This window comes from Bacillus sp. CCB-MMP212, assembly GCF_022748145.1.
GTDB lineage: Bacteria > Bacillota > Bacilli > Bacillales > Bacillaceae_G > Bacillus_A > Bacillus_A cereus.
The window spans coordinates 114,445-172,115 of record NZ_JALDQE010000003.1; the positions used below are offsets into that span (position 1 = coordinate 114,445).

Genomic DNA, 57,671 nt, shown 5'->3' on the forward strand with positions numbered 1-57,671 from the left:
CGTAAGAGATTTTGCAATTGGTGAAGGAAATTTGACTCCAACAATAATAATTAATCATTTATTGGCTAATCTGAAAAGGCCGTTTATAGATTTAGTAAGCAAAGAGCCAGCCCGTAATCTTAATCATTATATTGAAGCGCAGATTCATGGAGAGATTTCTCTTAAAGAAGACGTAGAGGTGCTTGTTGCAGATCCTTCATTTAAGGGTACGGATGTAGGAAGAGTTTTAGAAGAAATTTGCCTGAAGTATGCTATTGATTTGTATTGGCACATCGGTTTTGTACTTGCGGTAGACGAAGTTCCGATGGATTTTAGAGGTTCAAAAATGCCATCTTTAGCAAGACGTATTGCACGGAATCATTGTATCGATGCAAATATAATTGGTTCTGCTGTAGTGGATTTGAAACGCAATCCATTATCTTGGAGTAATCGTGGAACTTATGAAGAAGTGCTTCAGGAATTAAAATTATTATGGCATGTTTTAGTTCGATTTGGAAAACCAAATCAGAAGTAGAACGAAATACTCCGTTTTTGGAAGTATTTATATAGAAAAGAAGCTGATCTATTTATAGATCAGCTTCTTTTTATAAGATTAAACTAAGTTTAATACAGTTACTTTTTCACGTGTCATAGACTCAAGGCTCTTACGAATACCTTGTGCGCCCATACCTGAACCTTTTACACCGATGAATGGGAAGTGGTCAGGGCCGCGCTCTGTACGTCCGTTAATTTGAACAGAACCAGTTTCGATTTTGTTAGCAATTGCAAATGCTTTGTTAATGTCTTTTGTGAAGACACTTGCTTGCAGACCGAACTCTGATTTGTTAGCAATTTCAATTGCTTGCTCGTCTGAAGAAACACGGATGATTGGAAGGATTGGGCCGAATGGCTCTTCCCAAGCAACTTTCATCTCTTCTGTTACGTGATCGATTAATGTTGGGTAAATTAAGTTACGCTCACGTTTGTTACCGATAACGATTGTAGCACCTTTTTCTACAGCGTCGTCAACTAAACCTTGAACGAAGTCAGCAGACTTGTCGTCGATTAATGGAACGATTGTGCTATCTTGTTCTGGAGATCCAACTGATAGTTCAGCTACTTGTGCTTTTAATAAGCTAACAAGCTCGTCCGCTACGTTTTCGTGTACAAGTACACGTTTAATAGCTGTACAACGTTGACCAGAGTAAGAGAATGCACCGCTTACGATATGGTTTGCAGCATCTTGTAAGTCAGCATCTTCACGAACGATACCAGGATCTTTACCACCAAGTTCTAATACAAGTGGAATCATTGAAGCTTTTTTCGCTAAATGTTTACCTGTGTTTGTACCACCTGTGAACGATACCATATTGATGCCTTCGTGTTCTACTAAGTAGTCACCAATTACAGAACCGCGTCCTGTAGCTACGTTTACAAGACCTTTTGGAAGGCCAGCTTTATGAAGTGCTTCAACCATTTTAATACCACTAATTGCACCTTGAGTTGCTGGTTTGAAAATAACAGCGTTACCCATAATTAATGCTGGTGCAAGTTTTGCAGCAGATAAGTTTACTGGGTAGTTAAATGGTGCGATTGCTAATACAACACCAAGTGGTGCGCGTTGGATAATCGCAAGTTTCGATTTCGTTCCGCCAGGGAAGCTATCGCCCATCATGCTTTCTCCGTGCATATGTAAAGCTTCTTCGATCGTGTAACGAATGAAGTCAGCTGTACGAACAACTTCTTTCTTCGCATCTTTATAGCCTTTACCGACTTCTTTCATAATGATATCGGCAATTTCATCCTGCATATTTACGAGCTCATCAGCCCATTTATATAAGTATTTTGCGCGATCTTGTAGGGAAGCTTCAGCCCATGATTTTTGAGCTTCTTTTGCAGATGCAATTGCTTCATCTACTTCTCCGCGAGTAATTGCTTGTACTTGTCCAATTACTTCGTGTAAGTATGGAGATGGAATTTCGATTGTTTCTCCTGAAGAGCTTTCTCTCCATTCTCCGTCTAAATAAAATTTGTACGTATTGCTAGTTGTCATGATTAGTCCTCCTAAAATAGCAACTTGTAAGAGTGAGTATAAGGTGATTGTAGGGGGTTTGATAACATTTTTCAAATGAAATGTTTGTGAAAACGATTTCTTATTCTTTTTTTATTTTGTATGCCCTTTCTTACAGAACATTCTTTTATTTCAAACTGGTTTATTATGTCATGAACCATTTGCATTTTCGTGCATTTTACTTTATGTGTAAAAAAATAATTGACAGAATACTCAATAAAGTTGTAAGATTATAAATGGAAAATAAATGAAGGGGGTGTGCGTAATGATTGTAATCGTAAATGTAATGAGCTTAGCTCTGTTAAATGGCAGAAAACATTTATATCATTACGCAACCCGTGCGGATATATAGGGCATCTTTGTCTTATAAAAAGCGTACGTTGCGTATATCGTAACGTACGCTTTTTATGCATTCCTGTGCATATCGTCAAGCGGCGGTATGCTTTTTTTTGTTTATTTTCCATATTCCTATATAAAACTTTGGAAGGTGGAAAAATGTGATGAGATTGTATGGGTTACGAAATGTAAATGTAATGGGTTTGGATAGTGGATAAAGAAATGAGAAGTAAACGAGAACGAGAAGGGAGAGGTTACATTGTTATCAGTATTACTAAAGTTAAAGTGGTTTTTTAAAGAGCACTGGAAGAGATATAGTATTGCCATTGGAGCTCTTTTAATTGTGAATATAGTTGAAGTGATTCCCCCGAAAGTGTTAGGGGCTACGATAGATAACATAAAAACAGGAACGTTATCAAACGAAGCTATTATGCAATCTATTCTTATTTTAATAGGGGTTACGATCGTTGGATATGGCCTCACTTTCGTATGGCAACATCAATTGTTTGGCGGTGCATTTGTACTTGAGAAAACGATGCGCTCTAAATTTATGGGTCATTTACTTAAGATGACGCCGACTTTTTATCAAAAAAATCGTACTGGCGACTTAATGGCGAGGGCAACGAATGATTTAAAAGCAATCGCTATGACAGCTGGTTTTGGTATATTAACGCTTGTAGATTCTAGTTTATACATGCTTACGATCGTTTTTATGATGGGATTTACAATTAGTTGGGAGCTTACATTTGCAGCGCTTATCCCGCTTCCAATTATGGCGTATGCGATGAATATATATGGAAAGAAATTGCATGAAAGATTTACCGTTGCGCAAGATGCGTTTGGTGATATGAACGATAAAGTGCTTGAATCAATCGCTGGTGTGCGCGTTATTCGTGCATACGTACAAGAGAATGCAGACGAGGAAAGATTTCATCATTTAGGAGATGACGTCTACGAAAAAAATATGAAGGTAGCGAGAATTGATGCATTATTCCAACCAACTGTGAAAATGCTTGTCGGTCTTAGTTATTTAATCGGCTTAGTGTACGGTGCATACCTTGTGTTCCAGTCAAAGGTGACGCTTGGTGAACTCGTTTCTTTTAACGTTTATTTAGGAATGATGATTTGGCCGATGTTTGCAATTGGTGAACTAATTAATGTTATGCAAAGAGGAAATGCTTCGCTTGACCGTGTGAATGAAACGTTAGCGTATGAACCGGATGTAAAGGATCCGAAACATCCAAAGCTTGTACAAGAGCCGGATTATATTCAGTTTGATGATGTGTCTTTCTCATACCCTTCATCAACTGGAGAAAATTTAAAGAAGGTTTCTTTCACATTAAAGCAAGGAGAAACGCTAGGGGTTGTCGGAAAAACAGGAAGTGGGAAAACGACGCTTGTACGTCAGCTTCTTCGCCAATATCCGCTTGGAGATGGAGATATTGCAGTTTCTGATGTGACATTAGATAAAATAAAGAATGAAAATGTACTCGGGTGGATTGGCTATGTACCGCAGGAGCATATTTTGTTCTCAAAAACAGCGCGAGAAAATATTTTATTCGGAAATAGGGAAGCGACTGAAGAAGAACTAGAGAAAGCAATTGAAATTGCTGCGTTTAAAAAGGATTTAGAGTTTTTACCAGAAGGATTAGAAACGCTCGTTGGAGAGAAAGGTGTTTCTTTATCCGGAGGGCAAAAACAAAGGATCTCGATTGCAAGAGCTGTTATTCAAAATCCAGAAATTTTAATTTTGGATGATTCTTTATCAGCTGTAGATGCTCGTACGGAAGCAGCGATCATTGAAAATATTAGAACGGAAAGAAGCGGAAAGACGACGATTATTACGACGCATCGTTTATCTGCAGTGCAACATGCGGATTGGATTCTCGTTATGGACGAAGGTGAAGTAATGGAAGAAGGTACGCATGCTCAGCTTATCCAAAGCGGAGGCTGGTATGCTGAGCAGTTTGAAAGACAACAAGGCGAAAGTGAAAGTGCGGATAGTGGGGTGAAAATATGAGCGTTTCAAAAAGATTATTTCAATATGCGATGAAAGTGAAAGGGACGATTTTTGCTGCGATGTTAATGTTATTTATTTTCGTCATCGCAGAGCTTGCTGGTCCTTTCGTTGCTAAAACGATGATTGATGATCATATCGTCGGGATAGAGAAACCTTGGTATGAAACAGAAAAGAGTGAAGAAGCTGTTTCATATAATGGCGCTTTTTATAAGCGAAGTGATCGCTTTGAACAAGGCGAGACAAAAGGTAAAGAAGTACGTGTGATGCAAGTCGGTTTTCAATATTATTTTGTACCGAATAAAGTAAATGAGGAAGGGTCACGTACTGTAAAAGGGGATATGATTACCGTTCAAAATGGTAAAGCGGTGCAAGTTTATAAAGCGCAAGCATTAACAAAGGAAGAAGTATTTGCATTTTATAAGCCAGAAATAAACCGTCTATTATTACTTGGTGGTGGCTATTTCGCTTTATTAGTAGTCGTGTCATTATTTGCATACGGAAAGCAGTTCTTCTTGCAGAAGGCAGCGAACAAAATTATTCAAATTATGAGGGAAGATGTTTTTTCTCATATTCAAACGTTGCCAATTCGGTACTTTGATCATTTACCGGCGGGGAAAATTGTTTCGCGTGTGACGAATGATACAGAGGCCATTCGTGATTTATATGTAACGGTGCTGGCAACATTCGTTTCTAGTATCATCTATATTATTGGGATATTCGCTGCGTTATTTTTATTAGATGTGAAGCTCGCTTCATTATGTTTATTAATTATCCCAATTTTAATTGTTTGGGCGATTCTTTATAGAAAATATGCGTCTGTATACAACCATAAAATGCGTTCCCGTTTATCTGATATTAACGGAACAGTGAATGAATCCATTCAAGGGATGCCGATTATTCAAGCGTTTCGTCAAGAGCGTGAAACGAAAAAAGAGTTTGAAGAATTAAATGGCGATTATTTTAAGTATCAAAATAAAATTTTAAATTTAAATGCAGCAACTTCGCATAACTTAGTAGCCGTATTAAGAAATATCGCTTTCACAGGAGTAATTTGGTATTTCGGCGGTGCGTCATTAAGTGCTACAGGTATTATTTCACTTGGGGTACTGTATGCGTTCGTCGATTATTTAACACGATTATTCTCGCCAATTACGAATATGGTGAACCAGCTTGCAAACTTAGAGCAAGCGCGCGTTGCATCAGAACGTGTCTTTGAATTGTTAGAGGAAAAAGGGGAAGCGGTAGAAGAAGAACGCATGCCTCGTTTAAAAGGAAATGTAAAATTTGATAATGTATCATTTTCTTATAATGGAAAAGATGAAGTGTTAAAAAATATTTCTTTTGAAGCGAAACAAGGCGAGACAGTGGCACTTGTTGGTCATACTGGATCAGGAAAAAGTTCTATCATGAATGTACTCTTTCAATTTTATGAGTTTGAAAAAGGAAAGCTTACGATTGACGGTCACGATGTAAGAGAAATGCCGAAACAAGCAACTCGTGAGCATATGGGAATCGTACTGCAAGATCCGTTTTTATTTAGCGGGACGGTCGCTTCCAATGTAAGCTTAGAAAACGAAAAAATTTCAAAAGAGCGTATCATAAAAGCATTGCATGATGTTGGTGCTGAAAGATTTGCAAACAATATAAATGAAGAAATTACAGAAAAGGGAAGTACGCTTTCCACTGGAGAACGTCAGCTTATTTCGTTTGCTAGAGCACTCGCTTTTGATCCAGCTATCTTAATTTTAGATGAAGCAACATCTAGTATTGATACAGAAACAGAGGCGATGATTCAACAAGCACTAGAAGTTGTGAAAAAAGGAAGAACGACATTTATTATTGCGCACCGTCTTTCAACAATTAAAAGCGCAGATCAAATTATTGTACTCGATAGAGGAACAATTTTGGAAAAAGGTTCCCATGATGAACTAATGAAAAAGCGCGGGCGTTATTATGATATGTATAAAACGCAAATGGAAGGAAACCAGAGCGCTTCATAGGTATGGAGGAGAACTTGCGATTTTTGCAAGTTCTTTTTTAGTGAATCAGGGCAGTTAAATAAGAAGTATTGTTTTACCTTTTTCTTTATAAATGCTATATTTAAAAATGTTACTTATTTTTTGTATGTAGGGGTATTTTTCCCTTTTGTTTGATTATGAAGAAAAAGGATAAACTAAATAAGAACATTTTCATTGAAAAATTGTTCAAGATTGCATACAATCAATATAGTTTTTAAATTCCTATCAGAATACTTGGAGGATTACTATCATGAAGAAATTATTTTCAGTGCTTGCAGTAACTACATTAGCGATCGGGATTGTAGCCGGCTGCGGTAAAGAAGAGAAAAAAGATACAGCTAGTCAAGACGCCTTACAAAAGATTAAACAAAGCGGTGAACTTGTAATTGGTACAGAAGGTACATACCCACCATTTACGTTCCACGATTCAAGCAATAAATTAACTGGATTCGATGTTGAACTATCAGAAGAAGTTGCAAAACGTTTAGGTGTAAAACCTGTATTTAAAGAAACACAATGGGATAGCTTACTTGCTGGCCTTGATGCAAAACGTTTCGATATGGTTGCAAACGAAGTTGGTATTCGTGAAGATCGTCAAAAGAAATACGATTTCTCTAAACCATACATTTCATCTTCAGCGGCATTAGTTATCGCAAAAGATAAAGATAAGCCTGCTACATTTGCTGATGTAAAAGGGTTAAAAGGAGCACAATCTTTAACGAGTAACTATGCAGATATCGCTAAGAAAAACGGTGCAGAAATCGAAGGTGTAGAAGGATTTAGCCAAGCGGCAGAATTATTAGCTTCAGGACGCGTTGATTTTACAATTAATGATAAGTTATCAGTATTAAATTATTTAGAAACGAAAAAAGATGCAAAAATTAAAATTGTAGATACAGAAAAAGAAGCTTCACAAAGTGGATTCTTATTCCGTAAAGGTAGCGATAAGCTTGTACAAGAAGTAGATAAAGCGTTAGAAGATATGAAAAAAGACGGTACGTATGACAAAATAACGAAAAAATGGTTCGGTGAAAATGTATCTAAGTAGTGCATTGGTTTCAGATCGATTGTCTACTTGGATAGATATTATGCAGACTTCCTTCATGCCTATGCTGAAGGAAGCTGTTTTTACAACAATTCCATTAACGCTTATTACATTTATTATCGGGATTATACTGGCAACGTTAACAGCGCTCGCACGTATTTCTGGTAGTCGTATTTTACAATGGATTGCTCGTATCTATGTATCTATCATTCGCGGAACGCCACTTCTTGTACAATTATTTATTATTTTCTATGGACTTCCAACTCTTAATATTGAAGTTGAGCCATATACAGCAGCAGTTGTTGGATTTTCATTAAATGTCGGTGCATATGCATCGGAAATTATTCGTGCTTCTATCCTTTCCATTCCGAAAGGGCAGTGGGAAGCAGCTTACACAATTGGGATGACATACCCGCAAGCGTTAAAACGTGTTATTTTACCACAAGCGACGCGTGTATCAATCCCGCCGCTTTCAAATACATTTATTAGCTTAGTGAAGGATACTTCATTAGCATCGTTAATTTTAGTAACAGAAATGTTCCGAAAAGCGCAGGAAATTGCGGCGATGAACTACGAATTTTTAATTGTTTATTTTGAAGCAGGTCTTATTTATTGGGTTATTTGTTTCTTATTATCAATCGTACAACAGATGTTAGAAAAGCGTTCAGAACGCTATACGTTAAAATAATCCTTTTACAAAAGGAGTTTTTGTTTTTATGATTTCAATTCAACATTTACAAAAAAGTTTCGGAGATAATACCGTACTAAAGCATATAGATTTAACAGTTGAGAAGGGCGAGGTTGTTGTTATTATTGGGCCGTCTGGATCTGGTAAAACGACATTCTTGCGTTGTCTCAACGTACTAGAAACACCGGATGCTGGTAATATTAGCATTGGTAATAAAGAGCTTAATTTCGCTCAAAAAGTATCGAAGAAAGATATTGTAAATCTTCGTACACAAACAGGTATGGTCTTCCAGCACCATAACTTATTCCCTCATTTAACAGCACTTCAGAATGTAATGGAAGGGCTCATTACAGTGAAAAAAGTAGGGAAAGAAGAAGCAAAGAAAAAAGCAAACTATTTCCTTGAAAAAGTTGGTTTAGCAGATAAAGTGGATTTATATCCATTCCAATTATCAGGTGGACAACAACAGCGCGTTGGAATTGCGCGTGCGCTTGCGATGGAGCCAGAAGTGTTACTATTTGATGAGCCGACTTCAGCGCTTGATCCTGAACTCGTTCAAGAGGTTTTAAAAGTCATGAAAGAACTTGCTAAAGAAGGCATGACGATGGTTATTGTAACGCACGAAATGCGTTTTGCACATCAAATTGCCAACCGTGTTATTTTCATGGATGGTGGTGTCGTTGTCGAACAAGGTACACCAGAAGATGTATTTACAAATCCAAAAGAAGAACGCACGAAAAAGTTTTTACAAATGTTGCAGTAAATTAAGAAAGGTCTCAGGGTATATGCCCTGAGACCTTTTTGCCATATATATTTATTTTTGGAATCCGCCAAGGCTTTGCTCAGCCATTGCAACTAGACGTTTTGTAATTTCTCCACCAACTGAACCGTTAGCGCGAGCCGTAGAATCTGCTCCTAATTGTACACCAAATTCTTGAGCGATTTCGTACTTCATTTGATCGATTGCAGCTGTTGCACCTGGTACTACTAATTGATTTGAAGAATTTTGGTTTGCCATAGGAATATATCCTCCTTAGAGTTATAAAAATTTTTTTTGGTTGGACTAGCTGGAGTTGAACCAGATTATCGCCCCGGTTGGCGCTAATCCATCGGTAATTAAGTTTGTACTCATAGTATGGATGTTACCTAGAAAGATATACAAAATAATAATTTGTAAATTTTGTCAAAAAAACGTATTGATTTCGTAAATTATGAAATAAGAGTAATCGTTGTATTTTTAAGAAAACAGGCCAAACTAAGGAGGATATTAAATATAATTTTCTCAGTGTAGCCTGCTACTTGTAGGCTAATCATTAGCTTCTTATTTATGATTTATTGAAATGAAATCGGTAGCAACTTCATAGTTCTATTTTTAAGTAGGGATGGATTGACCGCTCCTATGCATGGGTAGGTGCTCTCTTCAATCTAAAAAAGAGAGGCTTTAAACGATAACGTATGGAGGAATCATGATGGGGATTTGCCCGCTTTGCAACGCATTAGAATCACAAACATATTCTTGTCAAAATTGCCAAAGTATACTCCAAGATTATGGGAAGTCTGTAGATTACATAGACGATTATAGTGCCTATATGGATCAAGAATTATTAAGTGCAGTAGATGGTTTAACGCATAATAATTCAAAGGAATATTGCAACCATATTTTTTATTGCGGGGTATGTAACGTGGAAACTGAGGTTGTAGTAAAACTTGTATAAATAGAAAACTTCCACCTTATTATCTAGGTGGAAGTTTTTGTTTTTGTATTTGTGAGTGAATCATAGGAGAAGGGATATGTTCGGTGTTTGATGAAGCCCCTGATTTTATTTGAGACATTTTTTCTTTTGTATCACGTAAAGAATGTTCAGTTAAGTAGACGGCATATTCGTAAAATAACTGGCGTGTCAGTTCACTTTGCTCTTTTAATTTTTTATCTTGGAATACAGTTCGCCCAGGTTTAGAGTTGGCTTCAAAGAGCCACGGATTTTCCTTCGTGTCTAAACCGATATCAAAACCGATTTCTCCAATATTTCCGGTTACTTGTTCATCGAGCGCGTAACTTATTTGTAAGGCGGTATGTTTTAATTTATTTTCAATTTGAACTTGTTTCGTTGAATCTGGAAAAAGTTCTTGTAGCAATTTTGTATCACCGCCGCTATTTACGTGCGTTGTTAAACTGCCTTTGCCGGCAATTTTGGCGACGATTGCACTAACTATCCAATTACCGAAATGATTTTTATTTGTATGAATGCGGAAATCAACAGGTTGCCCATCAAAGCGAAGTAACGAAATACCTTGCTGTACGATAAACTTTTTTAAATCATGTCCTTTTAATACGTGGTTTAGAAGAGTTTCTAATGATTGATACTTTCTTAGTTTATTTTCTTCATTTTCGCGATAACGACAGTAGTAGCAATTCTCTGTTTGAGAATAAAATATTTGATGAATATTTCTACCAAAGCTCCCGTGTATTGGTTTCATGTACACAGATTTATACGTGCCAAGAAACCGTTCTACTTGTTCAAAATGCTGAAATGCTTCTGTGTTTGGTAATAAGGGTCTAATTGATTCGTCTTTCATAAGAAGTTGATGAACTTCCCATTTATTGAAAAAACCTGGGTTAAACCATGGAATGGAGTAGTCTTGTTCTAACTTTCTTTTTGCTCTGACGATTGGTTTATAATTTTCAGCTTGTCGATTCGGTAATCGATCGTAAATGACATTTGGTAAAGGGACCTTTTTCTTTATCCATTGTTTTTCTTGAAAGAAATATCCTTCAATCGTTTCTTCTTCCCAGTGTATATGTTGAACGCCAAAGACGAATACGAACGGTCGTAATGAGAATGGTGGTGTTAACAACTCACTGAGAGCAATTGAACGATTTCCTAAAGGGTTAGAAGAATCATCGTTAAAGCCAGTTGTAAAAATGCCGATTAATGGTCCGAAAATAATTGTTTGGTTTTGTGTGAATGCATGAATAGTAGTGGATTGAGGTAGTAAAAGTTTTTCGGCAATATGTTTTCCGATAATAATTTCGCGAGTAAAGGAATAATGAATTTTCACCTCTTCACTTGCAATGTGACGTATACCGAAGGAGAGGGATGTAATAGGTGGTGTAATAGAAAAAACGTAAGGTAAAGTAATACTATTTGGATGTTCATCTGAAATGTTTAATGTATATATATGTTCTTTCAAAATAGGTTTACCTCCTTTCATTATGGTGTAAAGTGACTGAATTTAAGTGGTCCGTGAAATATCTTTTCAGCTAATGAATCACTATGACGAATGTATTGTTCGTAAGGGGGAATCGTGTTGACATACATAAGCCAAATTGCGCCTTTTTGATCCATAATTGTGGAAAGTTCTAGTTCAAATAACGAAGAATAAGACTGATCTAGTGTTTGGAATACTTCATTTATAATGTCGTGTAAAGCGTCTTGCAATAGTTGCACACCGGTACTAGATAGTACGTATTTAATTTTTGAAAATGAATGTAATGAATCATCGTCCGTTGCTGAGGGTAAAAGTTGATTAGGAAATGAGCTTTTTTGTATAAATTGACCGATAACAGTCCAAGTTTGTTCTTTGTTTTTTTGCAAAATGGTTCGAATGTGGAGTGGATATGTTAATTGATTTGGTGGTTGTAGCATAGTGTGCGCTATGTAACGGGATGAACGTATGTTAGATTTACACCAAGATATAAATTCGTCTGTCCGTTTTAATGGAAGAGAAGTATGGTATTTTTCATTTACTGTATCGATATGAAACGTTTTATTTTTGTAAGCAATTCGATATAAGTTATCCTTTGAATGTGTATTAGTGGGGCGTATAATAATATCTTTAGTTTTTAACAACAGTTTAAAAATGTTTTGTATCGTTGCCACTTCAAATTTTGGTATATAAGGAGACAGTTTTTTATTAGTGAGAAATAAATCATGTAGTTCACTTAAATTGATAAGTGTGTTATTTAAAAAGGTAGTGGAAGGACGATTGTGCAAAGAGTGAATAATTGATTTTGCTTTTTCAAAGTCTGTTTCCTCGTGAAAAGAATAACGATCATATATATAAGAAGGAATAGGGAATGTTTGCTCTTTCCATTTTCCTGTATCTGTATCGTAAATAAGACCAGAAATAAGGTCTGTTTTAGGATCAATACAAAATGGCGTAAACTGGGCAACGACATTATGATAAAGCCGAGCGCGTTTAGCGATTTCGGTGTAATACGTTTGTTCGTAATGAAGTTTAGAAGCTAAAAGACCGAGAACCAACGAAATCACTCCTTTACTACTATTTGCATAATAGGCGAAGCTATATATTGCAAATACGTTTTTATACCATTATACTTTTGTCCGTATGATGATATGCTATAGTTTTGGAGAAGTGAAAGGTTGATTGTAATGAATATATGGTTAAATATGTTAACGACGACAGGACTCGGAGCAATTATTGGGGGATATACGAATCATTTAGCGATAAAAATGTTATTTCGTCCTCATCGTCCTATTTATATCGGAAAGTTTCAAGTTCCATTTACACCAGGGTTAATTCCGAAGCGTCGTGATGAACTTGCTGTTCAATTAGGAAATATGGTTGTAGAACATTTGTTAACACCAGAAGGAATTGGAAAAAAGCTAACAAATGAAGAGTTTCAAAAAGGTTTAATTCACTGGGCGCAAGTGGAAGTGGATAAAGTAATTACGAATGAACAATCACTGCGACATATGTTAGAAAAATGGAATGTAGCGCATGTAGAAGAAGAAGCGACTCGAAAAATCGAACATGTTATTACAGAAAAAATTCATGCATTTTTAGCAGAGTATTATACATATACATGGGAACAGGCTTTACCTCATTCTGTAAATGAAAAAGTAGAGAATGCGATTCCGAATGTCTCGGCGTTTATTTTAGAGCGAGGAATTAGCTTTTTTGAAAGTGAAGAAGGGAAAGCACGTCTTTCAAACATGATTGATGATTTCTTTGCTTCTCGCGGAACGCTACTTAACTTAGTCGGAATGTTTTTAGGAAATGTAAGTGTAGTGGATCGTGTGCAGCCAGAAGTTATTAAGTTTTTAGGTCAAGATGGTACAAAGCAGCTTTTAACTGACGTACTGCAAAAAGAGTGGGAAAAGTTAAAAGGAAGAGATGTAAAAGAATTAGAAGCATTTGTAGAGAAAGAAATGATTGTAAGCTCCGTGCTGTCAGCAGTTAAAGTAGAGGAAACAGTGAGTAAGTTTTTAAATCAATCTGTTCAGCAAGTATGTGAGCCGGTTCGAGAAACAATTATTGAAAAAGTGGTTCCAAGTGCAGTAAAGAAAGGCTTGAAGTGGGGAACAGAAAACGTAGAGAGTATACTAAATAATCTACACCTTGCGGAAATTGTCCAGCAAGAAGTGTCTACATTCTCAACAGAAAGATTAGAAGACTTAGTTCTGTCTATTACGAAAAACGAATTGAAAATGATTACGTATTTAGGAGCATTATTAGGTGGAATGATCGGACTCGTACAAGGATTGTTACTATTGTTTCTTAGATAATAAGGTGAGTACATAGAAATAAAAGTGAAATTTCTTCACATCTCTTGCATAGTTTGATATGGTAAGAAGAGGTGCGTATGTAAATGCACTGAAAAGGCAGTGCGTATGAAAAGCGCTAGCCTTCTAAAGGAGGAAAAATAAAATGACAAAGAACATTCATGATGTTGCATATGAATTACAAAAAGCAATCGCTGAAAACGAAGACTTCAAAACTTTAAAAGAGAGCTACGCAGCAGTTCAAGCTGACACAGCTTCAAAGAACTTATTCGATGAGTTCCGTACAATGCAACTTAGCCTACAACAAAAAATGATGCAAGGCCAAGAAATCACTGAAGAAGACAACCAACAAGCACAAGAAGTTGTAGCTCGCATTCAACAAGATGCTAAAATTACAAAATTAATGGAAACTGAGCAACGCCTAAACGTTGTAATCGGTGACGTTAACAAAATTATCATGAAGCCACTTGAAGAATTATATAGCGCGCAACAACAAGCGTAATAGTGGAAGACGCCCCTAGTTTAGGAGCGTCTTTTTTGTTGTAGAAAAAGGCTTATATTTGGAATAAGGGAAATTGTACGTTTTATATTATATATCCGTATATTTCATGTTCGATAAAGCACAATCAATTTTTGATGAAATATGAATAAACTTTCATTAGTATTAACTAAGGTTTTTCTTTAAAATTACATATTAGGACAAGGAGGAAGGTGAACTGTGAGGCATTGTATCGAGTTAAATCACTTTAAATATGAAATATCATTAAAAAAGTTGGTACATGTGATGATGGAAAGTGATTTTTTATCAAAATTCTGAGCTAGTAGGAATTTTACTTATAAATGGGGCGGAAATTAGGATAAATACTATTAGTATTACAACTAACAAAGTAGAGATTTATAAAATGAATGATGAATTCTATCTAACAAATGTGAAAGTTATTCTATATTAGAGGGTAACTATATTTTTGTGCTTATAACCGTTAAATGAAATGTGTATGCTTTAATTTATGATGACAAAATGTAGAAAATGGAGTTATTGCTGTAGTTAAAAAGGAGTTTTGTACAAAAGTGATTCGAGTATTTAAGTATGAATATCAATTGATTGTAACGTTACTATCGCTTAGTTTATTTAGTTATTTTGCAATCGAAATTATGTTATATCCAAGGGTAGGGATTGAGATAGAGCATCAAGAAAATCATTTGGTGATTAATAATATTGTGAAAAATAGCTGGGCAGCAGAACAAGATCTAGCAATCGGGGATATTATTGAAAAAATAGATGGGATTCTATCTGATGATAACTCTAATATTTCATTATATGGTGCTACTGAAAGGGCAAAGAATATTACAATTAAGAAAGGGGGATCAATAGAAGAATATAAAGTAGATTATAATCCATACGATAAGCAATTGGTTTATCATCTTTTTTTACCAATGGTGTTTTATCTAACGTGTTTTTTTGTGGCGACATATATTTTAATACGTGCTCCATACTTGAATGCAGGAACGAAAGATTTAATCTATTTTCTGCATTGTTTAGGAATGAGTTACATTAGTATTATGGCGGGGTTACGAAAAGATTTAATAGCGTATATTGTAGTTGCTATTTCTTTAACGTACTCAGTTGTCTTTTTTATAAAATTTATGGACATGTTTACGAAAAACTTGAAGATAAGATTTATAACAAAAACAAAATTAATCTATGTGAATATAATAGCGTTTATTTTAGTTTGTTTAACCATTTTTATTTATTTAAAATATAATGGTTTAGCGACGAGTTATATTATATTGTTAAGTTCTGTTTTGTTTTTATTAACAGTGTATGCATTGTTTAGATTTTATTTTAAAAGTAGAAAAAGTTATTATTTTAAGTTTATAAGAGTTATTATTATGAGCGCAATCATATCAGCCATGCCATTTATATTCTTATTTTTAATTCCTAATTTGATAAATTACAAAGAAATAATAAGTGTCGAGACGACAGCGATCTTTTTTTTATTGGTTCCAATTTGTATTTTTTATATGATTATTGAAGGGAAAATATTTGATTATAATTTTGTCATTCGTAGAGTTCAATATTATGCTTTACTGTCGATATGTCTAACGGGTTTTATCGTTATATTAGGGATTTTAATTTTCCACAATACTGGCGATAACATATTAGATGTCATTCGATTTGCTAGTATCTTGTTTGTTTCGTTAATGCTTTCTTGCTTTATAAAGGATTATTTGGATTTTAAATTAAGGAAAAAATTATATCATTCTCAGAAAAATTATCAGTTTAGTTTACATAGGTTTTTACATCAGGCAAAAAATGAATATAAGTTTTCAAACTTAATTATTAGCATAAAGAGAGAAATCAAGGATGTATTAAAAATAGAAGAAATATGCTGCATTGAAGTGAGTAAAGGGGATAATTCTTTCCAAATGATTGGGGATGGATGTGTTTCTAAAGATGTGCTAAAGCAATTGAATGGATATCAGTTAGAGACATATACTGTTGGTTCCATTATACAATTAGAAGATCATTTTGTGTTTGTTTTGTCCATTTCAGCAAAAACAATAATTATATTGTTATGTAAATCTAATAATAGGAGAGGTTTGAACATTCAAGAAATTGGATGGTTAGAGACATTGTGTAGTTATGCTGATTTATTATTAGAATGCTCATATCAAGTGGAAGAATTAGTGAATCAGTTGCAAACGATAAACGAACCGAAACAGCCTCCAATTTGGCTTTCAAAGTTACTATTTAATTTGTCTGAAAAAGAGCGGACAAATTTGGCGAGTGATATTCATGATGGTGTATTACAAGACCAAATACGCTTGTCTAGGAAATTAGAGGCATATCATAAAGATATTCCAGATGTCGATATGAAAAACATAATTAACGAAGTATATGAAGATGTCTTAGATCATATTTATGTCATTCGTGAAACATGTAATAACTTACGTCCTCCATTTCTATATGAATTAGGTTTGAAAAAAGCATTATTAGATTTATTTAAACAAGTAAACCTTAAAGCTACATTTTTCTTCTATTATGAAATTCAAGATAATATTATTCTACCTAATGTAGAACATGAACAAGCAATTTATAGAATTATTCAGGAGTTATTAAATAATGCACTAAAGCATTCAAAAGCTTCTAAAGTTACAATTCGATTATATGAGCAAAATGGATATTTGAATTTAACTTATGATGATGATGGGATAGGAATGGGGATAGATTTAGACGAGTTAAATCATTCTTATAGTAGTTTAGGTTTATCCGGGATTGTAGCTAGAATTCATAGTTTAGGTGGAGAAATGTCAATAGATTCAAAGGTGAATAATGGATTAAAGATTAAAGTTAGTATGAAGATTGATTGATTAATTGATTCAATCTTTAGATGTGGAAGGGATGAAAAAATGATTTCTGTTCTTGTTGTAGATGATCACGTTGCAGTTGGCCTAGGGACTAAAGCATTAATTGAAAGATATGATGATATAGAGGCTGATGTTTTACATGATAGTGAAGAAATAAGAGAAGTTACGCATAATAAACAGTATGATGTATATTTAATAGATTTACAAATGCCAAAAATAAATGGTTTAGAGCTTTCTAAATATATACTTAGTGTGCAACCAGAAGCAGCTATTCTTATTTTTACAGGATTTGATGTGTTTGCACATTATAATTTATTAATAGATAACGGAGTACTTGGTGTATTAAGTAAAACTTCTTCTGAGAAAGAAGTGGTAAATGCAATCCGCCATGCATTGAAAAAAGAAGTAGTTCTTTCTCATCAACTTGTAAGACAGTTAAGAATAGTAGAAAATGCATCTAATATAAATGTAGAAGGCGAAATGAAAAATATAATTTCTTTAAATGATGAAGAGAAGATGATTCTAGTTGAAGTTGGTAAAGGAAAAACAAATAGAGAGCTTGCCGAAATATTAAACTTAAGTCAAAGATCGGTAGAATATAAATTGACCGACATATTTCATAAGTTACAAGTTTCATCAAGAATGGAAGCAGTACAAAAGGCGAAAGAACTATGGTTTATTCCAACTATAAATTTTTAATGTAGCCCTTTATTAAGTTGCGGTATTCACGCAAGAAAAATGCGTGAATACGAGAGGAATGTTCGGTGATATAAATGGAAGAATATAGTATAGTTACATTAAAGGCAAAATAAACTCGCGAGGACTAACAGCTTAATATATTGCCTTTTATTAGGATGTATAGTCGTATTAAAGTATATACTAATTAATAACAATCAATATAAATAGAATTATTTGAAAGACAGTCAATTATTTTAAGACACGGTAAAAAATTGCTGTAATAAGTTATTAGTATTGCATTGTTAAAAGAGTAATTTAGGGTTGAGTTACTCCAACTGATAAAAATCCTATACTTTGTCAATATAGTGATTTTATCGTCCATTATTTGTTGTTATTTTGCGTTTGTTGTTTTTACTTGGGCCTCCTTTAAGGAGGCCTTTTTTTTATGGAAAACGGATGAAGTGCATCCTCAGACATTAAAAAAACCTTTCAAAATAGCCATTTTTTATTGGTTATTTTGAAAGGGGTATGTAATACACCGGTTAATTTTTTTTATTGCTGTTAATTGAAGTTTTAATATTTTTTTCGTTCAAAAACTTTTCAATTTCTTTTTGCTTCCTACCATTAACTTTCTCAAAGCGTTTTGTAAAAGAAAAATCGGTTTTGAATAAGTTACCATCTTGGGCAAGTTTGTCTAATTCTTGATCTAGTTCTACGAAAATAGCCGTAGATGAGGACATAAATTCATAGATTTCTTTTGAAGGTTTTTTATAATCATTAGGTAAATTATTATTACTAATAAACTCATGGAAATTCATATCGTTTTGTTTCGCTAAATCAATTAGTTTTTGTAATTTTTCTTGGTCAGATTCCGTGAAATTCTTATCAGAATTTGTTGAAGCGAGAGGGATGATATTTTCAGATAACTCCCAACTATAATCTATATAATTTGTTATATTTTGTTTCATTTCGTCTTCATTAATAGTTTCGTTTTTCTTTGAGGAACTAAATATATTTTCTGGAACTTTAATAGCAACATCTTTAATAGATTGTACATCGTTTTCTTCCTTAGGTTGTGCACTGTTTGAACAAGCTGATAGAAATAAAAGAGTAAGTAGCATGAGTGAATATAAAGTATATTTCTTCATTTTAATCTCCTTTTACATTCATTAGTGTCTTTGTAAAATAGCAATATTCCATTTCAAATACTTTACTAAAAGTGCATATAGATGTTTTACCATTTGATAAGATATGACGGATATGAGTAAACCGACGCAAAAAGCGATGAACACATTATAAACATCGGAATAACTAATTTGATGAAACCCTTTAAAGAATCCTAATCCTATTAATAAAATAGGCGAAATAATTAATACTGGCGTGGCAATGATAAGTGCTAGAAGAATCGGTAATAAAAAGAGTAGTACGAAAAAGGCGATAAAGATAAAGGCAAAGTTTAAAACACTTAAGCTCATAACAGAAAAAAGTGCAATTATCATATTTTTGAAGCTTCGTTTACTGTCAGCATTGCTTATTGCATAGGAAACAGTAAGTTCTTTAGCAATGGTTTTAGGGTTTCCTAGCTTTTTAGAAATTTCCTCTTCAGATATTCCATCTTGTTTACCACTAATAAAATGAGTTTCGTACTCCGAGATAATATCCTCCTTTTCTGAATTAGGCATATTCCGTAGGGAAGAACTAAGTTGTTCTAAAAATTCACTCTTGTTCATAACGATCACTTTCCTTTATAAAATGATGAATTATGGCTGAAAATCCTATCTTTTTTCTAAACAGCACACACAATCTATATCTACTTTTTGAAAGGAGATATACTAATCGTGAATAACATTCCAAATAATGGGTATTCCATTATTTACAAATATATCACTTACTATTATTCTTTGCAAGGTACTATAAATTTGTTAATAATGTGAATAGGTGGAAGTATTTTTGTACATTTTTAGAAGAGATATAAAAATATTATTTTAAGATAAACAAAAGGTTGTAAGCGCATTCTTTAAATCTTGTCAAAATAATGTCGAATTCATATTGTTGGAAAAATAATGCATTTGTAATATAATGATAAATGATACTTCACCAGCTTAATTAACTAGGTGAAATTAAAATCTTTATTACACACATTATGAAATAAAGGGATGATTAGTTTTGAGTACAGGTGTAAAAGCAAACGACGTGAAGACAAAAACAAAAGGAGCAGATCTTGTTGTTGATTGTTTAATTAAACAAGGTGTTACACATGTTTTCGGTATTCCAGGAGCAAAGATTGACTCTGTATTTGATGTATTGCAAGAAAGAGGACCAGAGTTAATCGTTTGTCGTCATGAACAAAATGCAGCATTTATGGCAGCTGCTATTGGTAGATTAACAGGGAAACCGGGCGTATGTCTTGTAACTTCAGGACCAGGGACATCAAATTTAGCGACAGGTCTTGTTACTGCGAATGCGGAGAGTGATCCCGTTGTTGCTTTAGCTGGTGCAGTTCCGCGTACGGATCGATTAAAACGTACACATCAATCTATGGATAATGCTGCACTATTCGAACCAATCACAAAATATAGCGTAGAAGTAGAGCATCCTGATAATGTGCCAGAAGCATTATCAAATGCATTCCGAAGTGCGACTTCTACAAATCCAGGAGCAACTTTAGTAAGTTTGCCGCAAGACGTTATGACTGCGGAAACGACTGTAGAGTCTATCGGTGCGCTTTCTAAGCCACAGCTTGGAATCGCTCCCACACATGATATTACATACGTAGTAGAAAAAATAAAATCAGCGAAATTACCAGTTATTTTACTCGGTATGAGAGCGAGCACAAATGAAGTGACGAAAGCTGTTCGTAAATTAATTGCGGATACAGAACTTCCTGTCGTTGAAACATATCAAGCAGCTGGTGCGATTTCACGTGAGTTAGAAGATCATTTCTTCGGCCGCGTTGGATTATTCCGTAACCAACCAGGTGATATTTTACTAGAAGAAGCAGACCTTGTGATTTCTATCGGTTATGATCCAATCGAGTATGATCCAAAGTTCTGGAATAAACTTGGCGACAGAACGATTATTCATCTTGACGACCATCAAGCAGATATCGACCATGATTACCAACCAGAGCGTGAATTAATTGGTGATATTGCCTTAACGGTAAATAGCATCGCGGAAAAATTACCGAAACTTGTATTAAGTACGAAATCAGAAGCGGTATTAGAACGATTACGTGCGAAATTATCAGAACAAGCAGAAGTTCCAAATCGTCCTTCAGAAGGTGTTACGCACCCACTTCAAGTGATTCGTACACTTCGTTCTTTAATTAGTGACGATACAACTGTTACATGTGACATCGGTTCCCATTCTATTTGGATGGCGAGATGTTTCCGTTCTTATGAACCACGTAGATTATTATTTAGTAACGGCATGCAAACATTAGGTGTTGCACTTCCTTGGGCAATCGCAGCTACTTTAGTAGAACCAGGTAAAAAAGTAGTTTCCGTATCAGGTGACGGTGGTTTCTTATTCTCAGCGATGGAGTTAGAAACGGCGGTACGTTTAAATTCTCCAATCGTCCATCTTGTTTGGAGAGACGGCACATATGATATGGTTGCATTCCAACAAATGATGAAATACGGCAGAACATCAGCTACAGAGTTTGGCGATGTTGATCTTGTGAAATATGCGGAAAGTTTCGGGGCGTTAGGTCTTCGTGTTAACACGCCTGATGAATTAGAAGGTGTGTTAAAATCCGCGCTAGCAGCAGATGGTCCTGTCATTATTGATATTCCAATTGACTATCGTGACAACATTAAATTAAGCGAAAAATTATTACCAAACCAATTAAACTAATGGAGGCAGATTTGAGATGACTGTTGCGCAATTAATTGATATTGATGCGAAAAAAACGAAAACGAGTAATGAAGTATATCAAACATCTACAATGCTTGCGCTATTAGATGGTATATATGATGGTGTAATTAGCTTTGAAGATTTGAAAAAACATGGTGATTTCGGCATCGGCACATTTGATCAATTAGATGGTGAAATGATTGCATTTGATAATGAATTTTATCATTTACGTTCAGACGGTTCAGCAGAAAAAGTAGAGCCAGAAGAAACAACGCCATTTGCGACTGTAACGTTTTTTGAAAAAGAAATGAGTTATACGGTAGAGCGTCCGATGAATCGTGAAGAAGTTGAAGCGTTATTACATGAATTAATGCCAAGTAAAAACTTGTTTTACGGTATTCGAATGGACGGTACGTTCCGTGAAGTAAGGACGAGAACTGTTCCAAGACAAGAAAAACCGTATACACCGCTCGTTGAAGTGACGAAATCACAACCAATCTTTTCATTTGAAAATACAGAAGGTACGCTTGCTGGATTTTGGACACCAGATTATGCGCAAGGTATTGGGGTAGCTGGATTCCACTTACATTACATTGATGATGAAAGAAGCGGGGGCGGACATGTTTTCGACTATGTTATAGAAAACTGTACCATCCAAATTTGTCAAAAAGCTCATATGCATTTAGCACTTCCAGAAACAGCTGATTTTATGGCGGCTGAATTATCAAGAGAAAATTTAGAGGATAATATTGCAACTGCGGAAGGTGCAGAGTAAGAGGGAAAGACTGTTCCATTTTGGAACAGTCTTCTTTTATTCGTAATGTTATTATTTGTCGATAAATCGATATTTCTTGTCGAACCGTTGATATATTGTAAGTTACGATAGATATATTTGAAAAATTGTTGATATCGCTTATTTTTTTGAAACAAACGGATGTCCCTCATAATAAAAACGCCACGGATAGTGTACAGCTTCTTCTGCATAGTCGATATTAATACGAGGTCCTGTTGTTATTTTATATTGTGATGATATGTGTTCTTCTTTTAGAACTAATTCAATATGTAACGTATCACTTTGTAACGATACACCGCGTTCTTTTAAAGTGATGCCAAGTGCACGGCATAGTTTGCCAGGACCGTTCGTTAAATTTTTGTACTGCGCTTTTGTAATTTCGGTCTTATTGTAGCGCGCTAGTTTTATTTCTTCTATTCCATCTACCGGCTCAAGAGCTCGAATGAGAACACCTTGTGGGGTGCCAACTGGTGCTGTAATAACGTTAAAACAATGATACATACCGTAAATTAAATATACGTAAGCATGCCCTGGTGCGCCAAACATGACTTCTGTGCGGTCTGTCCGTCTGCCGCCGTAACTATGTGCGGCCTTATCATCTGGGCCCTTATATGCTTCTACTTCTACAATGATTCCGCTTCGCTTTATTCCGTCTACAATATGAACGAGTTTTTGCCCGAGTAATTTTTTTGCTACTTCTAACGTATCGCCTTCATAAAAGGAAGGAGGTGCCTGCATTGTACTATCTCCTTTACTAAGTGTATATGTATATAGTAAACCAAATTTTCAGTAGTAATTCTAACTCGTTCTATTTATCGGGTGTATTTCATAAATTATGGATAGAGTACAACAGCGAAGAGGGGGAGTGCGACATGATTTATCGCTTACTAGCTCTTAATATAGATGGGACACTACTATACAACAATGGAAAAATTGCAAAAGGATTAAGAGAAACAATTGAATTTGTGAAAAGAAAAGATGTATACGTTACGTTATTTACGAGCCGTAATTTTCAATCCGCTCATAAAGTAGCAAAGGCGTTAAAATTAGATTCTATATTAGTGACACATGGTGGTGCTTTCGTTTCAGCAACGTTAGATAAGCCGTACGTTCAAAGAAGATTATCTGAAGAGAAGACTTTTAACATTGTGCAAGTGTTAGAGCACTTTGATTGTAACGTACGTATTTCTCATGAACGGTTTTCGATAGGAAATCGTGAGAGAAATACACCAAACTTAATTGCGCGCACTGTATTATCAAGCGCAGATCCGTTATTTTATCCAGTTCAATTTGTAGATTCGTTAGGTGACGCGCTTCGTGACCATCCGGTAGCGGCGCCAAAAATTGATGTTCTTTTCCAAACTAAGGGTGAAAAAGAAAGAGGGCTGAACACATTAAGAAAAGCATTCCAAGATGTAGAGTATGTCGAATGTGATTCAAAACGAATAGAAATCTTGCCGCAAAATGTATCAAAGTTACGCGGATTACAATTGCTTGGAGAGCATTTAAATATTTCGCTAAATGAGATGGTTGCGATTGGAGATAGTATGGAAGATTTAGAGGTTATTGAAAACGTGGGACTTGGTGTAGCGATGGGAAACGCGCCTGTAGAATTAAAGCAAGCAGCAGATTGGATTACACGTTCAAATAGTGAGAACGGTGTAGAGTACATGATTAAAGAGCATTTCCGTAAGCAATTCCCGCTTCCGTTTTTGAAGAATCATAAAAATACACCGAAACGATGAAAGAAAAACGTAGCTTTTTGGCTACGTTTTTTTTGTTGAGAGTATTAAAAGGAATGAAAACGCTTTAAAATGTGAATTGTGTATGAAATCTATACAATTCACTTGAATCCTTTAGAAAACTAATGTAAAGTGAATGATGTTGTCAAAATAGTTACACCACATGAAATATTCTTCAGATTAATTTTATTGGGCTCCCATACGTAAAAGTATTTCCGCATGACAGTTTAGTTCACGTATTATTTCAAAAATGAATTGTAGTAATTTTATTAAGTAGTTGTAGCGTTCCTTTGTTGTATTTAAATGGATTATTTTAAGTTAATGTGAGTAAGACCTGGTACATATGAAATGTGCTTCTTTTTGTGATTTTAGGAAGTTTAAAAGGGGGAATGAATTTCTTGAGGAAATCATTTAATCAAAAAATTAAAAAGTTAAGTAGTAGTTTAATAGTTGTATTACTAATATGTATGAATTTTTTAATCCATTTACCATTTAAAGCAGAGGCAGCTACAACAGAATTAAAAGGTTTAGGTGATGTATCTTATTACAACGCCATCATTTTTGGAGATCATAGTGCAACGAGTGCGGATATTGAAGGTGCGATGGCTGTTGAGAAAAATATGAACGCATCAAGTTATACAGTCGTAGCGGCTGCAACTGGAGCAAATAACTTAGCTGGAGCAACTTGGGTAGATGAAGGATATCCATCATTATTACTAGGCGGTCAATTTACGAAAGCGGGAGCAGGACAAGTAATTATTCAAGATGGAACAGTGGCGATGACAAAAGACGGTGACCCAGATGGCGCAATGAAAACGTCATATGACCGTATCTCTTATAAAGAGCAAGCGGAGATTGATGCTAAGTTTAAAGAATTTAGAAAAGACGTTGATGGTGTAATTGGGGATGCAAGTAAACTACACACTGATAAGCCAAAACCTAATATGAGCTTTGGAATCGGTGAAGATGTAAACAACCCTAACATTTATGTCTCTTCAGGCCAGACGGGAAAGAAAGCATTCGATGTAAAAGACGTTTTTCTTCCGAATGTAGAGAATAAAGACTTTATTGTTATTTATTCAGATGCAGAAGAAGTGAGTTTTGGTGGCGGTGCAATTTTGTATGATACAAGAAATACTGGGATGGCGACGGATTTAATTAATACATCTCAAGCATACGACCCTAATTCATCTTTTACTGAGTTAGCTAGTAAAGTAATTTGGGTATTTCCTAATGCTACAAAGATAACAACTAAAGGTTATGGTGTAGTAGGTAGTGTGTTTGCACCTAATGCAGTTGTAGAAACAAAAGGTGGTTCTATTAATGGACAAGCCTATGTTGGAGGACTACACCAAAGAGATGGTTTTGAGGTTCATAACTTTAAATTTAACTGGCCAAAGTGGAATAAACCAGCAGCCGAAAAAGGAAATTTACAAATTAAAAAAGTTGATGAAAACGATGAAAATATTGTTTTAAAAGACGCAAAATTTGATGTTATAGACAAAGATAATAACGTTGTGGCTACTGTTACAACAAACGAAAAGGGTATTGCGGAAGTTAAAGATTTACCACTTGGTGACTATTTTGTAAAAGAAATAAATGCACCAGAAGGATATATAAAAGTTGATACACCAGTCAAAGTAACAATTGATAATACAAACGTAATTGAACTTGTTATGAAGAATACGAAAAAAGTAGAGAATGGCCAATTTAAATTATTGAAAAAAGATAGTGAATCTGGTCAACTTCTGCCAGGTGCAAAATTTGATGTTATCGATAAAGATGGGAAAGTTGTGGAAACAATTGTTACAGATGATAAAGGTGAAGCCTTATCGAAACGACTTCCAGTTGGAAGCTATACATTAAAAGAAGTAGAAGCACCGAAAGGATATGAATTATCATCTAGTTCAGTTTCTGTTGATGTAGAGGCTAATAAAGTATTGACTGTAGATGTGGTGAATAAAAAGATCCCCGAAAAAGTAACAGGTCAATTTGAAATTGTGAAAGTAGATGCGGAAGATAAAACGAAAGTATTATCAGATGCAGAATTCGAAGTATATAAAGATGGTAAAAAAGTAGATACGTTACGAACAGATAAAACTGGTAAAGTAATCTCTCAGAAATTAGAACCAGGAAAGTACACATTAAAAGAAACGAAAGCACCACAAGGATATAAGTTGTTAAAAGAAGAAATTGAAGTCGTTGTGGAAGCGGACAAAGTAGTAGAAGTACAAGTAGAAAACGCAAAAGAACTAGGAAGCTTACAAGTAACCAAAAAGGATGCAGAGAGTGGAAGAGTTCTAGCAGGTGCAGAATTTAAACTAAAAAATGAAGCTGGTCAAGTAGTTGGAGAAGCGAAAACAACGAATAAAGACGGTGTTGTGAAATTCGAAAACTTAGTGCCAGGAAAGTACACGTTAGAGGAGACGAAAGCGCCGGAAGGTTATAAGGCGCTAGAAGTGACAGTAGAAGTAAACGTTGTAGCGAACGAAGTAGTAAAACAAGAAGTTACGAATGAAAAAGTAACGGGTCAATTCGAAATCGTGAAAGTAGATGCGGAAGATAAAACGAAAGTATTATCAGACGCAGAATTCGAAGTGTATAAAGACAGCAAGAAAGTAGATACGTTACGAACAGATAAAACTGGTAAAGTAATTTCTCAGAAATTAGAACCAGGAAAGTACACATTAAAAGAAACGAAAGCACCACAAGGATATAAATTGCTAAAAGAAGAAATTGAAGTCGTTGTGGAAGCGGACAAAGTAGTAGAAGTACAAGTAGAAAATGCAAAAGAACTAGGAAGCTTACAAGTAATCAAAAAGGATGCGGAGAGTGGAAAAGTTCTAGCAGGTGCAGAATTTAAATTAAAGAACGAAGCTGGTCAAGTAGTTGGAGAAGCGAAAACAACGAATAAAGACGGCGTTGTGAAATTCGAGAGCTTAGTGCCAGGAAAGTATACGTTAGAAGAAACGAAAGCGCCGGAAGGTTATAAGGCGCTAGAAGTGCCAGTAGAAGTAAACGTTGTAGCGAACGAAGTAGTAAAACAAGAAGTTACGAATGAAAAAGTAACGGGTCAATTTGAAATCGTGAAAGTAGATGCGAATGATAAAACGAAATTGTTATCAGATGCAGAATTCGAAGTGTATAAAGGTGGTAAGAAGGTAGCGGAACTGAAAACAGATGAGAGTGGAAAAGTGATGTCACCAAAATTACCGTTAGGTGAATACACAGTGAAAGAAACGAAAGCACCAGCGGGCTACAAGCTTTCAAATAAAGAATGGAAAGTAACAATTCAAAACGAGAAAGAAGTAGTAAAAGTAGAGGCAGAAAACGAAAAAATCTTAGGTTCTCTACAAATTATTAAAATGGATGATAAAGATCAAACGAAACGCTTAGCAGGCGCAGAATTTACATTGAAAGATGCGAAAGGAAATGTTGTAAAAGAAGGAATTACAACAGATAAGTCTGGAACGGTTAAGGTAGACGGACTTGTGCCAGGTGAATATACGTTAGAAGAAACAAAAGCACCAGAAGGTTATGAGTTAACAAAACAAATAATTCATGTAACAGTTGACGGTGAAAAAGTTATTGATGTAAAAGTAACGAACGGTAAGAGCCTTGGGCAATTCGAAATCGTAAAAGTAGATGCTCAAGATAAAACGAAAGTATTATCAGATGCAGAATTCGAAGTGTATAAGGATGGTAAAAAAGTAGATACGTTACGAACAGATAAAACTGGTAAAGTAATTTCTCAGAAATTAGAGCCAGGAACATACAAATTAAAAGAAACGAAAGCACCACAAGGATATAAGTTGTTAAAAGAAGAAATTGAAGTCGTTGTGGAAGCAGACAAAGTAGTAGAAGTACAAATAGAAAACGCAAAAGAACTAGGAAGCTTACAAGTAGTCAAAAAAGATGCGGAGAGCGGAAAAGTTCTAGCGGGTGCAGAATTTAAATTAAAGAACGAAGCTGGTCAAGTAGTTGGAGAAGCGAAAACAACGAATAAAGACGGCGTTGTGAAATTCGAAAGCTTAGTGCCAGGAAAGTATACGTTAGAGGAAACGAAAGCGCCGGAAGGTTATAAAGCGTTAGAAGTAAGATTAGAAGTAAATGTTGTAGCAAATGAAGTAGTAAAACAAGAGGTTACGAATGAAAAAGTAACAGGTCAATTTGAAATTGTGAAAGTAGATGCAGAAGATAAAACGAAAGTATTATCAGATGCAGAATTCGAAGTGTATAAGGATGGTAAAAAAGTAGATACGTTACGAACAGATAAAACTGGTAAAGTAATTTCTCAGAAATTAGAGCCAGGAACATACACATTAAAAGAAACGAAAGCACCACAAGGATATAAGTTGTTAAAAGAAGAAATTGAAGTCGTTGTGGAAGCAGACAAAGTAGTAGAAGTACAAATAGAAAACGCAAAAGAACTAGGAAGCTTACAAGTAGTCAAAAAAGATGCGGAGAGTGGAAAAGTTCTAGCAGGTGCGGAATTTAAATTAAAGAACGAAGCTGGTCAAGTAGTTGGAGAAGCGAAAACAACGAATAAAGACGGCGTTGTGAAATTCGAAAGCTTAGTGCCAGGAAAGTATACGTTAGAAGAAACGAAAGCGCCGGAAGGTTATAAGGCGTTAGAAGTAACAGTAGAAGTAAATGTTGTAGCAAATGAAGTAGTAAAACAAGAAGTTATGAATGAAAAAGTGAAAGAAAAAATTACAGGTCAATTAGAAATTACAAAGGTAGATGCCAATAATACAAATAAAACATTAGCAGGCGCAGTGTTTGAAATTTGGAAAGACGGAATAAAAATCGACACATTAACAACAAATAAGAGCGGTAAAGCGACTTCTAAGAAGTTAGAACCAGGAGATTACACTTTAAAAGAAATCCAAGCGCCAGAAGGATATACTTTATCCGATAAGGAAATGAAATTTACGATTTCTAATGAAAAAATTGAAGTTGTAAAGCTTCAAATTACAAATAAAAAAGATACAGATAAAGATCCGGAAAAACCAGGTGAAGGAACAGGAAAACCAGGTGAAGGAACAGGAAAACCAGGTGAAGGAACAGGAAAGCCGGGTGAAGGAACAGAGAAGCCAGGTGAGGGAGTAGAAAAACCTAATTTACCAGAAAAAGGACAAGGTTCTTCTAATAATCAACAACTTCCAGCTACAGGACACAATACGAATTACGTTCCATTCATCGGTTTTATGCTTCTGTTACTAGGAATACGTTTAAGATTCATGGCTAAAAATAGTTAACGGATGTATAAAAGGCATCAGAGATATACAATCTCTGATGCCTTTTAAATTAATACAGATAAAATGAAAATATCTATATGGAATGATAAATATTTTAAGCTTCAATTACGCTAAGCATTCTGTTTATAAATGCAGCTGCGTGTGCACGTTGTGATGGTCCTTTTGGTACGAATTGATTAAATTCATTACCTTTTACAATTCCATATCCATACACTCTTTGTACTTCTTCTTTAGCGTAAATTAAGTTTTGGTCTACGAATGGTAGTTCAACTTGTTTTGCAAAAATACCAGCGTGTTTTAGAGAACGATCAATCATAATAACAGCTTCTTCGCGTGTAATTGTAGTATTTGGATCAAATGTATTATCACCACGTCCGCGGATTATGCCTGCGCTTGCTGCACGATTAATACCGTCTCTTAAAGATGGGTGTACTTGTTCTAAGTCTGTGAAATTAGCATTTCCACTTGGTAATTGTAAAGCACGAGTAATTAGTGTAGCAAATTCAGCACGCGTTACAAGACGTTCTGGGAAGTACTGGCCGTTCCCTTCTCCTTGCATAATGCCTCTAGCTGCTAATTGACGAATGTCTTGTTCATACCAGCCACCTGTAATGTCATCAGTTACTGGATTTTTTTGATTTTCTTTATAGTATGTTTCAGTTCCTTTTAAGAAAGCATCCCATTGTCCGCGTTGAATCATAAACGCAGGGCAGTTTTTTCCTGACCAAAATTGGTGTTTTTGGACCTTATCTAGAGAAATATTTAAGTCGTTCATTAAATAAGCCGCCAATTTACGGGCATTTTCTACCGCTTTTTCATAGTTTCCATCTTGATTAACGGCAATTTCAATTCCGATAGATTCATAGTTTCCAGTTTTATTTCCAGCATGCCATCCAACTTCATTTACCGGAAGATGTTGATAAATTTCTTTATCATCTACTGTGAAATGCCAAGATGCGGCGCGATCAGCTGTTCCGCGTGCTTGGTTATCTAAGAATTTTGCATGATTTAGAGCATTAGCACCTTTCGCTGTATTAGCCGTTTCGTGAATCGTAATATATTTAGGTACCATCGGGTAGCCAGGGCGAATATCGTCATTTCCTTTTGGGACAATCATTTCTTTAAATGTAACGCCATAAATATTGTTTGTTTGTAGAGCTTCCGGAGCTCTCAATAAACTATTTTTAGCAGTACGACTGTTTTTTAATAATGAAGCTTTTGTACCTTCAAATGTAGCAGAAGGTGCATAAATCCATTTTGCTGTTTCGTTTATTTGGACTTTAAACCAATTTCCAGCTTGTTCAGTAGGAGTAATGACTTGTGGTTGTAGTTTCCCTTCTTCTTTAAACGATTGGAACGGAAGGGCATGTATGGAAGCTTCTTCTTTTACGATTAATTTTTGGTTAGATAGTTTATGAATCTCTTGAACTTCTAAGCTATTATCATTGTTATCTATCCATCCAGCGCCAGTTGGCGTCGTTATGTAGTAAGCATTTCCTTTTTTCTTTGTCGCCGTTACGACTTGTTCTGTAATCTCGATATTCGATTTGTTTTTTAAATCATTCGCGGTATATAATGAATGTTTTTTTGAAGTGTATAGTAGGAATTGGCCAGTAACCTCGATATCTTCTTCATGAGTACTATGCTCATTAACATGCTCCTTAATACTTTTAAAAACTTGATCCTCCGTATATACTTCGGCGGATTTTTCAGCACTCTCTGCAAATGAATAAGTAGGTGCAAGAACAGTTTGTAATGCAAGAGAGAGAGTTAATACACTATAAAATTTCTTTTTCATATTTTTTTTAACACATTAGATTATAAAATCTAGTGTTAACATTCCTCCTTTATATATTGTATTTTCGCTATGTAACGATTTTTTGTACTAATAAATTTTAACAAGAGAAAATCATGATGTCTATATACATGAGCGATATTCATAAAAAGAATTATTTGAAAAAATGTAAGAGAAACAGGTAAAACCTTCTGTATTGACCTGTAAACGCCCTTCAAGTAAACTAAAGAGAGTTTGCAAATGAAAAGGTGATAATGTGTTAATTTCAATTAAAACGTTACAAGATGATCGTTTTTTACGTCCGCTACAAAATATTGGCGGCTTATTTTTTGAAGATAGTACGATTGGATTTGAACAAGAGGAAGCGAATCTGATCGTTGATATACACATTGAGGATAATGTGAAAGCATCCGCTCGATTAACGGATGTTAGCACAGGAAATGTGTATGAAGAAACATTCTCGAAAGATTTATCTGCTTTCACAGATGAAAAAGAGCGTATGAAGCAAGTGAAGCACGTTGTTTCTTATGTATATCTTTCTGTTCTTCAGCAGTTAACTGGACTTGAACAAAGCTGGGGTATTTTAACGGGAGTACGTCCGACGAAACTTCTTCATAAAATGCTTCAAAATGGTATGTCAAAAGAAGAAGCGCATCAAGAACTTCGTGAAAGTTATTTAATTCATGAAGAGAAAATTGAACTTCTTCAGCGTATTGTTGATTGCCAATTAGCAGTTGTTCCGGATTTATACCGTTTGAAAGAAGAAGTAAGTATTTATATCGGTATTCCGTTTTGCCCAACGAAATGTGCATACTGTACATTCCCGGCTTATGCGATTAATGGACGCCAAGGGTCTGTTGATTCGTTCTTAGGTGGTTTACATTATGAAGTTCGTGAAATTGGTAAGTTTTTAAAAGAAAAAGGTGTGAAAGTTACGACGATTTATTATGGCGGCGGTACACCTACAAGTATTACAGCAGAAGAGATGGATATGCTGTATGAAGAAATGTACGAAGCGTTCCCAGACGTGAAAAATGTACGTGAAGTAACAGTTGAGGCAGGTCGTCCAGATACGATCACGCCAGCAAAGCTAGAAGTGTTAAATAAATGGAACATTGACCGTATTAGTATTAATCCGCAGTCATATCATCAAGAGACACTAAAAGCAATTGGACGTCATCATACTGTAGAAGAAACAATTGAGAAATACCATTTAGCTCGTGAAATGGGAATGAACAATATTAATATGGACTTAATTATTGGTCTTCCTGGTGAAGGGTTAGATATCTTCAAGCATACGTTAGATGAAACAGAAAAGTTAATGCCAGAATCATTAACAGTTCATACGTTATCATTTAAACGTGCTTCTGAAATGACGCAAAACAAACGTAAATATAAAGTAGCAGGTCGCGAAGAAATTACAGCGATGATGCACGAAGCAGAAGAGTGGACGCAAAAGCATAATTACGTACCATATTACCTATATCGTCAAAAGAATATTTTAGGTAACTTAGAGAACGTTGGTTATGCAATGCCGACGCAAGAAAGTATTTACAACATTGTCATTATGGAAGAAGTACAATCAATTATCGGACTTGGTTGCGGTGCATCAAGTAAATTTGTTCATCCGAAGACGGGGGCAATTACGCACTTCGCGAATCCGAAAGATCCAAAATCATATAACGATGGCTTTGTAAAATATACAGAAGATAAACTGAAAATTTTAGAAGAGCTATTCGCATAAGAAGAAAGAGGTTGTTCCGAGTCGGAACAACCTCTTTTTATCCTGCAGTAATGGGGGGCCGATTATATCTTGGCAGTTTTTGTCGGTAAGTCGATATATTCGAAAAATCGCCGGTATAATTTCATTCACCGTTTAGCGGTACCGTATGTAAAACTATGTCGATAATAATCAGAAAAATTAGTCAAATCATTAGAGGACAATGTCTACTTATGGACGAAATGATAGATTTATGAAAGAGAAAAGGGGGAATTTGTTGGCATGTATATGACGATAGGGAGAATTTTTGATTTATCAGTTGGTAAGTATCCAAATAAAGAGGCGTTAGTGGAACCTGAAAAAAATATTCGCTGGACATATAAACAGTGGGATGAACAAATAAATAAAACGGCACACGCTTTATTAGAAGACGGAGTAAGAAAGGGAGATACAGTATCTGTTTACTTATATAACTGCCATGAATTTGTAAACGTTTACTTAGCTTGTGCGAAAATTGGCGCGATTTTTAACCCGATTAACTTCCGCTTAAAGGCGAAAGAAGTATCTTATATTCTTCAGGACGCATCCTCGAAAGTCGTTGTCTTTGAAAAAGCAGTTGAGTCAACTGTTGCTATAATTGAAAGAGATTTTCCAAATACATCTTTTTGGTCTATAGAAAACGACAAACCTTCCTATGCAAGTTCCTACCATGAAAAAGTGAATGCAGCATCTTCTGAGAAAGTAAATATCGAAATTGATGAAATGGATTATTGTTCTATGCTGTATACGAGCGGTACGACAGGTCATCCGAAAGGCGTGTTACATCGTCATCGTGAAATGGCTGAGCATAGTATGATTTGTACGTATTTCCTAAAATATAATAGAGATAGTGTAGGGCTTGTCGTTGCGCCTTTATATCACTGTGGTGAATTAAATGCTGGAATCATACCACGCATTCAAGTTGGCGGAAAGAATGTTATTTTGCATCATTTTGATACAGAAACAGTATTACATATGATTCAAGAAGAAAAGATTACGACGTTCTTTGCAGCGCCGACGATGTGGAATATGTTGTTGCAAAAAGATTTAACTCAGTATGATTTAACTTCAATGAAAATCGGTATATATGGCGGAGCGGCAATGGCACCGGCGTTAGTGAAGGAATGTAAAGAACGTCTTTATATTGACCTTGTTCAAATATACGGAATGACAGAAATGGGACCAGTTGTGGTGTTTCTCGTAGAGGAGGATCAAATTACGAAAGCTGGTTCAGCAGGCACGCCATGCTTTAGTCATGAAGTTCGTATTGTGAAACCGAACGAGGATGCACCGGCAGAACCAGATGATGTATTACCTCCTTATGAAGTAGGAGAAATTATTTTACGCGGCCCAACTATGATGGCTGGCTATCATAATCGCGAAGAGGCGAATAAAAAATCGATGTATAAAGGATGGTATCATTCTGGTGATTTAGGATACTTTGATAAAGATGGTTATTTATTCGTTGCAGATCGTGTTGATGATATGGTAATTAGCGGTGGCGTAAATATTTACCCTCGTGAAATTGAAGATTTCCTTCATAGTCATCCCGGTATATTAGATGTGGCGGTACTTGGTGAGCCAGATGAATTATGGGGAGAGCGTGTTGTGGCAGTTATTGTGAAGAAAGATGAAACAATAACAGAAGCTGATTTAGAAACGTATTGCAAAGAAAGTGACGAATTAGCAGATTATAAGCGTCCGCGTCATTATTTATTTGTAGATGAACTTCCGCGTAATGCGAGCGGGAAGTTGCAGAAGTTTGTGCTGAGGGAGTCACTGAAAGGTGCGAAAAAATAGAAAATGAAGGATGCCCCATATCTATGGGGTATCCTTCATTTTTCTGTATTAAACAGAAGAAACAATATCTTTTTTAATTCTCATTTCTTCTTGGTGAAGGTTAATTAGCGCATTTGAAATAAGGTGGAAAAACAAAATGGATGTAATGTCCAAAAAGAAAAGACACCTTAAGGTGCCTCTCTCCGACTTGAACCATTTCATTTCATACGAATCGGAATCTATCCGTATTACCATTACCCCTTTGTTATGAGTGTAAACACACACTATAAAGCAGAATCGTCTATATACACTAGATTGTTAGTTCACAAAAGACAAGAGATTTGAGATCAATATCGAAGTGACGCCACATCCCCTATAATAATTGATATGTTACGCCTTTTAAAAGAATCTGCTTTATAGAACGTGCCCACAAGTTATATTTTACTACATGTAATATTCATTTAGTGTATTTTTTAATGAATATGTATAATTACATAAACTGTATGAAAAAAAGAGAGTATACTCTAACATTTTGTAATAAAGATAAAGCCCGCTTACGGAATAAGGGGCTTTTCTTACTTTTTATAGATATTTATTCCAATTATATTATCAGATGAATCTAAACGAATATAAACGTCAGCTGATAAAAGGTGTGCATTATATATTCGTTGTTTATATGTTGATATCTCGAAGCGTTTTCGATTTAATTCACATTCTAGAATAATCATATCGCCATGTTCTTTCCAATTTATTAATTTAGCAGTTGTATTCATATAAACCTCCTCTGAATCATTTTATGAAAATTAATAGAGATAGTGTGAGAAAGGAGTTTATATAACAAAAAAAGACACCTTAAGTGTCTTTTTCGATTACTATAAAAGTCGTTGAATGAAATAGGTTTCTATTTTTATTTACGTGAAAACCCTTCTTCATCAAGGTATTCCGCAGCTTCTGGATAAGAGTTGAATGTACCGTCTAAGTTTACACCAGCGTACACGTTCCACATGTCATCCTCTGAAATAAGAGTAAGAATATGACCATCTTCGTTCTGCCATTCTTCTTCTTTCGCAGGTTCTACAGGTGCTACTACTTCTTCTTGTGATAGAAGGTCAATTGATTTCTCAATTACTGAACGTAATTCTTCTGCTGAAAACTCACGGATGTTAACCATACCTTTATCATCCGTTTTGTAACCTTTAATACCGCTTGCATACACAAATCCATTTCCATTTGGGTGTAAATGAAATACAACGTTCTTTTTATCTAAACGACTTTCTTCAAAGTGGAAGTTTACACGTTTTAATGATACGTTCTTTCTTTCTAGTTCTGGGAAAGATTCAATAATCGATAATTTTTCTTCAAAAGTTAGCATAGTGCCTCCAAGTATATAGTAAAAGATTTAATTTGTTCATTATAGCATAGTTGCAATTGTTTCCAAAGATAAGGGGGAAACTTTTCATTGAATACGTTTACGTCACGAGAATGTAAAAAGTGAGCTAACGAATGGATCTTTTTAGGTGTACAATGGAACATGGACTTTATACAAAGGTGGTTTTTTTATGTTTCAAAAAATAGCAAAGGAATGTTTAGCAGGATTTACTGTTGCGATTGTTGCGTTACCACTTGCGATTGCATTTGGTATTGCCGCGACAGGAACGTCTGAGGGAGCGCTTGTTGGATTGTATGGTGCGATTTTTGCAGGTTTATTCGCAGCGTTATTTGGCGGGACACCTGGGCAAGTAACGGGGCCAACTGGACCAATTACCGTTATCGCAACAGGAGTTATTGCGACGCACGGGTTAGAGGCAAGTTTTATTGCCTTTATGATGGCAGGGTTATTTCAAATTTTATTCGGTGTATGTAAGCTCGGTTCTTACGTTCGATATATTCCGTATCCTGTCGTTTCAGGATTTATGAATGGTATTGCATTAATCATTATTTTAGGCGAAATAAAGCACGTACAAAATAGTTTTCTACTTGTTGTGTTAACGATTATTGTAATGATTGTTTCTGGTAAATGGATTAAGGCGATTCCGTCTAGTTTAGTAGCACTAGTCGGTGTGACAGCTTTGCTACCTTTATTTTCTTCCCTACTCGAAGGACTTACAGTAAATTTACCGATTATCGGAAATCTTTCATTAAACAAAGTAATTGAAAAGATTGGAACCATTCCAGAAGCGATGCCTACGCTTCATATTCCATCTTTAAGTGGAACAGGAATAGCAGCACTTATTTTACCAGCGCTTAGTATTGCTTTATTAGGATCGATTGACTCGTTGTTAACATCGGTCGTAATGGATAATGTGACAGGTACACGTCATAAAAGTAATAAAGAGCTCGTTGGACAAGGTATCGGTAATATGATGAGCGGATTGTTTGGCGGATTAGCAGGTGCAGGTGCGACTGTAAGGTCTATCGTGAATATAAGAAGTGGCGGTAAAACGGCACTTTCGGCATGTATGCATAGTGTTATCTTATTCATTTTTATTATGGGTCTTGGTTCGGTCGTACAATATATTCCACTTGCTGTACTATCAGGTATTTTAATTTTAACTGGTATTGGAATGTTCGACTGGGAAAGCATGAAAAAGATGCATGTCGCTCCTAAAGGTGATGTCGTTGTTATGCTCGTAACGATGATTGTGACGGTGAAGTTCGATTTAATGATTGCTGTTGCATTTGGTATTATTCTTTCGTTCATCATATATATGGTGAAATGTAAAGAACGTAAAACTTCTATCGTAAAAGAAAGAGAAGAAACGTATACGATTCAAGGACCGCTCTCTTTCTTATCAGTAGATCGTATTTTCTCTACTTTACAAGATGTGAAGTCACCGGTTGTTTTACGTATGAAAGATGTGCGTTATATGGATGTATCAGGAGCTATGGCATTATTAAATTTTGTTGAGCAATCAAATAAAGTAGGAGCAAGTGTAAAGCTTGAGCAAGTACATCCGAGTATTGAAAAAACAATCATAGTAATGGCAAGCGATGAACAGAAAGAACAATTGAAAATCTTAAGTGCTTAGATGGTAATTAGAATATCTCACAATCTTACATACATTATAATGTAGAGTTGTGGGATATTCTTATAATATTTTTAGTAATATGTACCGCAGTGATAGAGAAGAGCTCTTTTTGAGTAACGAAAACAGTTATAATGTGTACATATAATGGAAGGAATTAGAAATTAGAATGTGAAGAGATAGGCGTAAATTGGTTCTCTTTTCTATTTTGTAAAAAAAACCAAGTATTCAACCTATAATAAATTTGTTATGATAACCAATGGGATAAAGTGAATCCCTATCGTTTAAAACAATATGTTTGAGAGTATATGTATAAAAGAAAAGAGAAAAAATATGAATAAAACATTTGTAAAAGGAGCAGCAATTTTAACCATTACAACTTTTTTGTCAAAATTGCTTGGTAGTTTTTTTCAAATTCCATTACAAAATATTGCAGGAGATGAAGTGCTCGGTATTTTCCGTCTTGTTTTTCCTGTATATATGATTGCTCTTACATTATCGGTAGCCGGAGTTCCACTTGCAATTTCGAAACTAATTGCAGAGTTGAACGAAAAAAATAAGCAAAAGGAAATTGCGAAATTATTTAAATCAGCGTCAATTATTGGGATAGCATTTGGCGTTTTCGGCTGTTTAGTCATTGTATTATTTTCTATTGAAATTGCAAATATGCTTGGTGGACAAGAAACTAGAATGCCGTTGCTTATTACTTCATTAGCATTACTCATTGCGCCATACATGGCAGTTTATAGAGGGTATTTTCAAGGTTTCGGTGATATGAAACCAACAGGGGTATCACAGGTCATTGAGCAATTTGTACGTGTGTTTTTTATGTTAATAATTGCTTACATACTAGTATCATGGGATAAGAGTAATACTGTTATTACTAGTGGTGCGATGGTTGGCTCTTTTCTTGGAGTCATTAGTTCGCTTATATATTTGCGTATAAAATATAATAGAAGTCCATACTACAATAAAAGCAATTCCTATTCACTCCGAGATTTAAGAGAAAACGGCAAAAAGATATTGAGGGTATCGATCCCAATCGCTATCGGAGCTTTATCAATGCCACTTTTAAATTTAGTAGACTCGCTTACAATACCGCATGTATTACAAGGATCATCAACAGAAATTCAAGAACAATTTGGAATATACAGTCGCGGTTTTGCATTCACGCAAATAATTGTTATTTTTGCAAGTGCAATTGTATTTCCGTTAATACCACTCTTAACTTCCGCATTGGCCAAAAGAGATATAAATTTGGCGAAAATAACAATTCAAAATACAAATCGACTAGCGCATGTTTTGACAGCACCGTTAACAATATGGTTGATGGCATTAACAGTACCGTTAAATGTCGGATTGTTCACAGACGTAAAAGGCAGTAGTATGTTAACAGTTATGATTGGCAGTTCGTATTTTACTGCGGTTATGGTATTATCAATAGGTGTTTTACAGGGCATTAATCGTTCTGCACAAGCTGCATGGATTGTTATTGGTGCGAGTTGTGTGAAAGTCGTGTTAAACATAATGTTCGTGCAGAAGTTTGGCATAGATGGAGCGGCGTATAGTACATTCATTACTTACGTATTGATTTGTATTGTAAATCATTTGTATATTCGAAGCTATATTGCCTATTCTATTCATTTAAAAAGCTTTTTTGGTGTGCTAGCAATAGCATCTATTTTAGGACTAGGATTGTATGAACTATTTAATGTGATAGATGTTACATCTTCAAGAATTATGACGTTATTATTCAGTGGTATAGCATTAAGTATTACAACCATTTTGTATGGTGTATGTGCTTTGAAATTAAAATGGATATCAATAAAAAAAATACCATTTTTGAAAAGATAAATATAAAAATTTAATTTTTTATTAAAATTCATATGAGCTGATAAAGAGGAAACTATGTAGGGTATTAAGTGTTTAGGTAAGGAATGGGTACCAGTTTATGTTAGATGAAATAAACGGTTACCTAGTTTTGGAGGAGATTTAGGGTGCGTTTAGTCTTATCAGGATATTATGGTTTTTATAATGTTGGAGACGAGGCGATTCTACAATCAATTATTGAATCGTTAAGTAAAGAGAACCCGGATATAGAACTAGTAGTACTATCAAATGATTCTAAATATACAAAGGAAATGTATGGTGTAGAATCGGTAGATCGCTGGGATATAAAAGCTGTTTATCATGCGATCAAAAACAGTGATGGAGTTATTAGTGGTGGCGGGAGCCTTCTTCAAGATCAGACAAGTACGAAGAGTATTCTATATTATACGGGTATTATGGGACTCGCTCGATTATTAAAAAAGCCGTATTATATTTATTCACAAGGAATAGGTCCAATTACAAAAGGATATAATCGTCTATTAGTAAAATGGAACTTGTCAAAAGCTTCCTATGTATCAGTTCGAGATGAGGATTCGTTTTTATATTTAAAAGGACTTGGCATAAAAAACGATATTGAAATTGTTCCAGACCCTGTTTTAACATGGAAACGGACAAAACAATCGGATTGGTTGCAAAAGCATTCGATACATGGAAAAGTAATCGCGGTTAGTGTGCGTTATTGGAATGCAAAAGAAGATTATATAAAAAAATTAGCTGCGGCATTAAAAAAATTAAAGCAAGAAGGATACCAAATTCTATTTGTTCCAATGCATGAGCCATTTGATCAAAAAGCTTCGCGTGAAGTAGTAGACTTAATGGGAGAAGAGACGTATATGCTTCCATATAAAATGGATATCGACGAGAAAATATTCATTTTATCACGATGTTCATTACTAATTGGTATGCGTCTTCATGCACTAGTTTTTTCTGCTGTAGCCAAAACTCCAATGGTCGGGATTTCATACGATCCGAAAATTGATTCGTTTTTAAGTCAAGTGAATCAGCCAGTTATAGGAAGTGTGGATGGCGAATGGAGTGCTGAATATTTATATGAAATTGCGAAAAAGCAATTAATGCAACAAGGAACTGTGCAGCAAGAGTTACAATTGACAATAGATGAGCTTCGGTTGCAAGGCAAACAGGCAACAAAGAAACTCATTGATCATATGGAAAAAGGCACTTTATTAAAAAAGTAAAGTGTCTTTTATTTTGTTTTGAATGTAATGAAAATTCTAATTAAAAAACGTTTTATTTTAATTCCTATTTATTATGCTAAAATGATTGTGAGTATTATATAATCAAATTTGTGATAATAAATTCGTAGATTACGAGGAGGATAACCTTGAAGACTTTTTCAAAAGGTATAACAGCAGTGGCATTAACGGGATCATTACTTTTAACTCCTATTTCAAGTTATGCGGCAAATGATGATATTACAGGACATATGTTTGAGACGCATATGCGCTCACTTATTACTAAAGGAGTTTTAATGGGGTATGGAGACAATGTATATGCGCCTGATAAATTAGTAACAAGAGCAGAGTTTGCTACATTCATAGCAAGGGCTTTAAATTTACCGAAAGCTGATTCGAATTTCGAGGATGTGCCGAAGACTTACGGTTTATATGATGGTGTAAGTAGAGCATATGGAGCGAAAATTATTAATGGTCGTACGAACGAGACATTCTCACCAAATGATGTGATTACACGTGAAGAAATGTCGATAATGGTAAAGCGAGCGTTAGACTATAAAAATATTAAAGTAGCTGTAAGTCCGCTTACCTTTACTGATAAAGATAGTATTAACTATAAAGAGCATGTGCAAGTTATGGTGGCTACTCAAATTATTAAAGGGTATCCAGAAGATAATACATTTAGACCACATTTATCAGCTACAAGAGGGATGGCTTCAGCTATGTTGGATCGCATGCTTCAGACGATTGAAAAAAACGGAAATAGCAATCCTGTAGAAACTAAGAAATATGTTGTGACAAATGTAAGAGAAAATGGAACAGAGCAAGAAGTAGAGCGCTATAATACGTATAAAGAAGCGGTTACGGCTGCTCAAAATAAAGGTATGAATGCGGTAAAATACGAGAACGAATTTTTATGGATTAAAGATGGTTTTGCAAGTGCGAAAAGAATAACTGGGCAAAACATCATTAATATTTATGATGAGAATTTATCAACAGTATATACGTATATTCAGTATGGAACAGAATTGAAAGTGTTAGAAGTTGGCGAAGATCGTGTGAAAGTTCAACTTTCTGGTTTGACAGGTTATGTGAAGAAGAATGAAATCACTTTAATTCCTACAAATGAAATGAAACAGTCGTCTTATTATGTGAAATCAGATGGATATTTATACCATAAATATTATACATATAATACAAGTTCACCTGGATATACAGAATTTAGATATGGTGTGGCACCTTCTTTCATGAAGCAAGGACAGCAAATGTATAGTGTAGATGGAAAGACATTTGGAGACGAAACTTTCTATCAATATTTCAATTATTTATCATTACGTTCGAAAACAGATTATACAGCTGAACAACTAGATAGTTATGTGAAATCGATTAAGCCAGACTCTCCATTAATTGGTTTAGGAAAGAAATTTAAAGAAGTAGAAAGCAAGTATAATGTAAATGCATTATTCTTATATTCATTAGCAATTCATGAAAGTTATTATGGAACAAGCGCTCTTGCAAAAGACAAAAATAATTTATTTGGTTTAAAAGCAACAGACGATAGTCCATATGGTAACGGAGAAGCATTCAATTCAAAAGAAGATTGTATTGAACATGCAGCAAAATTATACATGAATGAAGGATATTTAAATCCAGGACATTGGCGTTATACAGCAACATATACAGGTGATAAAGCTGCTGGTTTAAATGCGAAATATGCATCTGATGCGAACTGGGGTAAAAAAGTAGCGGGGCATATGAACCGTTTTGATTCTTATTTAGGTAAAAAAGAATACAACAAGTACAAACTTGCACGTGTGATGAATAACGTGGAAGTGAAAAAGAATCCTAGTATATCAAATGAGCGACTGTATCGTTTAAATACAAATGCAGTTGTTACAGTTACTGGTGAAGAAATAATAAATGGAAAAGCGTGGGTTAAAGTTATTTCAGATAACCCTACTGTAACAGAAGCGTATATCGCAAAAGAAAGTTTAGAATATGTAAAACATTAATTAAATAAAAAAGAAGGTGCTACTAATATTTCGTAGCACCTTCTTTCTATTCAATTTCAAAATCAACAATGATATAAGCGAGAATAACAATGAAGAAAATACTAACGGCTGGCGCTGTTAATACGTGGCCAGACATAAAGCCAATGCCAAGTGATAGAATGAGTGTGCTCGCTAATAGCATATACTTTACGGTCATGATTTTCTTAAAGTTTGTGATCATGCGGATGAATAATTTAATACCAAAGTATAGAAGTGGTATTAAGTAAATAAGGAAACCGACAATTCCAAAGGCGAAAAATAGGTCATGGAAGTCCATTTCAATTAATTTAATTTTATCTGTGTAGTTACCAGCGTAACCCATTCCGAATAGTTTTTGTGAAAGCGGTGCGTCTTTATAGTACTGTTTGTATGTTTTTAAGAATTTGTCGCGATCGCTGTAAATTAAACTTTTTACTTCAGAATCTGTAAGTTCACCTTTTGCATGTTTTTTTGCATCTTCTGGATCTTCTTTAATTACTTTTCCTTCTTTTCGATCTTTCTCTTCTTGTACTGATTTTTTGTATTCGTATATTTGCATATGAATGCCCATATTTTTTGCGATAGGAGTATGCGGTGTAAGAGCAATTAAACCTCCTAGTATAACTGCGGCAACAACGGTATTTACAATATGTGTGAATCCTTTTCCTTCTTTTTTACGATTTATCATATATTCAATGAATGAGAAGAAAAGTGCTACGCCTAATGTAATAACAATTGCGCCATATCCGACTTTCGTTCCGACCATAATACTTGCATACATCGCAAGTATTGTTGGAATCCAGTAATATATTTTCGAGAAAGAAGTTGTTTTATGAATCGAATATAAGACAATGATTGGGAACATAATGGCGAAAAGAGAACTTAAATCATTTCCAGCGAAGAACCAACCTCTTGAACCAATTTTTGAGTGAGGATAGCTTGGGAAATCCGTTCCAGTTTGCATTGCGACAATCATTGTGATGCTTAAAATTAAAGTTGCATATAAGAAATATGTAATGATTTTATGAAATACATACTCTTTATTTTTTAGCTCTTTAAAGGCGATAATATATCCAAACAGTAGCACAATTGGATATACGCTCTTTAAGATGAATTTAACTTCTTCTCCAAATGAAACTGGAGATTTAACCATCATATTATTTACAAGACCGATTGCGAGTGCGATTCCGAGTAAACATAAATAGAGGATGTACTTTTTCGCATCTTGTTGTTTGTGATGAAGAAGTAGGTATCCTAATGCAAGAAGCATAAAGGCGAAACGGACTACAACTCCAACTGTTGCGCTCATGTGTAGTATATAGATTGAAAAAGATGTTAATAAATCTAAAATTGGTTGAAACACAATGAATAGCAATAGGAAATGTGGGAAGTAGTTATCCGTTTGTTTCAACTTATTAACCATATGTTCCTCCAGTTCTTCATTCCTTTATTACAACACCCAAAAGATGGGTATAAAGCCTTTTTTACATAGTAAGGCGAATGAATTTCAATATTTGTTTTTTTATCCCGCATTAACGGGCAGTAAGACCCCGCCTCAAAATACAATACAGCGGAAGCAAAGAAGTTAGGTGGGGATCAACTGCCCGTAAAAGCCCGATTGGTGAGGACTAATAATCAGTGGGGGATGAACACCCCCCACTGATTAAAGTCTCACTTTATCAAACTTAAGAATACACCATTTCATTGTAATGGTAAATAGATGAAAAGCATGGATAAACCGACTTTAATTTCTATATTTTTCAACGGAATTGTATGTTTTATACGGTATATGTACAAATTGCGAGATTATTAGACAGAAAATTGAGAAAAAAGAAGGAGTTTTCAATGGTTTTCTATAATTATATAAGTATAATCTTTATGGAGAAAAGAGGGGTATATAATGGAAATAACAAGTAAAACAGAATCTGTCGTTGTGAAATATGAAGGCCACGTTGCAACGGTTATGGTCAATCGCCCAGAGGTGTTAAATGCGTTAGATGAGCCGACATTAAAAGAGTTATTACAAAAGTTGAAAGAAGTAGCGGAAAGTTCTGCGCATATCGTTGTGTTATGCGGGAACGGCCGTGGTTTTTCTGCGGGTGGGGATATTAAATCGATGCTTTCAAGTAATGATGAAAGTAAGTTTGATGGCATTATGAATACTATTTCTGAAGTTGTCGTGACATTATATACGATGCCGAAGCTTGTTATTAGTGCAATTCATGGACCAACTGCAGGTCTTGGATTAAGTATTGCGTTAACAGCTGATTATGTAATGGCGGATATATCATCTGTTATTGCAATGAACTTTATTGGAATCGCTTTAATTCCAGATGGAGGCGGTCATTTCTTCCTTCAAAAGCGCGTCGGTGAAAATATGACGAAGCAAATTATTTGGGAAGGCAAGAAATTATCGGCGAGCGAAGCGCTTAATATCGGCTTAATTGATGAAGTAATCGGCGAAGATTTCCAAACGGCTGTGAAGCAAAAAATTAATGAATGGTCACAAAAACCGATTAAAGCAATGATTCAAACGAAGCAAATTTTATGTGAAGTAAATCGCTCTAATTTAGAGCAAACATTGCAATTAGAGAAGCGTGGTCAATATGCAATGAGACAAACAGCGGATCATAAGGAAGGAATTGCTGCGTTTTTAGAGAAACGTTTACCAGCATTTAAAGGGGAATAAAGTTTGTCCATTCCTCACTGATTATTAGCTCGTTAATTCGGGATAAAGGGGAGAAAGTGCTAACACATTTTAGTATAATTGTGTTAGCACTTTTTTTAAGGAGTAATACATGAAGAAAATGATCGGTGTTATCACTATTATTTTGCTTACATATTCTGCTTTGCATAGTACACCATCTTTGGCAGTTCGGACTGCGTTGTTTTTTGAGGGACATCCAAGTGTTGCATTTTCTGACGGGGTGACGAAAGAAAAAGATGTGAAAAAAGAAGCGATTCCAGATGAGTACCAAACTCTATATGGTAAGGAAGAAGACTTAGAGCACTATTTCTTTCCGCATGTAAGAGCACATGGATCAGGAATTGATATGTTAAGTGCGTGCGTGAAGAAAAAATGGTTTTTCTATAAAGCAGAGCTCGGATGTTATTAAATATAGGAGGATGAATGATGTCAGCATATAACAAGTTAGTAAGAGATCGTGTTCCAGAGAAGATTTTAATGTCTGGAAAAACATATACAGCACAAAAATTAACAGGTCAAGCATACATACAAGCTTTAGCGAAAATTGGAACGGAAGAAATTCGTGAATTTGCTTCTATGAAAGAACGAGAACATGCACTAGATTCTCTTGCAGATGCGCTAGAGGTTATCATTTCATTAGCACGTGCAGAAGGTGCATCGATTGAAGATGTGGAACGCCTTCGTAAGCAAAAAGAGATAGAACGCGGTGGATTTGAAAGAGGTATTTATTTATTAGATGTTTCAGAAGAATAGTTTTATAGGAAAAGCATAGCGTTACTGAGTAACGCTATGCTTTCTTGTTGCAATGAAGCTAATAATGAAGAAGATAGCTGTTAATATCCAGCCGATTGTAATAGAAGTAGTAGTATGAATGGCATAAGAGATTTGTAAACAAAATAATGATGCTAAAAACCAAATGAGTGCAATGTGTATATATTTTTTTGATATATTCATATTTCAGGACTCCTTTTGTATACTAAAAAGAATTTTACTACAATTTAGAAAATTAAGCTATATAAGTAGAGGTTTTCTGGCGAATTTTGTATACTGAATAGTAGAGAAAATGAGGAGGAAACGACAATGGCACATCATACGAAAGAAACGATGGAACTGATTAAGGAGCTTGTCTCTATTCCGAGTCCATCTGGAAATACAGCAAAAATTATTAATTTCATTGAAAACTATGTCAGTGAGTGGAACGTAGAAACGAAGCGTAACAATAAAGGCGCTCTTATTTTAACGGTAAAAGGGAAGAATGATGCGCAGCACCGCTTATTAACGGCACACGTTGATACGTTAGGTGCGATGGTGAAAGAAATTAAGCCTGATGGTCGCCTGAGTCTTTCTATGATTGGTGGATTTCGCTGGAACTCTGTAGAAGGAGAATATTGCGAAATTGAAACATCAAGTGGCAAGACATATACAGGAACGATTTTAATGCATCAAACATCTGTACATGTATATAAAGATGCAGGTGAAGCAAAACGCGATGAGAAAAATATTGAAGTTCGTATTGATGAGCGCGTATTTTCAGCTGATGAAGTACGCGAATTAGGAATTGAAGTAGGAGACTTCGTTTCATTTGATCCGCGCGTTCAAATTACAGAGAGTGGATACATAAAATCACGTCATTTAGATGACAAAGTAAGTGTTGCGATTTTATTAAAATTAATTAAAAGATTACAAGATGAAAACGTAACATTACCATATACGACGCATTTCTTAATTTCTAATAATGAAGAGATTGGATACGGTGGTAATTCTAACATTCCAGAAGAAACTGTTGAATACTTAGCAGTTGATATGGGAGCGTTAGGTGATGGACAAACATCTGATGAATATACAGTATCTATTTGTGCAAAAGACTCTAGCGGCCCGTATCATTACGCACTGCGTAAACATTTAGTAGAGCTTGCGAAAACGAATCATATTGAATATAAAGTAGATATCTATCCGTACTACGGATCTGATGCATCAGCTGCGATTCGCGCGGGATTTGATGTGAAACATGCGTTAATTGGAGCGGGTATTGATTCTTCTCACGCATTTGAACGTACACATGAAAGTTCTATTGCGCATACAGAAGCATTAGTGTATGCATATGTAATGTCTAATTTAATTGAAGAATAATTTCATAGATAATAGAGAGCTGATTAAAAATATTATTTTTAATCAGCTTTTTATTTGGCGAAGCGATTAGGAGACATGTCCTAATCGTTTTTTTATCCCGCTATTTGTGGGCTGATTAAAGTTTTATTTTATATACATTCATTATAAGTTATATATATGCGATTTTTGTTATACGGCCGGAAACGTATTTACTATAGATATATAATGTTATACACTATGAAAGGAATTAATTAATAGTTAATATTTTTTAGTTAGCTTGATTTAAAAAATGTATGAATATGAAGTTTTGAGAGGAGATTTATTTTTCATGAAGTACAAAGCAATAGCCGCAGGTTTATTAGCAGCAAATTTACTAGCACATCCAATTAGTAGTTTAGCAGAAACGAAGAAATTTCCTGATGTTTCAGATAGTGCGTGGTCGAAAGACGCAATTTATTATTTAGTAGAGAGAAATGTAATTAACGGTATGCCAGATGGTAACTTTATGCCATACGGAAATTTAACACGTGCCCAGGCAGCAAAGATTATCGCAACAGCAATTGGTGCTAAAGTAGATCCGAATGCAAAGCCGTCTTATAATGATGCAAAAAATAATTGGGCAGCTTCATTTATTGCAGCTATGGAAAAAGAGAATATTATTAAAGGGCGAGAACCAGGAGTATTTGATCCTGAAGGAAAAGTAACTCGTGCTGAAATGGCAGCTATGCTTGTAAGAGCATATAATCTGAAAAGCAAAGTAACAGGACCAGTTCCTACAAAATTCGCTGATTTAGAGAATCATTGGGGTAAAGAAGAAGTTAATATTTTAGTAGAATTAAAACTTTCTTTAGGTACAGAGAATGGCTGGAAACCGAATGATTCTATTACGCGTGAACAAGCAGCTCAGCTTACTGCGCAAACAGATAAATTTAGTAAGAATAGTGATCGTCCAGTAGAAACAAAGAAAATGTACATAGATAGAAAATTCATTACATATCACGCACCATCATTAAGTTCTGGGATTAGTGCGAATCAGCATAATCCACAAACGGTTGAAATTAAAGAAGAACGAGATGGATGGATCAAAATTGCAACAAGTAACGGTGATAAATGGACACCTTTAGTAGAGAAAACAGAAGTTATTAATGAAGGATTCACTACTTATGCAGAAGCTTCTTCTTCGTCAAAAGTAATGGGAACACATAACGCACAGCAAGTAACTGTTATTGAAGAGAACGGCAGCTGGATTCGTATCCGCATGGGCGCTGGTTTCCAATGGGTTAATAAAAATCAATTAAATCCAGTGAAGCAAGGGAATTTCTTAGAAGGAAAAGCGATTATCATTGATCCAGGTCATGGTGGAGTTGATCCAGGGCATTCTGGTGTGAAAATGGATGAAAGTGCTATTGTATTAGATACATCTTTACGTGTACAAAAACTATTTGAACAAAAGACACCATTTACTGTTTTATTAACACGTAATGATGATACGCGTCCGGGAAATACTCCTGGTGAATCTTTGAAAAAACGTGTAGAATTTGCACAAGAAAATAAAGGTGATATTTTCGTAAGTATTCATGCAAACGGGTTTAATGAACAAGTAGAAGGAACAGAAACGTTCTACTACAGATCAGCAACAAATCCAAACTCAGAAGAAAGCCGTGTACTAGCAGAAAAAGTACAAAAACGTTTAGTACAAGCACTTCAATCAAATGATAGAGGTGTAAAGACAGAAAACTTCTATGTAGTGAAATACAATACAATGCCTGCTATTTTAGCTGAACTAGGTTTCATCGATGCTAAAGGTGAAGGTGAAAAACTAGCTACTGAAGAATGGAGACAACGTGCAGCGGAAGCAATTTATCAAGGCATTTTAGATTACTATGAAGAAATGGGTAACAACGTGTCTTCTTTCCGTTAATAAATAATAAGAGATTGCCATTGGCAGTCTCTTTTATTTATTAAAGTTTCTCTTTATTTCCGGCATATGATATCATTTAATTTTATATACAAAAGAAAAGTATTTGAATAATTGTAATCATAACAATTTTAAACGATAGAGGATGATAATAGATTGAATAATCATAGTAAAACACCTGCCTGTATATATACGTATGCATTTCGTGAGGAGGAGCGTGCTTTATGTTACTTGGAAATGCGCTCGTTCTTTGGAATGGAGTCCCACGTTAATATTTTAAAAAGTGATGTCAAGATTGACCCGAGTAGAAGTGCGTTTATGAAAGAGCGCGTTGAGGTTATGTATGAAGGGGACGACTTAGAAAGCATTTTAAAACAAGTGGAACAAATTGATTTGGCGGGAGCGACATTTAAAGTTATCTTCGTTAAAATCAATGACCTCGTTGGGGAGAATAAAATTGAATATGGAGAAAGACGTCTTATTGAACGAGACCTTGGCATGCATATTGAAGGAGAAGCGGATGTTCGTAATCCAGAGCGTGTATTCGGGATTGTTCCTCTTGGAGGACGCTGGTACTTCGGGCACTATGTAGAAAGCGAACCAGTTTGGTATCATCACATAAAAAAACCGCATAGTTATTCGACATCTCTTAGCACACGTGTTGCGAGATCAGTTGCAAATATCGCTGTACCAAATCCAGAGGGAGTACGAGCAATTGACCCGTGCTGCGGTATTGGAACAGTAGTAGTAGAAGCACTTTCTATGGGGATTAACATCGTTGGTAGAGATATAAATCCACTTGTAGTTCTTGGAACGAGAAAAAACATCGCACATTTCGGATTTGAAGGAACAGTAACAAAAGGACCAATCGAGGAAATTACTGAGAACTACGACGTTGCCATTATCGATATGCCGTACGACCTATTTACGCATGCCACACCAGAAGACCAGCTCTCCATTCTTTCAAGTGCACGCCGCATCGCGAAAAAAGTAGTCGTTGTCACGATGGAAACAATGGATGACATGATCCATGAAGCAGGATTTGAAATTACAGATCGCTGTATTACCAGAAAAGGGTCATTTACTAGACAAATTCTTGTTTGTGAATAAGAAAGGAAGGTCACCCGTTTGGGTGACCTTTTTAGTGTAGTTTGATGTGTGATTGATTGGCAGTTTGTAGGCGGCGATAAGTTGATATTGTGATAGAAGAATCTATTACTGTTCTTTTAATTTTTCTTGTTGTGCGATGAGTAAATTGCGTAATACGTGTCCGCGGTAACTTTCTAGTTTTCGTCCTTCATGATAGCGTACGCCTAATTTTTTTAGTTCAGCTACGTACCAGCCCTTTGTTCCATAATACATGGGATCACTTCCTTTTTGCTTTTGAACAGTATATGTTGGGGGGCGAAGTAACTTTACATTGAAAATAATAATGGTAAAAGGAATCCTACATGTGTGTACGAGAGGAATTGCAAAGTTATCGAGGTGTTTTATAACGTAACATCCAAGCCGTGTATAAAAAAGTAGACAGTTGTATATGAATTTGTTGAAAAAAGAATACACATTACTGAGGGGATTTGAAAAAAGTAATGCTATACGATTTGGCATGATACTTGCGTTGGAAATAGTATCAACGTATAGGGGAGAGATAGAAATGAAGGTTAGTAAAATATATACAACGATTGATGCACACGTAGCTGGGGAGCCGCTTCGAATTATTACGGGCGGAGTGCCAGAAATAAAAGGGGAAACGCAGCTGGAAAGACGCGCATACTGTATGGAACATTTGGATTACCTTCGTGAAATTCTGATGTATGAACCGAGAGGGCATCACGGAATGTACGGTTGTATCATTACACCGCCAGCAAGTGCCCACGCTGATTTTGGTGTTTTATTTATGCACAATGAAGGATGGAGTACGATGTGTGGTCATGGCATTATTGCTGTCATTACAGTTGGAATTGAAACAGGCATGTTTGAAATAAAGGGTGAAAAACAAAAGTTCATTATTGATAGCCCAGCCGGAGAAGTTATTGCGTATGCAAAATATAACGGGAGTGAAGTAGAATCTGTATCATTTGAAAATGTTCCTTCATTTGTATACAAAAAAGACGTTCCTATTAAAATAGATAACTATGAATTTCAAGTAGATATCGCGTTTGGAGGAGCATTTTACGCTGTTGTAGACTGTAAAGAATTTGGTTTGAAAGTTGATTTTAAAGACTTGCCCGCTATTCAAACGTGGGGCGGTAAAATTAAACATTATATAGAGAGCAAAATGGAAGTGAAACATCCACTTGAAGAAGGATTGAAAGGAATATACGGCGTTATCTTTTCAGATGAACCGAAAGACAAAGGTGCTACGCTACGAAATGTAACGATTTTTGCTGATGGGCAAGTAGACCGTTCTCCTTGCGGTACAGGAACTTCAGCGAGAATCGCAACTCTTTTTGAAAAAGATGCCTTACAAAAGGGAGAAATCTTCGTCCACGAATGCATTACTGATGGGAAATTCGAGGGAGAAGTATTATCCGTAACAGCGGTAGGTACATATGAAGCTGTCGTTCCGAAAGTAACGGGGCATGCATTTATTACAGGGTTTCATCAGTTCGTTGTAGATCCGAGAGATGATTTGAACCGAGGGTTTTTGATAGGATAGAAGAAGGGGGTGGAAAGATATGCTAGTTATAAGCGCGAACGAACAAAGAAACTTAGTAAATATGAATGAAATTATTGAATACGCGGCGCTTGCTTTAAAAGAATTTTCCGCAGAAAGAACGATTACACCAATAAGAGGCTCATTACCATTTGCGAATGAGCAAAATACGGCATTAATTATGCCTTCAGTAGCGGAAGGGCTTGAGGCACTTGGAGTAAAAATAGTAACGGTAGTCCCGCAAAATAAACAGATAGGAAAGAAAACAATCAATGGGATTGTGATGCTATCAGACTTTCAAACGGGAGAACCGCTCGCACTTCTAGAAGGATCGTACTTAACGATGATCCGAACGGGCGCCTTATCAGGAGTAGCGACAAAATATTTAGCTCGTCATAACGCAAAAACTTTATGCATTATCGGCACGGGCGAACAAGCGAAAGGAATTGCCGAAGCAATATTTGCAGTTAGAGATATCGAAAAAGTCATTTTATACAATCGAACAGAAGAAAAAGCGTATGCATTTGCGCAACATATACAAGAGAAATTTGGTAAACCTGCTTACGTTTACAGGGATCCAAATGAAGCAATACGTGAAGCAGACATCATCGTCACAACTACGAACGCAACCACACCAGTCTTCTCAGAAACACTACAAAAAGGCGTCCACGTAAACGCCGTCGGCTCATTCAGACCGAGCATGCAAGAACTACCATCTCACGCCATCACAAGCGCAAACAAAGTAGTAGTCGAATCAAAAGAAGCAGCACTAGACGAAACAGGAGACCTTCAAGTTCCGATAAAAGAAGGTCTATTCAAAGCAAACGCCATTCACGCTGAACTTGGTCAAATTATAAGCGGAGAAAAAGCTGGGCGCGAAAATGATGAAGAGATTACTATTTTCAAATCAGTTGGTTTGGCGGTAGTAGATATTATCGTTGCGAAGTATTTGTATGAGAGAGCGTTGGAGCAAGGGGTAGGGAATAAGATTGAGTTTTGAGACTGCCTTTTGGTGGTCTTTTTGTCAGGATGGGTGTGCTAGTATTTATAATTGAAGCCTTTTAATATTATGTTGAAATATATGAATTCTGCGCGGACATCAAATCATTCATTCAATTGGTATATGAAAAAGTTGCACCTCTAATTATTAGAGATGCAACTTTTTACCATTCACGCCATTCTTCTGTTATATCTTCCTCGGATTCTAAGCCAGCTATTCGTGCTGCTGTATCGATAAATTCATAGAGATCTTCTCTTTCCATTGTTTCGATAAAATGTTCATGTTCGATATTTAATTCATTTAATTTAATAACTACCTCTTTAACAACTTGCATTACTTCGACTTCGGTTGGATTCTCTCCTAATCGCTGTAAGTTGTTAATGTAAGTGTCAAGAACTGTATTTGTTGCACTTATATTTTCTTCAGTAAAAAATTCCCCATCTTCATCATACTCAACCCATGAGGTTGTTGGTTTATTTTTTTTCAATTCATCAAATGTCATGATAACCTCCTAAATGTGTTTTTTGTCTTTAATCCCATTCTACATTTTCGATCATATAAAACAATCATTTTAGAGGGATTTTCTGTAAGTTGATAGTTTTTTAACTCATTTTATGAGGTTACTTATTCGTGGTCTTTTTATTTTCTCCTCCGCATAAATATAAGGTTATCGCAAGAATGCATTAATAGATTACAAACTTTCTACCTTTGCGAAAAAGTTTGACAATACATACGGGTAGTGGTAATTTAAAACCTATAAGAAAACTCGGTATTAATTCCGAGTTTTCTTATAGGTGTAAATAGTCGAGAGGGGTCGAAATATGAAGAAGAAGTTGTTTGTATTACCATTTGTCCTACTATTATTTATTGCATTAGCTGCTTGTTCAGGGGAAAAAGATTCGAAGCAAGCGAGCACTAGTAAATCAGGGACTCCGAAAGATGGAGGAACGTTAACGATTGGTGTTAGCGATAATCCAGATACGATGAATCCGCTTTATGCGAATGATCGTGTGTCATTAACTGTGCAGCAAGCTTTATATGCGCCGCTATATCATATGGAAAACGGTAAGAAAAAGTTTGTTCTTGCTGAGAGCTTTACGCCTTCAGAAGATCAATTAACTTGGACACTGAAGTTAAAGGATAATTTGAAATGGCATGACGGTAAGAAGATTACATCAGACGATATAGCATTTACATTCCAATCTATTTTAGATGAGAAGCAAAATAGCTCAAGTCGTGAAAACTTTATTTTTAAAGGAAAGCCGCTTGAGGTGAAAAAGGTAGATGAGTTAACAACTCAATTCGTTTTACCGCAAGTAAGCGCATCTTTCGAAGGTGTGATGAATGATTTCTTCCCAATTCCGAAACATGTATTTGAAGGGGAAGCAGATTTAGCGAAGAGTAAGAAAAACTTACAGCCTGTAGGATCAGGGCCGTTTAAGTTTAAAGAGTATAAATCAGATGAGTATGTTGCATTAGATCGATTTGATGATTATGTAGGTGGGAAAGCTAAGTTAGACTCTATCGTATACCGCGTTGTAAAAGACCGTAATACAGCAAATGTTTCACTGCAAAATGGTCAAATCAACATGAAGATGATTGAGCCGCAAGACTTTAAGAAATTAGATAGCACTGGGAACTTCTCAATGGTGACATTCCCTGAAGGTAGATTATTCTACTTATCTTATAACATGAATACTGATCTTATGAAGAAAAAAGAAGTGCGCCAAGCAATTGCACATGCGTTAGATAAAAAAGAAATGATTAACTCAGCATTCGTTTCAGGTGAATTTGCAGAACCAGCAAATTCAATCTTAACGCCAGACGCTATGTATTATGCGAAAGATATTAAAGACTATAAGTATGATAAAAAAGAAGCGAAAGATTTATTAGCAAAAGCTGGCGTGAAAGATAAGGAAAAAGTACGTGTGATGTATGTAACGAATAATAAAATTATGGAAAGCTTAGCGTTATATACACAACAAAAATTAAAAGAAGTTGGCTTAGAAGTTGAACTAAATGCATTAGATGCTAGTGCGGCAAGTGAAAAAGGCTTAGATAAAGAGAATAAAGAATATGACATTACATTTGGTGGTTACATAATGGGACCTGAGCCAGATTCATATAAGAGCTTATTCTTAAGCAATGCTGAATACAATTATGCACGATATAAAAACGCTGATTTCGATAAGTTATGGGAAGAAGCTGCAGTTGAAACAGATAAAACAAAACGTGCAGAGCTATACCATAAAATTCAAGAGACAGCTAGAGAAGACGTACCTTATCTACCAATCGCGTATCCGAAAGCAGTTATTGCAGTAGATAAAAAGTTTGATGGATTAAAAGAAGCAAAAGCAATTCCTGTCACAATGTTTGAAGATCTATCTAAGATTTATGAAGTGAAATAAGAAACAATAAAGAAGCTGGTGGAAATCAGCTTCTTTAGCTTGAGGGGGGAAGTTTGTGTATAAAGTAATTGCGAAGAGGCTTTTAAATGCAATTCCGCTTTTATTTGTGATTTCTATTATTTCTTTTCTATTAATAAAACTAGCACCGGGGGATCCGGTTCGAAACTTTGTAACGCCAAACATGAGTCCAATTGATGTGGAGCGTATTCGCAAAAGTTTAGGACTAGATCAACCAATTTACGTGCAGTATTTTTTATGGTTAAAAAATATTTTAACAGGAAACTTTGGTTACTCACTTCAAAATCATCGTCCTGTTTTGGAACTTATCACAGAAAGATTACCTGCAACAATTGGGTTAATGGGATCATCTTTACTCGTCTCATTCGTAATCGCAATACCGCTTGGACTATTTACAGGTGTGAAAAAGAATTCATTCTTTGACCGCATTGTAAACTTTATTTCATACGTTGGTATTTCTATGCCGGTTTTCTGGTTTGCACTACTATTAGTCTACTTATTCTCTTTAAAATTGAACCTACTTCCGAGTATGGGTATGCGCACCGTTGGTAAAGATTCTGTCTGGGATATTGTGCAACACGGCATTTTACCTTGTATGGTGCTAGCGTTCCAAAACGTATCTGTTTATATGAGATATATTCGTTCAAGTACGATTCAGCAATTAGAAGAAGAATATGTGCAAATTCAATATGCGTACGGCGCTTCAAAGAAAACAGTGTTATTTAATCACGTACTTCGAAATGTACTAATACCGATCATTACAATTTTCGGATTATCGATTCCAAGTTTAGTAGGCGGAGCGTTTATTACAGAAACAGTATTTTCATGGCCGGGTCTTGGTTCACTGGGGGTAAATGCTATTTTTAGATTTGATTATCCGATTATCATGGCAATTACATTACTATCATCATTCATGTTAATTCTCGGTAACTTAATTGCTGATATTTTATATGGCGTAGTAGATCCGCGCATTCGAATGAGGGGGTGATTTGGAATGAATAATAGGAGATTTCAAACGATAAAACATAGCTTTACGAAAAATAAGTTTGTTGCAATGGGAGTTATTATACTTGCGGTTTTAACGGTCGCATCAATTTTCGCATTCGTATCGCCGTACGATCCTAGCAAAATGTCGATTCCAGATCGCTTACAAGAACCAAGTATGAGTCATCCTTTCGGAACGGATGATTACGGAAGGGATTACTTAACGAGAGCGTTATATGGCGGACGAGTTTCACTTGCGGTCGGTTTCCTTGCGATGGTTGTTTCTATTACAATCGGTACTGCAGTTGGAACAATTAGCGGATATTTTGGCGGAAAGTTAGACAACTTTTTAATGCGAGTTGTTGAAGTACTGATGTCAATTCCATCATTCTTTTTAATGCTACTATTAAATGCGTATTTAAAACCAGGAATTACGACGTTAGTTCTTATTATCGGATTACTAACATGGATGGACACCGCGCGCATTGTAAGGGCAGAAACGTTATCTGTAAAAGAGCGTGAGTACGTTTTATACGCAAAAGTATCAGGACAAAAATCACTTATGATTATTGTAAGACATATCATTCCTAACATTTTATCAACCATTATTATCGCCGCGACATTAACGATTGCGACATCGATTTTAATGGAATCATCACTTAGTTTCTTAGGTTTAGGTATTAGAGAACCAGATTCTTCTTGGGGCAGCATGCTAAACAATGCGCAAGGATATATTGGTGAAGCTTGGTATTTAACGCTCTTCCCAGGATTCCTTATCCTTTTAACGGTACTTAGTTTTAACGTAATTGGTGAAGCATTGAAGAAAGCTTTCGCACCAAAAGGAGCCGGACATGAAAACTAAAGTGTTAAGTGAAAGGAGTGAGAAGCGTGTCTGAAAAACTACTAGAAGTGAAAAATTTGAAGACTTCTTTTTTCATAGAAAGTGGCGAAGTTGAAGCGGTTCGCGGCGTTACATTTCGCTTAAATAAAGGAGAAGTAGTCGGTATCGTTGGGGA

47 protein-coding genes (2 of these 47 only partly in view) are annotated in these 57,671 nt (G+C 35.5%); 33 read left to right on the plus strand and 14 right to left on the minus strand.

Going from position 1 to position 57,671, the window contains the following annotated elements; genetic code table 11:
* On the plus strand, positions 1 to 514 hold the final stretch of the coding sequence (locus MRP26_RS09015; RefSeq protein ID WP_197241317.1) for a DUF3626 domain-containing protein. 572 nt of this gene lie to the left of the window's left edge; only the last 514 of its 1,086 coding nucleotides appear in the window; the start codon falls outside the window, past its left edge; the stop codon is at positions 512 to 514.
* Between the two features lie 78 nt (positions 515 to 592).
* On the opposite strand, the gene gapN is transcribed toward MRP26_RS09015, so the two are convergent.
* Positions 593 to 2,032, minus strand: a complete 1,440-nt coding sequence (gapN, locus tag MRP26_RS09020; protein WP_000213615.1) for an NADP-dependent glyceraldehyde-3-phosphate dehydrogenase — start codon at positions 2,030 to 2,032, stop codon at positions 593 to 595.
* A gap of 613 nt (positions 2,033 to 2,645) precedes the next feature.
* Between gapN and MRP26_RS09025 the strand changes: the two genes are divergently transcribed.
* From MRP26_RS09025 to MRP26_RS09045, 5 genes are all read left to right on the plus strand, one after another.
* Positions 2,646 to 4,406 (plus strand): ABC transporter ATP-binding protein, encoded by a 1,761-nt coding sequence (locus tag MRP26_RS09025; RefSeq protein ID WP_197241315.1) that lies wholly within the window; start codon positions 2,646 to 2,648, stop codon positions 4,404 to 4,406.
* Positions 4,403 to 6,406, plus strand: coding sequence for an ABC transporter ATP-binding protein (locus tag MRP26_RS09030; RefSeq protein ID WP_197241312.1), 2,004 nt, complete (start codon positions 4,403 to 4,405; stop codon positions 6,404 to 6,406). Before MRP26_RS09025 ends, MRP26_RS09030 begins: the two co-directional genes overlap by 4 nt.
* Before the next feature lie 268 nt (positions 6,407 to 6,674).
* A complete protein-coding gene (locus MRP26_RS09035) occupies positions 6,675 to 7,472 on the plus strand; it encodes an amino acid ABC transporter substrate-binding protein (protein WP_016082716.1) in 798 nt (265 codons plus the stop codon).
* A complete protein-coding gene (locus MRP26_RS09040) occupies positions 7,459 to 8,157 on the plus strand; it encodes an amino acid ABC transporter permease (RefSeq protein WP_000281499.1) in 699 nt (232 codons plus the stop codon). The genes MRP26_RS09035 and MRP26_RS09040 overlap by 14 nt, the downstream gene beginning before the upstream one ends.
* A gap of 28 nt (positions 8,158 to 8,185) precedes the next feature.
* Positions 8,186 to 8,920 (plus strand): amino acid ABC transporter ATP-binding protein, encoded by a 735-nt coding sequence (locus MRP26_RS09045; protein ID WP_000623598.1) that lies wholly within the window; start codon positions 8,186 to 8,188, stop codon positions 8,918 to 8,920.
* 51 nt (positions 8,921 to 8,971) lie between these two features.
* On the opposite strand, the gene sasP is transcribed toward MRP26_RS09045, so the two are convergent.
* Entirely contained in the window at positions 8,972 to 9,175 is a 204-nt protein-coding gene (gene sasP / locus MRP26_RS09050) for a small acid-soluble spore protein, SasP family (RefSeq protein ID WP_000013339.1), read from the minus strand.
* 451 nt (positions 9,176 to 9,626) lie between these two features.
* Between sasP and MRP26_RS09055 the strand changes: the two genes are divergently transcribed.
* On the plus strand, positions 9,627 to 9,872 hold the full coding sequence (locus MRP26_RS09055; protein ID WP_197241308.1) for a hypothetical protein: 246 nt from the start codon (positions 9,627 to 9,629) through the stop codon (positions 9,870 to 9,872).
* 19 nt (positions 9,873 to 9,891) lie between these two features.
* Here MRP26_RS09055 and MRP26_RS09060 read toward each other — a convergent pair whose 3' ends face one another.
* Together MRP26_RS09060 and MRP26_RS09065 are read right to left on the minus strand one after the other, a co-directional pair.
* The gene (locus MRP26_RS09060) at positions 9,892 to 11,349 is read right to left on the minus strand and encodes a YheC/YheD family endospore coat-associated protein (RefSeq protein WP_078401212.1); all 1,458 of its coding nucleotides are present in this window, start codon (positions 11,347 to 11,349) and stop codon (positions 9,892 to 9,894) included.
* 20 nt (positions 11,350 to 11,369) lie between these two features.
* The gene (locus tag MRP26_RS09065) at positions 11,370 to 12,422 is read right to left on the minus strand and encodes a YheC/YheD family endospore coat-associated protein (protein ID WP_242806113.1); all 1,053 of its coding nucleotides are present in this window, start codon (positions 12,420 to 12,422) and stop codon (positions 11,370 to 11,372) included.
* Between the two features lie 129 nt (positions 12,423 to 12,551).
* Here MRP26_RS09065 and MRP26_RS09070 point away from each other — a divergent pair, with 129 nt between their 5' ends.
* The 4 genes from MRP26_RS09070 to MRP26_RS09085 all read left to right on the plus strand — a co-directional run bounded on the left by MRP26_RS09070 (position 12,552) and on the right by MRP26_RS09085 (position 17,753).
* Entirely contained in the window at positions 12,552 to 13,688 is a 1,137-nt protein-coding gene (locus MRP26_RS09070) for a DUF445 domain-containing protein (RefSeq protein WP_242806114.1), read from the plus strand.
* 142 nt (positions 13,689 to 13,830) lie between these two features.
* Positions 13,831 to 14,187, plus strand: coding sequence for a YlbF/YmcA family competence regulator (locus MRP26_RS09075; protein WP_000164614.1), 357 nt, complete (start codon positions 13,831 to 13,833; stop codon positions 14,185 to 14,187).
* A gap of 566 nt (positions 14,188 to 14,753) precedes the next feature.
* Positions 14,754 to 17,057: an ATP-binding protein gene (locus MRP26_RS09080; protein WP_197241302.1), complete on the plus strand. Its 2,304-nt coding sequence runs from the start codon at positions 14,754 to 14,756 to the stop codon at positions 17,055 to 17,057.
* A gap of 39 nt (positions 17,058 to 17,096) precedes the next feature.
* A complete protein-coding gene (locus MRP26_RS09085) occupies positions 17,097 to 17,753 on the plus strand; it encodes a response regulator transcription factor (RefSeq protein WP_197241301.1) in 657 nt (218 codons plus the stop codon).
* Positions 17,754 to 18,274: 521 nt separating this feature from the next.
* Here the strand turns inward: MRP26_RS09085 and MRP26_RS09090 are convergent.
* The gene (locus tag MRP26_RS09090) at positions 18,275 to 18,880 is read right to left on the minus strand and encodes an NDxxF motif lipoprotein (RefSeq protein ID WP_197241300.1); all 606 of its coding nucleotides are present in this window, start codon (positions 18,878 to 18,880) and stop codon (positions 18,275 to 18,277) included.
* Positions 18,881 to 18,901: 21 nt separating this feature from the next.
* Complete coding sequence (locus MRP26_RS09095; RefSeq protein WP_023521266.1) at positions 18,902 to 19,462, minus strand: HAAS signaling domain-containing protein; 561 nt, start codon at positions 19,460 to 19,462, stop codon at positions 18,902 to 18,904.
* Positions 19,463 to 19,898: 436 nt separating this feature from the next.
* Between MRP26_RS09095 and alsS the strand changes: the two genes are divergently transcribed.
* Both alsS and alsD read left to right on the plus strand, forming a co-directional pair.
* On the plus strand, positions 19,899 to 21,587 hold the full coding sequence (alsS, locus tag MRP26_RS09100; protein WP_071740651.1) for an acetolactate synthase AlsS: 1,689 nt from the start codon (positions 19,899 to 19,901) through the stop codon (positions 21,585 to 21,587).
* 16 nt (positions 21,588 to 21,603) lie between these two features.
* On the plus strand, positions 21,604 to 22,362 hold the full coding sequence (alsD, locus tag MRP26_RS09105; protein WP_000215024.1) for an alpha-acetolactate decarboxylase: 759 nt from the start codon (positions 21,604 to 21,606) through the stop codon (positions 22,360 to 22,362).
* Positions 22,363 to 22,500: 138 nt separating this feature from the next.
* On the opposite strand, the gene MRP26_RS09110 is transcribed toward alsD, so the two are convergent.
* Entirely contained in the window at positions 22,501 to 23,118 is a 618-nt protein-coding gene (locus MRP26_RS09110) for a DNA-3-methyladenine glycosylase (protein WP_242806115.1), read from the minus strand.
* 134 nt (positions 23,119 to 23,252) lie between these two features.
* Here MRP26_RS09110 and MRP26_RS09115 point away from each other — a divergent pair, with 134 nt between their 5' ends.
* Entirely contained in the window at positions 23,253 to 24,125 is an 873-nt protein-coding gene (locus MRP26_RS09115; RefSeq protein ID WP_000640430.1) for a Cof-type HAD-IIB family hydrolase, read from the plus strand.
* Between the two features lie 386 nt (positions 24,126 to 24,511).
* A complete protein-coding gene (locus MRP26_RS09120; protein ID WP_242806116.1) occupies positions 24,512 to 29,383 on the plus strand; it encodes an MSCRAMM family protein in 4,872 nt (1,623 codons plus the stop codon).
* A gap of 94 nt (positions 29,384 to 29,477) precedes the next feature.
* Here MRP26_RS09120 and MRP26_RS09125 read toward each other — a convergent pair whose 3' ends face one another.
* Positions 29,478 to 31,181 carry an S-layer homology domain-containing protein gene (locus MRP26_RS09125; protein ID WP_141558604.1) on the minus strand — a complete coding sequence of 568 codons (1,704 nt, stop codon included), beginning with the start codon at positions 31,179 to 31,181 and terminating at the stop codon, positions 29,478 to 29,480.
* A gap of 253 nt (positions 31,182 to 31,434) precedes the next feature.
* Here MRP26_RS09125 and MRP26_RS09130 point away from each other — a divergent pair, with 253 nt between their 5' ends.
* Both MRP26_RS09130 and MRP26_RS09135 read left to right on the plus strand, forming a co-directional pair.
* A complete protein-coding gene (locus MRP26_RS09130; RefSeq protein WP_000908776.1) occupies positions 31,435 to 32,922 on the plus strand; it encodes a coproporphyrinogen III oxidase in 1,488 nt (495 codons plus the stop codon).
* Between the two features lie 258 nt (positions 32,923 to 33,180).
* Positions 33,181 to 34,737, plus strand: coding sequence for a fatty acid--CoA ligase (locus MRP26_RS09135; protein WP_242806117.1), 1,557 nt, complete (start codon positions 33,181 to 33,183; stop codon positions 34,735 to 34,737).
* Positions 34,738 to 35,291: 554 nt separating this feature from the next.
* On the opposite strand, the gene MRP26_RS09140 is transcribed toward MRP26_RS09135, so the two are convergent.
* Positions 35,292 to 35,489, minus strand: coding sequence for a hypothetical protein (locus MRP26_RS09140; protein ID WP_197241405.1), 198 nt, complete (start codon positions 35,487 to 35,489; stop codon positions 35,292 to 35,294).
* A 134-nt stretch (positions 35,490 to 35,623) separates the two neighbouring features.
* Positions 35,624 to 36,088, minus strand: coding sequence for a hypothetical protein (locus tag MRP26_RS09145; RefSeq protein ID WP_000954998.1), 465 nt, complete (start codon positions 36,086 to 36,088; stop codon positions 35,624 to 35,626).
* 187 nt (positions 36,089 to 36,275) lie between these two features.
* On the opposite strand from MRP26_RS09145, the gene MRP26_RS09150 reads away from it, so the two are divergent.
* From MRP26_RS09150 to MRP26_RS09165, 4 genes are all read left to right on the plus strand, one after another.
* Complete coding sequence (locus MRP26_RS09150; RefSeq protein WP_064532639.1) at positions 36,276 to 37,745, plus strand: SulP family inorganic anion transporter; 1,470 nt, start codon at positions 36,276 to 36,278, stop codon at positions 37,743 to 37,745.
* 330 nt (positions 37,746 to 38,075) lie between these two features.
* Entirely contained in the window at positions 38,076 to 39,596 is a 1,521-nt protein-coding gene (locus MRP26_RS09155) for a putative polysaccharide biosynthesis protein (protein ID WP_064532641.1), read from the plus strand.
* 143 nt (positions 39,597 to 39,739) lie between these two features.
* Entirely contained in the window at positions 39,740 to 40,828 is a 1,089-nt protein-coding gene (gene csaB, locus MRP26_RS09160) for a polysaccharide pyruvyl transferase CsaB (protein ID WP_098680064.1), read from the plus strand.
* A 146-nt stretch (positions 40,829 to 40,974) separates the two neighbouring features.
* Complete coding sequence (locus MRP26_RS09165; RefSeq protein WP_000847495.1) at positions 40,975 to 42,837, plus strand: S-layer homology domain-containing protein; 1,863 nt, start codon at positions 40,975 to 40,977, stop codon at positions 42,835 to 42,837.
* A gap of 46 nt (positions 42,838 to 42,883) precedes the next feature.
* Here the strand turns inward: MRP26_RS09165 and MRP26_RS09170 are convergent, their stop codons facing one another.
* A complete protein-coding gene (locus MRP26_RS09170; protein WP_197241403.1) occupies positions 42,884 to 44,278 on the minus strand; it encodes an O-antigen ligase family protein in 1,395 nt (464 codons plus the stop codon).
* 477 nt (positions 44,279 to 44,755) lie between these two features.
* On the opposite strand from MRP26_RS09170, the gene MRP26_RS09175 reads away from it, so the two are divergent.
* From MRP26_RS09175 to MRP26_RS09185, 3 genes are all read left to right on the plus strand, one after another.
* A complete protein-coding gene (locus MRP26_RS09175; RefSeq protein ID WP_197241402.1) occupies positions 44,756 to 45,544 on the plus strand; it encodes an enoyl-CoA hydratase in 789 nt (262 codons plus the stop codon).
* Positions 45,545 to 45,653: 109 nt separating this feature from the next.
* Positions 45,654 to 45,971, plus strand: coding sequence for a hypothetical protein (locus MRP26_RS09180; RefSeq protein ID WP_153600086.1), 318 nt, complete (start codon positions 45,654 to 45,656; stop codon positions 45,969 to 45,971).
* Between the two features lie 17 nt (positions 45,972 to 45,988).
* Complete coding sequence (locus tag MRP26_RS09185) at positions 45,989 to 46,315, plus strand: nucleoside triphosphate pyrophosphohydrolase (protein WP_001277350.1); 327 nt, start codon at positions 45,989 to 45,991, stop codon at positions 46,313 to 46,315.
* Positions 46,316 to 46,336: 21 nt separating this feature from the next.
* Here MRP26_RS09185 and MRP26_RS09190 read toward each other — a convergent pair whose 3' ends face one another.
* Complete coding sequence (locus tag MRP26_RS09190) at positions 46,337 to 46,516, minus strand: hypothetical protein (RefSeq protein WP_001027085.1); 180 nt, start codon at positions 46,514 to 46,516, stop codon at positions 46,337 to 46,339.
* A 126-nt stretch (positions 46,517 to 46,642) separates the two neighbouring features.
* Here MRP26_RS09190 and MRP26_RS09195 point away from each other — a divergent pair, with 126 nt between their 5' ends.
* The 3 genes from MRP26_RS09195 (at position 46,643) to MRP26_RS09205 (ending at position 50,699) form a co-directional block, all read left to right on the plus strand.
* The gene (locus MRP26_RS09195) at positions 46,643 to 47,692 is read left to right on the plus strand and encodes a M42 family metallopeptidase (RefSeq protein WP_000930086.1); all 1,050 of its coding nucleotides are present in this window, start codon (positions 46,643 to 46,645) and stop codon (positions 47,690 to 47,692) included.
* 307 nt (positions 47,693 to 47,999) lie between these two features.
* Positions 48,000 to 49,592: an N-acetylmuramoyl-L-alanine amidase gene (locus MRP26_RS09200; protein WP_016513661.1), complete on the plus strand. Its 1,593-nt coding sequence runs from the start codon at positions 48,000 to 48,002 to the stop codon at positions 49,590 to 49,592.
* 153 nt (positions 49,593 to 49,745) lie between these two features.
* On the plus strand, positions 49,746 to 50,699 hold the full coding sequence (locus tag MRP26_RS09205) for a TRM11 family SAM-dependent methyltransferase (RefSeq protein ID WP_001059321.1): 954 nt from the start codon (positions 49,746 to 49,748) through the stop codon (positions 50,697 to 50,699).
* Positions 50,700 to 50,804: 105 nt separating this feature from the next.
* On the opposite strand, the gene MRP26_RS09210 is transcribed toward MRP26_RS09205, so the two are convergent.
* Positions 50,805 to 51,035, minus strand: a complete 231-nt coding sequence (locus MRP26_RS09210; protein WP_130055420.1) for a YflJ family protein — start codon at positions 51,033 to 51,035, stop codon at positions 50,805 to 50,807.
* Positions 51,036 to 51,243: 208 nt separating this feature from the next.
* Between MRP26_RS09210 and MRP26_RS09215 the strand changes: the two genes are divergently transcribed.
* The gene (locus MRP26_RS09215; protein ID WP_197241401.1) at positions 51,244 to 52,248 is read left to right on the plus strand and encodes a proline racemase family protein; all 1,005 of its coding nucleotides are present in this window, start codon (positions 51,244 to 51,246) and stop codon (positions 52,246 to 52,248) included.
* A gap of 19 nt (positions 52,249 to 52,267) precedes the next feature.
* On the plus strand, positions 52,268 to 53,245 hold the full coding sequence (locus MRP26_RS09220) for an ornithine cyclodeaminase family protein (RefSeq protein ID WP_197241400.1): 978 nt from the start codon (positions 52,268 to 52,270) through the stop codon (positions 53,243 to 53,245).
* Positions 53,246 to 53,408: 163 nt separating this feature from the next.
* On the opposite strand, the gene MRP26_RS09225 is transcribed toward MRP26_RS09220, so the two are convergent.
* On the minus strand, positions 53,409 to 53,747 hold the full coding sequence (locus MRP26_RS09225; RefSeq protein WP_000141783.1) for a hypothetical protein: 339 nt from the start codon (positions 53,745 to 53,747) through the stop codon (positions 53,409 to 53,411).
* Positions 53,748 to 54,066: 319 nt separating this feature from the next.
* Between MRP26_RS09225 and MRP26_RS09230 the strand changes: the two genes are divergently transcribed.
* The 4 genes in view from MRP26_RS09230 to MRP26_RS09245 are tightly spaced (at most 55 nt apart) and all read left to right on the plus strand, a layout consistent with a single transcriptional unit that may run on beyond the window.
* Positions 54,067 to 55,653, plus strand: a complete 1,587-nt coding sequence (locus MRP26_RS09230) for an ABC transporter substrate-binding protein (RefSeq protein WP_197241399.1) — start codon at positions 54,067 to 54,069, stop codon at positions 55,651 to 55,653.
* Positions 55,654 to 55,708: 55 nt separating this feature from the next.
* Positions 55,709 to 56,659 (plus strand): ABC transporter permease, encoded by a 951-nt coding sequence (locus tag MRP26_RS09235; RefSeq protein ID WP_000278778.1) that lies wholly within the window; start codon positions 55,709 to 55,711, stop codon positions 56,657 to 56,659.
* A 6-nt stretch (positions 56,660 to 56,665) separates the two neighbouring features.
* Entirely contained in the window at positions 56,666 to 57,517 is an 852-nt protein-coding gene (locus MRP26_RS09240; RefSeq protein ID WP_001065285.1) for an ABC transporter permease, read from the plus strand.
* Between the two features lie 26 nt (positions 57,518 to 57,543).
* On the plus strand, positions 57,544 to 57,671 hold the beginning of the coding sequence (locus MRP26_RS09245) for an ABC transporter ATP-binding protein (RefSeq protein WP_197241398.1). The gene runs 865 nt beyond the window's last position; 128 of the gene's 993 nt are visible here — the first part of the coding sequence; it begins with the start codon at positions 57,544 to 57,546; its stop codon lies beyond the right edge, outside the window.

Bases quoted from the DNA above. Each gene is read 5' to 3' on its own strand.
- MRP26_RS09230 (WP_197241399.1), top strand. From the start codon at position 54,067: ATGAAGAAGAAGTTGTTTGTATTACCATTTGTCCTACTATTATTTATT.
- MRP26_RS09120 (WP_242806116.1), top strand. From the start codon at position 24,512: ATGAATTTCTTGAGGAAATCATTTAATCAAAAAATTAAAAAGTTAAGT.
- MRP26_RS09030 (WP_197241312.1), top strand. From the start codon at position 4,403: ATGAGCGTTTCAAAAAGATTATTTCAATATGCGATGAAAGTGAAAGGG.
- MRP26_RS09085 (WP_197241301.1), top strand. From the start codon at position 17,097: ATGATTTCTGTTCTTGTTGTAGATGATCACGTTGCAGTTGGCCTAGGG.
- alsD (WP_000215024.1), top strand. From the start codon at position 21,604: ATGACTGTTGCGCAATTAATTGATATTGATGCGAAAAAAACGAAAACG.
- MRP26_RS09185 (WP_001277350.1), top strand. From the start codon at position 45,989: ATGTCAGCATATAACAAGTTAGTAAGAGATCGTGTTCCAGAGAAGATT.
- MRP26_RS09140 (WP_197241405.1), bottom strand. From the start codon at position 35,489: ATGAATACAACTGCTAAATTAATAAATTGGAAAGAACATGGCGATATG.
- MRP26_RS09115 (WP_000640430.1), top strand. From the start codon at position 23,253: ATGATTTATCGCTTACTAGCTCTTAATATAGATGGGACACTACTATAC.
- MRP26_RS09125 (WP_141558604.1), bottom strand. From the start codon at position 31,181: ATGAAAAAGAAATTTTATAGTGTATTAACTCTCTCTCTTGCATTACAA.
- MRP26_RS09170 (WP_197241403.1), bottom strand. From the start codon at position 44,278: ATGGTTAATAAGTTGAAACAAACGGATAACTACTTCCCACATTTCCTA.
- sasP (WP_000013339.1), bottom strand. From the start codon at position 9,175: ATGGCAAACCAAAATTCTTCAAATCAATTAGTAGTACCAGGTGCAACA.
- MRP26_RS09090 (WP_197241300.1), bottom strand. From the start codon at position 18,880: ATGAAGAAATATACTTTATATTCACTCATGCTACTTACTCTTTTATTT.
- MRP26_RS09145 (WP_000954998.1), bottom strand. From the start codon at position 36,088: ATGCTAACTTTTGAAGAAAAATTATCGATTATTGAATCTTTCCCAGAA.
- MRP26_RS09035 (WP_016082716.1), top strand. From the start codon at position 6,675: ATGAAGAAATTATTTTCAGTGCTTGCAGTAACTACATTAGCGATCGGG.
- MRP26_RS09110 (WP_242806115.1), bottom strand. From the start codon at position 23,118: ATGCAGGCACCTCCTTCCTTTTATGAAGGCGATACGTTAGAAGTAGCA.
- MRP26_RS09135 (WP_242806117.1), top strand. From the start codon at position 33,181: ATGTATATGACGATAGGGAGAATTTTTGATTTATCAGTTGGTAAGTAT.
- MRP26_RS09150 (WP_064532639.1), top strand. From the start codon at position 36,276: ATGTTTCAAAAAATAGCAAAGGAATGTTTAGCAGGATTTACTGTTGCG.
- MRP26_RS09040 (WP_000281499.1), top strand. From the start codon at position 7,459: ATGTATCTAAGTAGTGCATTGGTTTCAGATCGATTGTCTACTTGGATA.
- MRP26_RS09045 (WP_000623598.1), top strand. From the start codon at position 8,186: ATGATTTCAATTCAACATTTACAAAAAAGTTTCGGAGATAATACCGTA.
- MRP26_RS09195 (WP_000930086.1), top strand. From the start codon at position 46,643: ATGGCACATCATACGAAAGAAACGATGGAACTGATTAAGGAGCTTGTC.
- MRP26_RS09075 (WP_000164614.1), top strand. From the start codon at position 13,831: ATGACAAAGAACATTCATGATGTTGCATATGAATTACAAAAAGCAATC.
- MRP26_RS09180 (WP_153600086.1), top strand. From the start codon at position 45,654: ATGAAGAAAATGATCGGTGTTATCACTATTATTTTGCTTACATATTCT.
- MRP26_RS09225 (WP_000141783.1), bottom strand. From the start codon at position 53,747: ATGACATTTGATGAATTGAAAAAAAATAAACCAACAACCTCATGGGTT.
- MRP26_RS09055 (WP_197241308.1), top strand. From the start codon at position 9,627: ATGGGGATTTGCCCGCTTTGCAACGCATTAGAATCACAAACATATTCT.
- MRP26_RS09240 (WP_001065285.1), top strand. From the start codon at position 56,666: ATGAATAATAGGAGATTTCAAACGATAAAACATAGCTTTACGAAAAAT.
- gapN (WP_000213615.1), bottom strand. From the start codon at position 2,032: ATGACAACTAGCAATACGTACAAATTTTATTTAGACGGAGAATGGAGA.
- MRP26_RS09070 (WP_242806114.1), top strand. From the start codon at position 12,552: ATGAATATATGGTTAAATATGTTAACGACGACAGGACTCGGAGCAATT.
- MRP26_RS09095 (WP_023521266.1), bottom strand. From the start codon at position 19,462: ATGAACAAGAGTGAATTTTTAGAACAACTTAGTTCTTCCCTACGGAAT.
- MRP26_RS09220 (WP_197241400.1), top strand. From the start codon at position 52,268: ATGCTAGTTATAAGCGCGAACGAACAAAGAAACTTAGTAAATATGAAT.
- MRP26_RS09215 (WP_197241401.1), top strand. From the start codon at position 51,244: ATGAAGGTTAGTAAAATATATACAACGATTGATGCACACGTAGCTGGG.
- MRP26_RS09190 (WP_001027085.1), bottom strand. From the start codon at position 46,516: ATGAATATATCAAAAAAATATATACACATTGCACTCATTTGGTTTTTA.
- MRP26_RS09155 (WP_064532641.1), top strand. From the start codon at position 38,076: ATGAATAAAACATTTGTAAAAGGAGCAGCAATTTTAACCATTACAACT.
- MRP26_RS09175 (WP_197241402.1), top strand. From the start codon at position 44,756: ATGGAAATAACAAGTAAAACAGAATCTGTCGTTGTGAAATATGAAGGC.
- MRP26_RS09200 (WP_016513661.1), top strand. From the start codon at position 48,000: ATGAAGTACAAAGCAATAGCCGCAGGTTTATTAGCAGCAAATTTACTA.